The sequence below is a fragment of the Tepidiforma sp. genome, assembly GCF_034432735.1.
Classification (GTDB): Bacteria; Chloroflexota; Dehalococcoidia; order Tepidiformales; family Tepidiformaceae; genus Tepidiforma.
The window spans coordinates 1-44,421 of record NZ_DAOUBJ010000116.1 but is presented as its reverse complement, the minus strand read 5'-3'; the positions used below and the strand labels follow the sequence as shown (position 1 = coordinate 44,421).

The window sequence follows — 44,421 nt, the reverse complement described above, 5'->3', positions numbered from 1 at the left end:
CGGTGCCGGGCGCGGGGCTCGGTGCGGGGGTCTGGCCGCTCTGGCCGGGCTGGGGGGTGCCTTGGCCGGGGCCGGGTGTGGCGCCGGGCGAGGGGGTCTGGCCGGGGGCTGGTTGGGGGCTGCCGGTGCCCGGGCTGGGGGTCGGGGATGGGGTTGGCGAGGGTGCTGGTGTTTCGGTGGGTTCGAGGAGCCTGAGGATGACTTCGAAGTCGTGGCGGGAGGCATCGTCGGTGGGGTCGATGATGAGTGCGTCGCGGAAGGCGGAGAGGGCTTCGGGGAGGCGCCCAGCTTCGAACTGGTGGTGGCCGATGCTGGCGAAGGCGCGCGCCCGGATGGCGGGGTCGTTGGATTCGAGGGCGCGGCGGGCTGCGCGGATGGCTTCTTCGTAGCGGCCGGCGGCGTGGTAGGCCGCGGCGAGGTTGAGGGTGATGATTGGGTCTTGTGGCCGTTGGACCTGGGCCTGGAGGAATGCGTCGATGGCGGCGGCGGTGTCGCCGCGGGCGAGGGCTTGGCGGCCGCGTTCGTTCGCTTGGTAGGCAGGGGATGCGCAGCCGACGAGGAGGAGGGCGAGGGCAGCGGCCACGAGGGCTGGGTGGCCCCGCGGGCGGAGGCGTTCCCAGGCGGCGCCGGCGACGAGGGCGGCGAGGGCGGCGGTGGCGAAGAGGGGGTATCGTTCGATGGGAAGGGTGGTGGTCCGTTCGTCGAGGCGGGCGCGCTCGAGGGCGCGGACGCGGCCTTCGACGACGCCCGGGACGAGGGCGAGGTCGGTGCCGAGGTAGCGGCCGCCGGATGCGGCGGCGAGTGCGCGGAGGTAGGGTTCGTCGAGGCGAGAGAGGATGGGGCGACCGTCGGCACCGAGCCGTGGGGAGACGCGGCCGGTGATGGGGTCGATGGCGGGGACGGTGCCACCTTCGGGGGTGCCGACGCCGGCGACGAGGAGTTCGACGCTGGACTGCCGGTAGCGTTCGGCGACGCTGGCGACGTCGCCGCCGAGGTTTTCGCCATCGGTGAGGAGGAGGACGAGGCGGCCGGCAGCTGTGTCGTCGGTGAGGAGGTCGAGGGCGAGTTGGAGGCCGCGGGCGACGTCGGTGCCGCCTTCGACGAGGACGACCCCGGTTTCGAGGCCGGCGATGACGCGGGCGGCAGCTGCGGTGTCGGTGGTGAGGGGGAAGCGGATGCGTGCGCTGCCGGCGAAGATGACGAGTCCCACGCGGTCGCCGGCGAGGCGCTGGAGCGAGGAGATGGCGGCGTTTTTGGCTGCGGCGAGTCGGGAGGGTGGGACATCGGGGACATCCATGCTGCGGGAGATGTCCATGACGATGACGAGGTCGGCGCCGGTGCGGGGAACCTGTGAGACGCGGGTGCCCCAGCGAGGCTGGGCGGCAGCGACGATGGCGAGGGCAGCGGCGAGGGTGTAGCAGAAGGCGGCGGCGACGGAGGGCCCCGGTGGGATGCGGCGACTGAGGCGCCGGGCGGCGTGGCGGCCCCGGACTCGGCCGATCGTCCAGGCGAGGAAGGCGGCGGCGGGGAGGACGAGGAAGGGGAGGAGCCAGGGATGGGCGAACGAGATGTCGCTCATGCGGGGAGCCTCCGGAGGATGGTTCCGGCGAGGAGGAGTTGGAGGGCGAGGAGGCCGGCTGCGGTGGCAGCGAACCAGGGTGCGTACTCTTTGTAGGCGTCGAACGTTTCGCGGGCGATGCGGGAGCGTTCGAGGGCTCCGATTTCTTCGTAGACGGCGGAGAGCTGGGACGGGTCGCTGGCGACGAAGTATCGGCCGTCGGTTTCTTGGGCGATGGCCTGGAGGAGGCGTTCGTCGATTTCGCGGGTGCCGGGGAGGGTGGGCTCGCTGACGACGCCGATGGTGTACACGCGGATGTTGAGCGCGGCGGCGAGGTCGGCGGCGGCTTCTGGGCGGATGGAGGGGGCGTTGTGTTCGCCGTCGGTGAGGAGGATGACGACGCGCGAGGCGGCGGTGGATTCCTGGAGCATGGTGAGGGCGGCGGCGAGTCCGACGCCGATGCCGGTGCCGTCGGGGAGGAGGCCGGATTCGAGGTCGGCGACCATCCGGTCGAGGGCGGTGTAGTCGGTGGTCGGGGGTGAAAGGGGGAGGGCGTCTTGCTGGAAGACGACGAGGCCGACGCGGTCGTTCTGGCGGGACTGGATGAATTGGCGGACGACGTCTTTGGTGACGGCGAGGCGGGTGGAATCGCCGAAGCGTTGCAGCATGGAGCTGGAGAGGTCGAGGGCGAGGACGATATCGACGCCTTCGCCGGGGAGGAGGGTCCGGGCATCGCCGCGGCGCGGGCCGGCGATGGCGACGGCGAGGAGGACGACGGCGACGATGCGGAAGAGGGGGAGGAGCCGCGCGAGGCGGAGGCGGATGGTGGGGCGGGCGGCGGCGAGGGCGGCTGCGGTGGGGAGCGGCAGGGCGGGGGGGCGGCGCTGGGCGGCGAGGGCGAGGGGGAGCGCGAGGAGCGCGAGCAGAAGGGCAGCGGGGGTGGCGAACTCGAGCTGGTCGATCATGGTTCGCCTACCAATTCGTAGGCCATGGCGAGGTCGGCGCGGCGGCGCTCGGGTGCGGGGCGATAGCCGGCGTAGACGACGGCGTCGCACTCTTCGAGGAGGCCCCCTGCGAGGCGTGCGACCCAACGATCGGCGCCGATGGCTTCGAGGCGTGCGCGCAGCTCGGTGGCGGTGAGGGCGGTGGCGGGGATGCCGAAGCGTTGGGCGAGCTCGGCACGGACGGCGGCGGCGAGGGCGCGGTAGGCCGCGACGGGGTCGGTATCGATGGTCGATTCTGCGAGGAGAAGGCCGGGAAGGGCGGGCTCGGCCGGGGGGAGCGGCATCGGGACGGGCGCGGGGGGCTGCGGCGAGCGGCGGCGGATGGCGAGGATGATGACAGCGGTGAGCAGGAGGGCGAGGAGGGCGGCTCCGGAGGCGAGGGCGGGCCGCAGGAAGGGGGAGCCGGCGCCCTGGATGGCAGCCGGCGGGGGGAGGGGGCTCAGTTCGAGGGGGGCATCGGGCAGGAGGGTGGGGAGCACGGTGATGGTGATGGGCGGCGGATCGAGGGTATGGACGTCGGAGCCGCTGACGATAGCGATGGTGGGGGTGAAGGTGCGTTGTCCAAGGGCGAAGGGGGCGACGGTGGCTCGGAGAAGCCACTCTTGCCCGGCCTGGCGGGGCGGTTCGAGGCTGACGAGTTCGACGGCGCCCCAGCCGGGGGTGCCGGGGGCGAGTTCGGGGGTCTGACCAGGCGGGAGGGTGAGCCGGATGGTGAGCTGGAGGTGGTCGCCGATGCGGGCGGTGGTGGGCTGGAGGGTGGTTTCGATGCGGTCTGGCTCTTGGCCGCTGGCGGGTGTGCCGACAAGGGCGAGGAGGAGGGCACCGAGGGCGAGGCGCTTCATGCGGCGGCTCCCCGGCGGCGGAAGAAGCGGAGGAGGGCGGGGACGTAGTCTTTGCCGGTGAGGGCGCGGATTTCGTCGATGCGGAGTTCGCCGAAGAGGGCTCGGCGCGCGGCATCGAGGGTGTGGATGCGGCGGGCGTAGGCGTCGCGGATGGCGGGGCTGGAGGTGTCGATTTGGTAGGCGGCACCGGTTTCGGCATCGGCGACGGTGACGATGCCGGCGTTGGGGAGGGCTTCGTCGACGGGGTCGCGGATGGTGATGGCGATGACGTCGTGACGGTTGGCGGCGGCGCGGAGGCGGGCTGGGTCGATCGGGGCGAGGAAGTCGGAGAGGAGGAAGACGGTAGCGCGGCGTCGCTGGACGCCGACGAGGTATTGGAGTGCGGCGGCGAGGTCGGTCCCTGGGGTGGCGGGGCGGGCGCGGAGGATTTCGCGGATGACGCGGAGGACGTGAGTCGGGCCGCCGGCGGGGCGAACGTAGCGTTGGGGTTTGCCGGAGAAGAGGAGGAGGCCGACGCGGTCGTGGTTGCGGATGGCGGCGAGGGCGAGCACGGCGGCGATTTCGGCGGCGAGGGCGGCTTTGGGCTGTTCGGCGGCGCCGGCGAATTGGGAGGCGGAGACGTCGATGAGGAAGAGGACGGTGAGGTCGCGGTCTTCGCGGTAACGGCGGATGAATGGTTCGCCGGTGCGGGCGTAGGCGTTCCAGTCGAGGGTGCGGACGTCGTCGCCGGGGACGTAGGGGCGGAGTTCGTCGAATTCGATGCCGCGGGCCCGGAAGACGGCGTGGTATTCGCCGAGGAAGAGGGTGTTGACGAGGCGGCGGGCGCGGAGTTCGATGGCGCGGACGCGGGCGAGGAGCTCGGGGGTGAGTTCATCGGTGGGGGTCTGGGCGGGGGGCAGGCGGCGATGGTGGGGGAAACGGAGGCGCATGGGCGGCTCCCGTGGTTTGGGCTAGGGGACGTCGACGCCTTCGAGGATGCGATCGATGAGGTTGTCGGTGGTGAGTTCGCGGGCCTCGGCTTCGTAGGTGAGGATGATGCGGTGGCGGAGGGCTTCGTGGGCGACGGCTTTGATGTCGTCGGGGGTGGTGTAGCTGCGGCCGGCGAGGAAGGCATGGGCGCGAGCGGCGAGGGCGATGGCGATGGAGGCGCGGGGTGAGGCGCCGAAGGCGATGAGGGGCTGGAGGTCGGGGAGGCGGTAGGAGGCGGGGTTGCGGGTGGCGGCGACGAGCTGGGTGATGTAATCGCGGATGGTTTCGTCGAGGGTGACTTCGTGGACGGCTGCCCGGGCATCGAGGATAGCTTGTCGCGAGGCGACGACGCCGATGCGGGGTGGTTGGGGGGCGAGGCTCATTTCGAGGACTTGGCGCTCTTCGGCGCGGGAGGGGTAATCGACGCGAATTTTGAGGAGGAAGCGGTCGAGCTGGGCTTCGGGGAGGGGGTAGGTGCCTTCTTGTTCGATGGGGTTTTGGGTGGCGATGACGAGGAAGGGGTCTTCGAGCGGGAAGGTCTGACCGCCGATGCTGACTTGGCGTTCTTGCATGGCTTCGAGGAGGGCGGACTGGACTTTGGCGGGGGCGCGGTTGATTTCGTCGGCGAGGACGAAGTTGGCGAAGATGGGGCCGCGGCGGATGGAGAAGGTGCCGTCGCGGGCGTTGAAGATTTCGGTTCCGATGAGGTCGGCTGGGAGGAGGTCGGGGGTGAATTGGATGCGGACGGCGTGGAGGTCGAGCGCGCGGGCGAGGGTGGAGACGGTGAGGGATTTGGCGAGGCCGGGGACGCCTTCGACGAGGATGTGGCTGTTGCAGAGGAGGCCGATGAGGAGGCGGTCGATGAGGCGTTCTTGTCCGACGATGATGCGGTGGACTTCGGCGCGGACGCGGGCGAGGGTGTCGGCGGCGAGGGTTGCGGCGGGCGAGAGGGCGGAGGCGCCAGGGGGCAATGGGTCCTCCGGGGCAGGAAGGTGCCCGTATTGTAGGGATCGGGAGGGTTAAGGGGTGGTAGGTGTGGATGGGGGTGGTGGGCCTACGGTGTTCTGGCTGGTGAGCTCGAGGCTGGCGCGGGTGACGGCGAGGGCCCAGACTTCGCGGGCGCCGTGGTGGAGGAGGACGCGGGCGCACTCGCGGATGGTGGCGCCGGAGGTGATGACGTCGTCGAGGATGCCGATGGAGAGGTTTTCGAGGGGCGGGCCTTGGACGGTGAAGGCACCGGCGAGGCTGGCTGCGCGCTGGGCGGCGGTGCGGCCGATTTGGCTACCGGTGTTGCGGGTGCGGTGGAGTGTGACGGGGGCGGGAGGGAGGGCGGCGAGGCGGAGGAGCAGCTCGGCCTGGTTGAAGCCTCGGTGGCGTTGGCGCGATGGGTGAAGGGGGACGGCGACCCAGCCATCGACCGGGAGGTTGGCGGCGGCGGGCGCGAGCCGCTGGGCGAGGAGTGGGGCGAGGGCTCGGTAGCGCTGGTATTTGAGGCGGTGGACGAGGGCGCGGGCAGCGCCTTCGTGTTCGTAGAGGGCGCGAGCGCCGGCGAGTTCGTTCCAGTTGTAGCAGCGGGGGCAGAATTCGGGTCCACTCCAGCGGGCGGTGCAGTTTGCGCAGCGCCCGGGGCCGACGGCTGGGGTGAGGGAGGCTTCGCAGTGGGCGCAGAGCGGGGTGTCGAAGGCGCCGCAGCCGGCGCAGCGCAGGGGAAATATGAGGTCGACGGCGCGGCGGAGGATGGCAGCAGGGTGCACGGGGGGATGGTAGCAATCGGTGGGAATGGGCGGGCTACAATGGATGTGTGGGGACGGTGACGGTTTTGCTGTTCGCGTCGTTGGCGGAGCGCGCTGGGACGCGCCGGCTGGAGGTGCCGGTGAGCGGGGGGGAGCGGGTGCGCGACGTTCGCGACCGGGTGGTGGCGCGGTATCCGCAGCTGGCGCCGGCGGTGCCGACGCTGATGTATGCGCTGGACGAGGTTTATGCGCGGGAGGATGCTCCGGTGGCGGCGGGGAGTACGTTGGCGCTGATTCCGCCGGTATCGGGAGGTTGAGATGTTGATTCGTGTGACGGATGCTCCGCTTTCGGCGGACGAGGCGGCGCGGGCGGTGGCTTCGCCGGCTGCGGGGGCGGTGAATGTGTTTCTTGGGGTGGTGCGGAATTCGAATTTGGGCCGGGCGGTTTCGTATTTGGTCTACGATGCGTACCCGTCGATGGCGGAGCGGGAGATGTTGGCGATTGCGGAGGAGGCGAAGGCGCGGTTCGGGCTGGAGGGTTGTGCGATTTTGCATCGGACGGGGCGGCTGGAGGTCGGTGAGACGAGCCTGGTGGTGGCGGTGAGTTGTGGCCATCGGCGGGAGTCGTACGAGGCGGGGCTTTGGGTGGTGAACGAGGTGAAGCGGCGGGTGCCGGTTTGGAAGAAGGAGGTGTGGGAGGACGGGGAGGAGTGGATCGAGGGCCCGGAGTCGTTGGGGTTGCAGCAGGCGCCGGCGAGTATGGGTCCATGAGTAGCCATCCGCACGCGGCGAGCCGGTTTTGTATGCACTGTGGTCAGCGGTTGACGACGGCGGTGCCGGAGGGGGATACGAAGCGGCGGCTGGTCTGTCTGGATTGTGGGTTCGTGCACTATGTGAATCCGCGGCCGGTGGCGGGGGTGATTCCGGTGCGGGAGGACGGTCGGCTGTTGTTGGTGCGGCGGACGATCGAGCCGCGGGCGGGGGCTTGGGTGTTCCCTGGGGGGTTCATGGATTTGGGGGAGACGGCGGAGGAGGCGGCGGCCCGGGAGACGATGGAGGAGGCTCAGTTGGCGGTGGCTGATCTGCGGTTGGTGGGTGTTTTTACGCGGACTGGTCCGGGCATTGTGGTGATTGTGTACGAGGGGCGGGCGCTGGGGGAGGGTGCGCCGGGGCACGAGACGAGCGAGGTGCGGTGGTTCGCGCCGGGGGAGATCCCGTGGGAGGAGTTGGCGTTCGATAGTACGGTGGCGGCGTTGCGGACGTGGGCGGCGCAGCGGGGCTTGGGGGTTTGAGGTTGGCTGCTTCAGGTGTGGGGGGTAGGGGGAGGCTCGGGTGAGTTGTCGGCGGGGAGGGAGTGGGTGCTGTTGGGCGGGGTGGTGATGGTGATGCGTTCGCCTTCGCGGATGATGAAGGTGGTGGCTCCGGCGGCGAGGATGAGGAGGCCGGTGAGGAGGATGAGGAGGGCGCGCGACCAGGTCATGGGGGTATGGTAGGGGAGGGAGGGGTCAACGGGCGCGGCGGGGGCCGCGGGGGCTGGGTGGGGGGATGCTGCGGCCGAGGTGGTAGTGGGGGGCGAGGATGACGATGATGGCGCCGGCGCGTGGGTCGGCGATGCGGGCGACGATGCGTGGGTTGACTTCTTGGAGTTCGTCGAGGGACCGGTCGGTGGTGACGACGGTGGGGAGGCCGGCGACGTGGCGGTAGTTGACGACTTGGTAGAGTTTTTCTTGTGCCCAGGGGGTGGTGGCCTGGGCGCCGAAGTCGTCGAGGACGAGGAGGTCGGCGTTGCGGACGCGTTCGAAGAGTTCGTCGTAGGGGGTTTCGCGGCCAGGGGCGAAGGAGGCGCGGAGGTGGTCGAGGAGGTCGGGGACGACGGCGAAGAAGACGGAGTGGCCGTCTTGGAGGGCGCGGTTGGCGATGGCGCTGGCGAGGTGGGTTTTGCCGCAGCCGTTGGGGCCTTGGAGGACGAGCCAGCCCTGGGGGGCTTCGGCGAAGCTGCGGGCTGCTTGGAGGGCGGCTTCGAGGGATGCTTGTTCTTCTGGGTGGAGGCCGGGGATGCGGGTCTCGAAGGTGCGGAATTGGAAGGCGGCGAGACGTTGGCGGGACATTCCGCCGACTTCGGTGTATTGGCTGTGTTCGCTGGGTCCGAGGGTGAGGACGCGGGCGAGGGTGGGGTCGAGGAGGCGTGTGCCGAGGCGGGGGTCGAGGGTGGTGGGGGGGGCGGTGGCGGTGACGATGGTGGGGAGTGCGAGGTTGAAGCGGTGGTTGATGACTTGGAGGAGTTTTTCGCGGGCCCAGGCTGTTCCGGATGCGCCATCGAGGTCGTCGAGGACGAGGAGGGGGGCGTTGCGGATGTGTTCGAAGACGCGGTCGAAGGCGAGTTCTTGGTCGTCGGTGTCGTAGCCGGCGCGGAGGTGATCGAGGAGGTCGGCGACGACCATGAAGAGGATGGGGTGGCCGAGTTCGATGCGGCGGTTGGCGATGGCGGCGGCGAGGTGGGTTTTGCCGGTGCCGGAGGGGCCGGTGATGACGAGCCAACCGTGTGGGTCTTGGGCGTATTCCTGGGCGATTTGGATGGCGGCTTGGAAGGTGGCATCGTTGCCGGAGCGCCCGCGGGGCTGGAGGGTTTCGAAGGTGAAGCGGGAGAGGGCGCCGATGTTGCTGAGGCGGGTGAGCCGTTGGCGGCGTTGGTCTTCGCGTTCGCGGAGGATGCATTCGCAGGGTTCGGCGCGTCCGAAGCGGGGGTGGTCGATGGGGTAGGGGCGTCGAACGAATCCGGCGCCGCGGCAGATGGGGCAGGTGTCGGGTTGGGTGGGGTCGTCAGCGGTGGCGGGGGATGTGGCCGAGCTTTCCGCCGAGGTAGCGGCGTTTGGTGTCTTCGAGAGGATCTCGTTGAGGTGTTTCATGGGGGCGACCCTCCAGTGCCCAGTTTTCGAGCATGCGCTGGATGTAGCGCCAGTTGCGGACGTTTCGTTCGGCGGCTTCGCGGAAGGCGTCGTGGATCCAGTCTGGGGGATAGGTTGCCTCGGCCTCAATGAGTTTTTCGGCGATGAGGGGGGTGATGGTGCCGATGTGTTCTTCGTAGAGTTGGAAGATTCCGGGGCGTGTTGGGGTGGCGTGGAGGGGGGCGATGGATGCGCCTGGGCGGAGTTGGAGCTGGCCGGCGCGGGCGCGGGCGATGGTGCGGCGGGAGGCGGGGGTGTTGAGGAAGTAGAGGGTTTCGCTGGTGGTTGGGGTGTGGGCGTGGACGGCGATGAGGGCGCCGAGCTGGAGGCAGTGTTGGAGGCCGGCGTCGAGGGAGGGGCGGCCGGCGGCGAGGGTTTGGAAGCTGATGCGGGCGGCTTCGTGTTCCCAGATTTGGTCGGCGGTGACGCAACCTGGTTGGGCGGGGTGCTCCTGGGCGAGGCGAGCGACCCAGAGGAAGGTGAGGAGGTCGCCGGGGTGCTGGAGGCGGGGCAGGATGGCGGTGTAGAAGAGGTTGGGGATGGCGGTCGCTTTGCCGATGCCGGGGAAGCCAGGGAAGGTGCCGGGCTGGTCAGCTGGCATGGTCGTCTGTCCGGAGGGCCCAGTCTTCGAAGCGGGCGAAGCGTTCGCGGAAGCGGAGTTCGACGGTGCCGATTGGCCCGTGGCGGTTTTTGGCGACGATGACTTGGGCGACGCCTTTGGGGTAGGCGGATTCGGGGAGGTCGGGGTGCTGCTGCATCCACTGCTCGAGGGTGATGTAGAGCTCTTCGCGGCTGAGGAAGATGACGATGTCGGCGTCTTGTTCGATGGAGCCGGAATCGCGGAGGTCGGAGAGCATGGGGATGCGGGGGTGGCGTGCTTCGATGGCGCGGGAGAGTTGGGCGAGGGCGACGATGGGGACGTCGAGTTCGCGGGCGAGGCTTTTGAGGGTGCGGGAGATGTAGCTGATTTCTTGGACGCGGTTTTCGCGGTTTCTGGGGTTGTCTCCGTGCATGAGCTGGAGGTAGTCGATGACGATGAGGTCGAGGCCGCCGGCTTGTCCGGCGAGGCGGCGGGCGCGTGCGCGGAGTTCGGCGACGGTGAGGAAGGGGGAGTCGTCGAACCAGATGTTGGCTTCGGAGAGGCGGGCGGCAGCGTCGATGACTTTGCGTTCTTCGAATTCGGTGTTTTGGCCGAGGCGGAGGCGGTTGGCTTCGACGCTGGCTTCGGCGCTGAGGAGGCGAACGGCGAGCTGTTCGGCGGACATTTCGAGGGAGAAGACGGCGACGTTGGCGTGTTGGTGGATGGCGGCGTTGCGGGCGATGGCGAGGGCGAAGGCGGATTTGCCGACGCTGGGGCGTGCGCCGATGACGACGAGGTCGGAGCGTTTGAAGCCGGCGAGGAGGGTATCGAGGTCGGTGAAGCCGGTGCGGATGGCGGTGAGCTTTAAGCGTTCGACTTCGGCCGGGTCCTGTTCGAGGTAGGCATCGAGGACCTGGCGGATGTGGAGGAAGTCGCGGAAGGATTCGCCGCTGCGGATGCGGTGGATGAGGGATTCGGCCCGGGAGAAGACGTTGTCGATCTCGGCGGGGGCTTCGTAGGCCATCTGCATGATGGCGGCGGCGGCCTGGATGAGGGCGCGGTAGGTGGCGTCGCGTTTGACGATGCGGGCGTAGAATTCGACGCCGATGGAGGTTGGGAGGCGACGGATGATTTCGGCGAGGTAGGTTTGGCCGCCGACGGCTTGGAGCTGGTCGCGGGTGGCGAGTTCGTGGGCGACGGTGATTTGGTTGATGACTTCGTCGCGGTTCCAGAGGGCGAGGCAGGCGTCGTAGATCCAGCCGTTGGCTTCGCGGAAGAAGTCGCTGGGCTCGAGGATGTTGACGACGGCGAGCATGGCATCGGGGTCGACCATGAGGGAGGCGATGACGGCCTCCTCGGCCTCGATGTCGTGCGGGGGTAGGCGCTCGAGGGGGGCGAGGGTCATGGGTTGAGGAGGGACGGGGATGCGCTGGGTGGCTGCGGCGGGGTGCGCGTGCTGTCCCTACGGCCCTCCTTTCTGGCGGGTTATTCGGCCTGGGTGGCGGGGGGCTGGGCCTCTGGGGCCGCTGGGGCGGGGGTTTGGGGTGTGCGGGCGGCCTGGAGCCGGTCGGCGATTGGTTTGGAGGCTGCGTCGGGGACGACGTCGACGGTGACGGTGGCGCTGACGTTGCGGGTGAAGCGGATGTCGACGGTGCGCTGGCCGAGTTCGCGGATGGGCTCGGGGAGGAGGACTTGCTGGTGTTCGAGCTCGACGCCGGTTGCGGTTTGGATGGCGGCGGCGATGTCGCGGTTGGTGACGGAGCCGAAGAGGCGGCCGGTTTCGCCGATGCGGGCTTGGATGCTGACGGTGAGGTTTTCGAGTTTTGCGGCGAGGAGGCGGGCTTCGGCGTCGAGTTTTTCTTGGCGCCGGGCTTCGCGTTGGGCGAGGGCGTTGGCGCGCTGGAGGTTTTCGCGGGTGGTGGGGCCGGCGAGGCCGCGGGGGAGGAGGTAGTTGCGGGCGTAGCCGTTTTTGACTTCTTTGATTTCGCCGACTTGGGCGGTGCCTTCGACGTCTTCGAAAAAGACGACTTTCATGGTGACCTCTGGGTGTGCGGGATGGCCCGGCGGGCCCCGGCGGGGTGTGGTACCCGCCCGGGACGATCCCGTGGGCAGGGTAGAGAGGTGAGGATATCGCTTCCAGCGATTATGGTCAGGTGTGCGGAGTCTTGACGGGACGTTCACGTTTTTTGTGGTGCTTATGCTTACTGTCTCGACGCGACAACTCTTGTCGGGGTGGGGCGGGGGTGGGGCGATTCGCGGGAAGGGGTTGCGCGCCCTACGCTTTGGGCTATGGGCTATGAGCAGCCGGTTTTGGTGATTTTTCATGGGGGGACGGGCGAGGGGCAGGCGGAGCGGCTGATGGCGCGGGCGCGTGTGGCGGCGGCGCGGGCGTCGGCGCGGGCGGCGCTGGATGCGGGTTTCGAGGCGGTGATCGTGGTGACGGACGACCCGGGGGCGTTCGATGGGTGCCCGGCTGGGGTGCTGGTCGATGTGGACCCGCCGGGGGGACGGTTCGTGTACCAGGAGCGTTTGGGGCGGTTGATCGAGCGGTACGGGCTGGAGCGGCCGGCGGTGATGGGTTCGGGGTCGGTGCCGTTGCTGGGGGCGGATGAGTTCGCGTTGGTGGTGGAGCAGCTGCAGGCGCGCGATGCACGATTCGTGACGAACAATTTTTTCTCGGCGGATTTGACGGGCTGGACACCGGGGTCGGCATTCGGTCGGCTTTCGCGGGTGCCGCGGGACAATTTGTTGCCGCGGTTGTTGCGGGACGAGGCGGGCCTGGCGCCGGTGATTTTGCCGCGGACGACGGCGACGCAGTTCGATCTGGATACGCCGACGGATTTGGCGGTGCTGGGGCTGGTGCGGGGCATCGACCCTGCGTTGGCGCTGGTAGCGGAGGAGGTGTCGGCGCTGACGGTTCGGCTGCGGGCGTTGCTGCCGCTTTTGTGCGATCGCTCGGCGGAGCTGGTGGTGGCGGGGCGGGTGGGGAGCCAGGCGTGGCAGTATCTGGAGCGCGAGACGGCCTGTCGGGTGCGGATGTTCAGTGAGGAGCGGGGGCTGGCGACGGCGCCGGCGGGCCACCGGCCGCGGAGTTTGTTGGGGTTTTTGCTGGAGGAGGTGGGCGCTGAGCGGTTTTTCCAGCGGTTGGGGGAGCTTGGCGATGCGGTGGTGCTGGATACGCGGGTGATCGAGGCGCACTTGGGCCTAGAGCCGACGCGGGAGGATCGGTTCGAGAGCGATCTGGGGGCGTGGGAGCGGGTGGGTGAGCCGGTTCTGCGGCGGCTGACGAAGGCGGCGTTGGAGGCGCCTGTCCCGGTGATCTTGGGTGGCCATTCGATGGTTTCGGGCGGGCTGATGGCGCTGAACGATGCGGCTTGGGAGGGGAGGTAGGGGAAGCTCCGGGAGGGGGCGTGAGGGAGGGGGCGTTATTTGTGGTGGGATTCGTAGACGGTGGCCATGCCTTCGAGGATGACGTCGGCGAGGGAGAGGACGTTTTCGATGGCGTCGACGGCTTCTTCGGCGGAGAGGCCTGCTTCGGTGGCGATTTGGGCGGCGGTCTCTTCGAGGGAGCGGCGGAGGGCGTTGAAGGTTGCGACGGCGGTGGTGAGGCTGATGTGTTCGGTGACGAGGGTCCGGCCGTATTCGCGGCCGATGGAGCGGGCGTCTTCGATGGCGCGTTCGCGACGGGCTTCGCCGGCGATGATGCGGGAGAAGAGGTCGACGACTTGTCGGCCGAGGAGGCGGAGGCGTTCGATGGCGTCGGGGCTGAGCTGGTCGAGGGCGGGGGCGGTGTGGGCGGCGCGGCCGCGAGGGTGGAGGCGGCGGCGGACGCGTGCGGTCGCGAGGTCGCTGATGCGCTCGGCGTTGCGGGCTGCTTGTTGGGGTGCGATGGCGGCGACGATGTGTTTGAGGTCTTCGGCGAGGATGCGGCGGTGGCCGCCGCTGGTGCGGTAGGAGCGGATTTCGCCGGCGTCGGCCCAGCGGCGGATGGTGGATTCGCTGACGCCGAGGAGTTTGCTGGCTGCCCCGAGGGTGAGCCAGCGTTGGTCGGGGAGGTCGAAGGGAGGGGGAGATTGGTCAAATCCGTCCAAAGTGTGCCAATTCTTTCTCCGATTGCGGGGGCTGTCAATACGGGGATGTGGTGGGGAGGCTCGGGGGTCATGGCTGCTGGGGAGGGGGTGGTGGGAGCTCGGCGGCGCGGCGGATGGTGTGTTCGCCGAATCGTTGGCGAAGGGCGATGATGGTTTGCTGGAGTGCGGCCGGGGCGACGGTTTCGCCGAGGGCGAGCTGACGGGCGCGTTCGGTGAGGCCGGTGACGCCGAGGCCGATGAGCCGGACGGGTTGGCGACCGTGTTCGTTCCAGGCGGCTTCGAAGAGGGTGACGGCGGCGGTGTAGAGGTCTTGGGGAAGGATGAGCTGACGGCCGGGCGTGATGGAGCGGGTGAGGGTTTCGAAGGGCGGGAAGCGCAGTTTGAGGATGACGGTGCGAGCGGATCGCTCTTGGCGGGCGAGGTCTTCTGCGATGTGCTCGGCCTGACGGTGGAGGGTGGCGAGGAGGCGTTCGCGGGAGGGTTCGTCGCGTTGGTAGGTGTGTTCGCGGGAGATGGAGCGGCGGCCTGGGGGGTGGGCGATGACGCCGCCGGGTGCGATGCCTCGGGCGCGCTGCTGGAGTTCGCGTCCGTGGCGTCCGAGCTTGGCTTCGAGGATGGTGGCCGGGAGGGCGGCGAGCTCGCCGATGGTGGCGATGCCGAGTCCGTGGAGGATTTCGGCGGTGCGGCGGCCGACGCCGGGTAGGTCGCGGAGGGGGCGAGGGGCGAGGAAGGCTGCCTCTTGGCCGGGCGGGATGTGGAGGAGGCCATCGGGCTTGGCTGCGTCGCTGGCGACTTTGGCGACGAGGCGGTTGGTGGCGATGCCGACGGATGCGGTGATACCGATCTGGTCCCGGATGCGGCTGCGGATGGTGGCGGCGATGGCGGCGGGCGGACCGAAGAGGGGCTCGCAGCCGGCGACATCGAGGTAGGCTTCGTCGATGCTGACGGTTTCGACTGCTGGGGTGAATTCTCGGAGGATGGCGTGGAAGCGGCGGGAGGCGGGGGCGTAGTAGGTGAAGTCGGGCGGGAGGAAGATGGCTGTGGGGCAGAGGCGACGGGCGCGGAGGGTGGGCATGGCGGAGTGGATGCCGTAGCGCCGGGCTTCGTAGCTTGCGGTGGCGACGACGCCCCGCGGGCCGAGGTAGCCGACGACGACGGGGAGGCCGCGGAGCTCGGGGCGTCGGAGGAGCTCCATGGCGACGAAGAAGGCGTCGAGGTCGATGTGGAGGATGGTGGCGGAGTCGACCATTTGTTCGGATGTTAGCAGGCCCGCCCGCCGACCGGGCGGGGTTGGGGTGTATGCTTTGGGCATGGAGTATTTGCGGCTGGAGTCGTTTCCGGAGCTGCGGTCGCCGGTGTTGATTTGTGCGTTCGCGGGCTGGAACGATGCGGCCGGGGCGGCGACGGGCGCTGCTCGGTTCGTGGTGCAGCGATTCGGGGCGCGGCGTTTCGGGGGGTTCGATCCGGAGCTGTTTTTCGATTTTCGGGAGGTGCGGCCGTTGGTTCGGCTGACGGTTCGGGGGGAGCGGGAGATCAGCTGGCCGCAGAACGATGTGTTCTTCGCGCGGAATCCGACGGGGCCGCACGATGTGGCGGTGTTGCTGGGGACGGAGCCGAATTTGCGCTGGCGGACGTTCGCGGGGGAGGTGGCGGAGTTGGCGGAGCGGCTGGGTGTGGAGTTGGTGGTTTCGCTGGGGGCGCTCTTGGCGGATGTGCCGCATACGCGGCCGGTGCGGGTGACGGGGAGTGCGCTGGACGCGGCGGTGGCGGAGCGGCTGGGCCTGCAACCGTCGCGGTACGAGGGGCCGACGGGCATCGTGGGGGTGTTGCACACGTTGTTGCGGGAGCGGGGTATTCCGGGTGCGACGCTCTGGGCGAATGTGCCGCATTATTTGACTTCGAGTCAGAACCCTGGGGCGACAGCGGCGCTGTTGCGGCGGGTGTCGGAGCTGCTGGAGGTGGAGTTCGACCTCCGGGAGCTGGATGCGGCGGCGCTTCGTTTCGTGGCCGAGGTGGAGGGGGCGCTGCAGGCGAATCCGGAGGCGCAGGAGTATGTGCGTCGGCTGGAGGCTGCGTACGAGGAGGGGGGACAGGAGCAGCCGCAGCTGCCACGGGGGGAGGACTTGGTTCTGGATATCGAGCGGTTCCTGCGTGAGCAGCGTGAAGGGGGTAACGCGGGCTGAGGTGGCTGTCAGGCGGCGGTGCGCCGGGGAGGTTGTTCGGGGAGGAGGAGGGCATCGAGGGCGAGGTAGAGGGCGACGAGGACGAGGGTGACGGTGGCGATCCGGACGAGGCTGCGGAGCAGCCGGCGGGGGCGGGCGAAGAGGGTGGCCATGGTGGTTACTCCCTGCTGACCTTGGTGATGACGTCTTCGTTGAAGCGATCGAGGGTGGCGAGTTTTTCGTCGAGGGTGCGGCCGAGGTTGAATCCGGGGACGATGAGTTCGTTGACGCCGGCTTCGGCGTATTGCTCGACGATGGCGCGGAGTTGGGCGGCGGACCCGCCCATGACGGGGCGCCCGGTGGCGCGGACGCGTTCGACGAGGGCGGGGTCCTCGGACATGACGAGGAGGGCTTGGGCGGAGCGGCGGATGGTGCGGGGGTCGCGTCCGATGGTTTCGCAGTGGTGTTCGAGGATGCGGCCTTTGTGGGCGAGGACCTGGGGGGTGCCCCAGGTGTTCCATTCGGTGGCGAAGCGGGCGGCGATGCGGAGCGTTCGCTGTTCGCCGCCGCCGCCGATGAGGAGGGGCACGGGCGTTTGGATGGGCTTCGGTTCGAGGGGGGCATCGGTGAGCTGGTAGTAGCGGCCGGCGAAGGTGGTTCGGCGGTTGGCGAAGAGGCTGGTGATGATGTGGCAGGCTTCTTCGAGGCGGTCGAGGCGGCCGCGGAGGGTGGAGAATTCGATGCCGTAGGCGCGGTGTTCGTTTTCTTGCCAGCCGGCACCGAGTCCGAGGACGAGGCGGCCGCCGCTGACGATGTCGACGGTGGCGGCCATTTTGGCGAGGACGGCGGGGTGGCGGTAGGTGTTGCCGCTGACGAGCGGGCCGATGCGGACGCGGGGGACGGCGGCGGCGAGGGCGGCGAGGGTGGTCCAGCACTCTCCGACGGGCCCGGAGACATCGGCGGAGTTCGGCATGAAGTGGTCGGCGTAGTAGATGCCGTCCCAGCCGGTGGCTTCGGCGTGCCGGGCGATGGCGAGGGTTTCGTGCCAGGGGTCGTTCATGCTGGGCCAGACGGCGAATTTCACGCGGTGGTCTCCGGGGATGTGGTGGGTGGTGCGTGGGCATGGTAGCGGACGGGGCGATTGTGGATGCGGGCGGCTACTGGGGGCGCCGGGGGAGGCGATGGTAAAGGGTGGCGTACCAGGGAGGGGGCGGGGCGGGGTCGAGCGCGTTGGGGCCGTGGACGCGGAGGCGCCGCGCGGCTTCGTCGGAGGTAAGGCCGAGTGGGCCGGTGCCGAGGTGTGCGGCGACGTTCTCCGGGGGGAGGGTGAGGGCTGGTGGGTGGGGCGGCAGGCTCGCCATGGGGCGCTCAGGGCGACGACCGGGCGAGGATGAGGGGCACGGGGCTGGCGCGGAGCAGTGACTCGGCGACGGAGCCGAGCAGGAAGCGTAGTGCCCGCCCGCGGCCGTGGGTGGCGAGGGCGATGTGGGTGGCGCCGGTCTCTTGGGCGACGCGGAGGACGGCTGCGGCGACGGCCTCGAAGGCGCGCGCCGGTTCGATGCTGCGGTGGACGATGGTCACTTGGGGCATGGCGGCTGCGAGGGTTTCGAGACCGGTGGCGAGCTCGAGGTCGCGTTGGGCGGGGTGTTCTCCGAGGACGGGGATTTCGATGGCGAGGAGCTGGACGGGCACGTCGGTTCCCGCGAGGAGTCCTGCGAGCGCGGGGCCGATGGTGGCGGCGTCGGGGCTGCCATCGGTAAGGGCGATGACGCGGGGCGAGCTTGGTGCGGGTTGGCGCAGGCGCGGCCCTGCGGCGAGGACGGGGACGGGTGCTGTGCGGACGATTTGGCCGAGGGCGGTGAGGCCGGGCCCTTCGCGGGCATCGATGGCGAGCAGGCGCGCACCGGTGGCGATGGCGAGGCGAACGGGCGGCGCCCATGGTGGTTCGCCGTTGAGGCGGAGTGCGAGGCCGGCGGACTGGACGCCTGGCGGGAGGGTCGCAGCGAGGGCCTCGGTGGCGGCCCGCCTGGCGGATTCGACGTCGGCCGGGCGTTCGGGGTCGGATTGTGCGGCTGCATCGAAGAGGAGGGTGGCTGCGAGCGGCAGGCGAAGGGCGCCGGCGAGCGGGGCGGTGGCGGCGAGGAGGGTGGCAACGTCGGAGGGCGATGGGACGCAAAGTATGGTCATGGGGCGAGTATGCCAGCCGGGGGGACCGGGGTGACGGCCGAACGGGTGGGAAGGTGGCAGACCTTCGGGCGAACTGGTGACATGGAGGCGCTCTTTTTTGCTGGCGGGGCGGTGCTAGGGTGGAGGGGCTGTGGGTGCGCCTTCGGGGCCGGAACTCACGCCGATGTATGGGCCGGGGGGGCGTGTCTCGCGCTACCGGGTCGAGCTGCCCCGCGCGGGCATCGTGGAGACGTCGGCGGGGCGTTACGAGGCTACACCCTACGCGGAGCGGCGGCGGGGACTGGGGGGCTTCGCGCTCGATCTGAAGGACCTGGTAATTGGCCGCTCGATGGCGAACGCGCGGTTGGCCCACGAGCGGCTGAGCAAGAAGGTCGCGCTGGCTGTGTTTTCGTCGGACGCGATCTCGTCGACGGCGTACGGGCCGCAGGAGGTGTTGCTGATTCTGGTGTTGGCGGGGGCGGGGGCGCTGACCTACAGCCTGCCGATCGTGCTCGCCATCGTGGGCCTTCTGGCGGTGGTGGTGGTGTCGTACAGCCAGACGATCCGGGCGTATCCGCATGGTGGCGGGGCGTATACGGTGGCGCTGGAGAACCTTGGACGGGGGGCGGGGTTGGTCGCCGCGGCGGCGCTCCTGATCGACTACACGCTGACGGTCTCGGTGTCGGTGGCGGCATCGGTGGAGGCGATCGTGGCGGCTTTCCCCGCCATGCAGGGGACGTCCGTGTTGTTGGCAGCGGCGATGGTGGCACTCATTGCAACGATGAACCTCCGCGGGGTTCGGGAGTCGGGCACGGTGTTCGCTATCCCGACGTACGGGTTCATCGTGGTGCTGGGAACGACGATCGTGGTGGGCATCGGGAAAGTCCTGCTGAGCGACTCGCCGAACCTGTTCGCAGCGGGTGTGCCGGACCGACCGTTGCCGGAGCAGACGGAGGCGCTCTCGCTGTTTCTTGTGCTGAGGGCGTTCGCGGCGGGTTGCTCGGCGCTGACGGGCGTGGAAGCGGTGTCGAATGGGGTGCAGGCGTTTCGGCCGCCGGAGTGGCGGAATGCGATTCAGACGATGGTGACGATGGCGATCATCCTTGGGTCGCTGTTGCTGGGGACGACGCTGCTGGCGCGGCATTTCGGGGTGGTGTACTTGGAGGGCGATCATGCGACGGTGCTGGCGCAGCTCGGCGAGCGGGTGTTCGGTCGGGGTGCGATGTTCTACGCGCTCCAAGGGTTCACGGCTGGGATCTTGTTCCTGGCTGCGAACACGTCGTTCGCGGATTATCCGCGGTTGGCGGCGATATTGGCGCGGGACTCGTATCTGCCGCGGGTGTTCCGGCAGCGTGGCAACCGGCTGGTATTCAGCTATGGGATTCTGGCGCTCGCGACGATGTCGATCGTCCTGTTGGTGCTGTTCGGGGCGAAGACGACGCGGCTGATCCCGCTGTATGCCTTCGGGGTATTCCTCTCGTTCACGCTTTCGCAGGCGGGGATGGTGGTGCACTGGTACCGGCTGCGGGAGCGAGGTTGGCGGGCTTCGATGGTGGTGAATGGGTTCGGGGCGGTGGTGACGGCGGTGGTCACGGGCATCGTGGTGGTGACCAAGTTCCACGAGGGGGGGTGGATGGTGGTGGTGGCTGTGCCTGCGGGGGCGCTGGGGCTGTGGTTGGTGGGTCGCTACTATGCGAGGTTGCGGCGGCTTTTGCATGTGCCGGCGGAGGCGGTGTTCGATATGGCGCCGAGGGGAGCGGGGCCGGAGACGGTGCTGGTGCCGGTGCAGGAGGTGAATCTCGCGCTGGTGATGGCGCTGGGGGCGGCGTGCGAGCGTTCGAGGTCGGTGGAGGGGGTGCACGTGGTGGTGGACCCGGACCAGCCGGATGACTTGGACGAGCAGTGGGCGAAACAGTTTCCGCATATTCCGCTGGTGGTGATCGATTCGCCGTATCGGAACGTGGCGGATCCGTTCCTTCGCTATGTGGAGGACCGGCTTCGGGAGCCGCCTTACCGGTTGGTGGTGATGCTTCCGGAGATCGAGACGCGGCACCGGTTCGAGCGGCTGTTGGTGAACCGGAGCTCGGAGGCGATCGCGAAGCGGTTGCGGGGTCAACGGCGCGTGGCAGTGGAGCGGTACTGGTTCCACCCTGGCGGGACGGGGCGGCAGGAGGGGTGGCGGCGCAAATTCAGGATGTTCCCCTAGGTTCGGCCGGCGGCCCCTCGGGTAGGATTCGGGGCGGTGAGAGGGGAGCCAGGGTGCGTATCGCGCTGATTGCCGCCGATGAGATGACCCGGGCGCGCGTGGCGTCGGTGCTGGCGGCGGCTGGTCACGAGGTGCTCGGGGCGAGCGATCCGGCGGCAGAGGTGGCGGTCATCGATGGGGTTGCGGGCGCGGAGGTGGCGACTCGGGCCGAGGGGCTCGAGCGTGGCCAGGAAATCCGGTTGGTGGCTGGCCTTGCGGATGGGGCGGCTGGGGCTGGTGCGGCCCTGCGCGGCGGAGCCGACATGGTGTACCCGGCGGGAGATGTGGACGCGCTGCTCTTGCTGCTCGCGATGATGGAAGCGCAGGGGTGGGAGGGTGAGCGTGCCGATGCGCTGGTCGATCACGTCAACGATGCGATGTATCGGGTCGGTTTCGACGGGCGGGTGATGTGGGCCAACGCGGCGGCGGAGCGGCTGACGGGCTACCCGCGGGCTCGGCTGGTGGGGATGCATTATTCGGAACTCCTGCGGGAGCCGAGGGACCTGGAGCGGGCTGCGATGGAGCTCCAGGCGAAGGCAGAGGGACGGGCTGAAGAATCGATCTTCGAGGCTCGATTGACGACGGCGAACGGAGAAGAAGTGCCCGTCGAAATCAGCAGTCGGCTGGTGCTGCGGGACGGTCGACCGTGGGCGGTACAAGGGGTGGCGCGGGATCTGCGACCGCGGCTACGGCTGGTGGAGCAGCTGCGGCGGGAGGCGGAGCTCTTCGCTCAGCTCGGGGTGGCGGCGGGCGCTCTGGACGCCGAGGGGCGGAATTTGACCTGGAACCGTGCGGCGGAGGCGCTCTTCGGGGCGAGCGCCGATGAGGTCGCGGGGCAATCGGTGTCGTGGATTTTGCCGGAGGAAGGGCCGATGAGCGGGAGGACGATTCTCGAACGGGTGCTGGCGGGCGAGACGGTCAGCCTCGAGGGGAGGTTCCGACGGGCGGATGGGACGACGTTTCCGGGGCTACTGAGCGCTGCGCCATTGCGCGACGAGCAGGGGCGGGCTGTCGGGGGTGTGGGGGTGGTGTTCGACCTGACGGTGGAGCGGGAGCGGCAGGAACGCCTGGAGCGGCTCGCGGCTGTGGTGGCCTCGAGCGAGGATGCGGTGACGATCTACGACGTGGAGGGGCGCATCACGGAATGGAACGCGGCGGCGGAGCGGATTTACGGGCGGAAGAGGGAGGAGGTACTCGGCCTGTACGCGTGGGAGCTGGCGCCCGAGGACGAGCGGAGCGAACGGCGACGGTTCGTGGAGCGGGTGCTGGCCGGGGAGGGTGTGAGTGGGCTGGTGGTGCGGAGGGACGGGCCGCCGGGTATGGTCGGCTGGTTGAGCCTTTCGGCCTTCCCGCTGCGCGATGCGACGGGTCGGGTGGTAGGTGCGGCGGCGGTGGCGAGAGACGTGACGGCGCTGGTGGAGGCGCAGCGGGAGTTGAGCTGGTTGGCCGCCATCGTTGGCTGGGCGGAGGACGCGGTGATCGGTCGGGACAATGAAGGGCGGATCACGAGCTGGAATGCAGCGGCAGAGCGGATGTTCGGCTATTCGGCGGAGGAGATGATTGGGACGTTCGGGGAGGCGACGGTTCCGGCGGAATGGCTCGATGCGTACTGGGGGCGACTCGGGGAGGTGACGGGCGACCGACGGGTGACGGCCGAGGTGATACGGAAGGATCGCACGGGCCGCGTTTTCCCAGTGCGGGCGACAACCTTCCCAGTGTACGACCGCGAGGGCCGGCGACTGGGAGCGGCTTCGTTTCTTCGAGACATCAGCGATGAGCGAGCGGTGCGAGAGGCGCTCGAGGAGCGCGAGCGTTTGCTCCGGGCGGTGTTCGAGAGCGCGGGGGAATCGCTGGTCATCGTGGGGCGGGACGGTCGCATCCGCTGGCTGAACCAGTTCGCGGCCGAGCTCGGGGAGCAGGTGTTCGGGAAGCGGCCCGGGCCGGGCGACGACATTCGGGGCTGGGTGGCCCCGGGCGACAAGGATGCCTGGGAGGCGGGATTCGCGGCGGCGCTTGGGGGTGATGAGGCCGTTCTGGCCGGGCGGTTGCAGCGGCTCGATGGCGGGCGGATGTGGTACGAAATGTCCTTCCGGCCGGTCCGGAGCGGGGGAAGGGAGGTGGATGGGGTGGCACTGGTGGGGCGGGACGTGACGGACCGTGTCGAGGCGGAGCGGGCGGTGCGGGCGCGGGAGGCGACGCTGCGGAGCATCTTCGAGAGCACCCAGGACCACCTGTGGTTGCTGGACCGCGACGGCTACCTTTTGACCTGCAACGCTGCGGCGGCGGAGTTTGCGGAGCGACGGTTCGGACAGCGGCCGGCGCCGGGCTCTCGGATGACGGACTTTGCCGACCCCGCGGGGCGCGCGCTGCTGGAGGATACTATGGCGCGGGCACTGGCGGGGGAGACGGTCGCGGGGGAGCTGGCGGTGGGGGAGCCGGACGGGTCGAAGCGGTACTTCAATATCCAGCTGAACCCGGTTCGGGATGGACAGGGGAGGGTGACGGGGATCGTGGTAGCAGCCCGGGATGTGACGGAGGAGGCCCGCAGCCGGCGCGAGCTGCGGCGCGCACGGGAGACGCTCGCGGAGGAGTACGCGAAGCTTTCGACCATCATCGAGAACTCGGACGAGGGAATCGTTCTGCTGGACCGAGCGTGTCGGCTGGTCGCCTTCAACTCGGTGTTCGCGGAGGGTACGCGAGCGCGGAGGGGTGTGGAGCCGAAGCCGGGGATGGCGTTCGTGGAGACGGTGTCGCGGGAGAGTGCGCCGTTCCTTTTGGAGCGGGTACAGGAGGCGCTCGCGGGCCAGCGGGTTGCGTTCGAGGTGGAGTCGCAGTCGCCCGGGGAGCGCCACTGGTTCGAGGTCCGGATTCGGCCGGTGCTGTCGCGGGAGGGCGAGGTGGCTGGGGTGGTCTACACGGGAAGAGACGTGACGGAGCGGAAGCGGCTGGAACAGGAGCGGGAGCGTGCGCTGGCGGAGGCGCGGAGGCTGGCTGCGGTGGTGGAGAGCTCGACGGAGGCGGTCGTGGCGATCGATCGGGACGGGAGGGTGGCCGGGTGGAACCGGGCGGCCGAGGAACTGTACGGCTGGAGCGCGGCGGAGGCTACCGGCCAGCCGTTCAGCATCATCCTGCCGCCGGAGGATGTGGAAGCGGCCACCCGGCTCTTCGGACGCCTACTGGCGGGGGAGACGTACCGCGGGGAGATGGCGCGGCTGACGCGCGACGGACGTCGGCTGGTGGTGGATTCGGCGTATTTCCCGCTGCGCGATGGGGAGGGGAAGGTGGTCGGCGTGGGGTGCGTTTCTCACGATGTGACGCGGGAGCGGGAGATGGAACGCCGCATCGCGGAGACGGCGGCGGACCTCTCGGCGACGCTGGCGGCGATTCACGAGGGGGTGGCGCTGTTGGGGGCGGACGGGGTGGTTCTTGCGGCGAACCCGGCGGTGGTGGTGCTGGTGGAGGATCTTTTTGGGCGCCGGCTCGCGCCGGGGATGTCGTGGCGGGCGGTGTTACCGGAGGAGCTGCACGAGGCGTTCGCCGAGGTGACCGCGAATACGCTCGCCGGGGAGACATCGAATTTCGAGCGACAGGTGGTGGACCGTGAGGGTGCGGAGCGGTGGCTGGAGCTATCGTTCGGGCGGGTGGTGTTGGACGACGGGACAGTTCGAGGCATTGCCTTGAGCGTGCGGGAGGTGACGGAACGGAAGCGGACGGAGGAACGGCTGCTGCAAGCGCAGAAGGCGGAGTCGCTCGCGGTGTTGGCGGGCGGCATTGCCCATGATTTCAACAATTTGTTGGTGGGGATCCTCGGGAACGCGGGGCTGGCGTTGGCCGAGCTTCCGCTCGAATCGCCGGTCCGGCCGATCGTGGAGGATATCGAGCTTGCGGGCCGCCGGGCGGCCGACCTCGCGCGGCAGATTCTGACGTACTCGGGTAGGGGGAAGTTCGTCGTGCAGCCGCTGAGCATGAATAGTCTGGTCGAGGAGATGACGCATTTGCTGCGGACGTCGGTCGGGGCGGGGGTGCACCTGGTGCTCGACCTCGACCCGGAGGCGCCGTCGGTGGTGGGAGATGCGACGCAGCTACGGCAGGTGCTCATGAACCTGGTCATCAATGCGTCGGATGCGATCGGGTCGAAGGAGGGGACGGTTCGCATCCGGACGTCGACGGCGGTGGGCGGAACGAGGCTGTTCGAACGGGCAGTGATGAGGCCGGAGGAGCTGGCCGAGCGCTACGTGGTATTGGAGGTGGCGGATACCGGGGCGGGGATGGACGAGGCGACGCTGGCGCGAATCTTCGACCCCTTTTTTACGACGAAGTTCACGGGGAGGGGGCTCGGGCTGGCCGCGGTGCTCGGCATCGTGCGGGGCCACGGAGGGGGGATCGTGGTGGAGAGCGAAGTCGGACGCGGAACGCGCTTCCGGGTGATGCTCCCGGTGGCGGGAGAATCCCGCCTCGAGACGGAGAAGGGGGGTGGGGCGAGCGAATGGTGGGGCAGCGGGGCGGTGATCGTTGCGGACGACGAGCCGAGTGTGCGTGCGGTAACGGCGCGGGCGCTCCGGGCGATGGGGTTCGAGGTGTTGGAGGCTGCCGACGGGGAGGAGGCGGTACAACGGTTCGCGGAGGCGCGGGAACGGGTGCGATTGGTGCTGCTAGACATGACGATGCCGCGGATGAACGGGGAGGCGGCTTTTCGTGCGATCCGCAAGCTCGATCCGGGGGCGAAAGTCGTGCTGATGAGCGGCTACGCGGAGCAGGATGCGGCGGAACAGGTTGGCGGGGGCTTGGCCGGGTTCGTGCAGAAGCCGTACGAGCTCGGGGCGCTGCAGGAGCTGGTGCGGCGGGTGTTGGAAGGCCCGGCGCGCTAGAACATCTGTGCGCTATACTGCGCGGGTGACCGAGGAACGGCTAGTGGCGCCACAGGCGCAGGCAGACGAGGCCGAGGTGGAGCGTTCGCTTCGGCCGCGTCGGCTGGACGAGTTCCCTGGGCAGGAGCGGACGAAGCGGAATCTGGCGATTGCGATCGAGGCGGCGAAGCAGCGGGGCGATGCGCTCGACCACGTGCTGCTGTACGGGCCGCCTGGGCTGGGCAAGACGACGCTCGCGAACATCATCGCCCACGAGATGGGGGTTTCCATCCGGACGACGAGCGGGCCGGCATTCGAACGGCCGGGCGACCTGGCGGCGGTGCTCACGAATCTGAGGGAGCACGACATTCTTTTCATCGACGAGATCCACCGGCTTTCGAGCGCGGTGGAGGAGATTCTCTACCCGGCGATGGAGGATTTTGCGCTAGACCTGGTGATCGGGAAGGGAGCGGGGGCGCGTTCGGTGCGGCTGGCGATGCCGAAGTTCACGCTGATCGGCGCGACGACGCGGTATGCGATGGTGAGCGCTCCGCTGCGCGATCGCTTCGGCTCGGTGTACCGGCTGGATTTTTACGAGCCGGAGACGCTGGCGGTGATCGTGCGGCGGTCGGCGGCGATTCTGGGGGTGGAGGTTCCGGGCGAGGCGGCGATGGAGATTGCGCGGCGCTCGCGAGGGACGCCGCGCATCGCGAACCGGCTACTCCGTCGGGTGCGGGATTATGCGGCGGTGCGGAACGGCGGGGTGGTGACGTTGGCTTCGGTGCGGGAGGCGCTGGCGATGCTCGATGTGGACGAGTTGGGGCTGGACGACGCGGACCGCGCCGTGTTGCGGGCGATCTGTGAGAAGTTCGGCGGCGGGCCGGTGGGGCTGGAGACGATCGCGGCGGCGATTTCGGAGGAGGCGGACACGATCATGGACGTGTACGAGCCGTTCCTCCTGAAGTGCGGGTTTTTGAATCGGACGCCGCGTGGCCGGGTGGCTACGGAGGCTGCGTACCGCCACCTCGGGCTGGAACCGCCGCGGGAACGGCCCGCCCAACCGAGCCTTTGGGACGGGCCGCCGGGGTGACGGGGTGTTACCTAGCTCAGGCGGGAGCCGGGGCTTCCTGGGTAATGACGGCTTCGTAGACGGAGAGACGGGGCGGGGCGGCGAGGACACCGGTGAGGGGCGCCTGGCCGTGGGCCCGTCGGAACGCTTCGGAGCGGGTCCAGGCTTCGAAGGCGGCGCGTGACTCCCACGTGGAATGGGAGATGTATTCGCCGGGTTCGTCGCCCTTGAGGAGGGCGAAGCGGACGAAGCCGGGAACGTCTTCGAGGTAGGACTCGCGGGTGCGCCAGGCGGCTTCGAAGGCGGCTTCTTGGCCTGCGTTGATGGTGAATCGATTCATGGCGATGAACATGGGGCCCTCCAGGGCGGTGGATTCGCGCGCCGGTGCTGACAACGATAGGAGCAACGGGCGTGCGTTACAAGTTAGTCCGATCTCTTGCCATTAGGCAAGACTAATGATAGATCTTGGGCTCGTCCCGCTTCTGGGATGAGGAGGTGATTCATGTTTCGATGGAAATTTGCGGGGGCGCTGGCGCTCCTCTTGGCGGCCGGGTTCGCGGCGGGGACGGTGGGCTGTGGCGGCGACGATGACGATGACGGCGCGCAACCGATGCCGGCGACGACCGCGACGGCGGTCGCGAGCCCGTCGCCGACCGCGACGCCAGCGCTCCAGGCCGAGGCGAAGCCGGTTCTGCCGGCGAAGGTGAGGGATAAGGATGGCCAGGAGGTTACCGTGAGCGATGTGAGCCGCATCGTGGTGCTGAACGGGGACCTGACGGAGGTGGTGTACGCGCTGGGGCTGGGCGAGAACGTGGTCGGGGTCGATACGTCGGCGACGTATCCGCCGGAGGCGCAGGCGAAGCCGAAGATCGGCTACCAGCGGTCGCTGAACGCGGAGGGGATTTTGAGTCTGCAGCCGACGGTGATCATCGGCAGCGAGGTGGCGGGGCCGCCGGCGGTGATCGAGCAGATCAAGGGTGCGGGCGTGCCGGTGGTGCTCTTCGAGGCGGTGAGCTCGCTGGACGATGTGGGGAGGAAGATCGAGAACGTGGCGGCGGCGCTCGGTGTGCCGAATCGTGGCAAGCTGCTGGCTGAGCGAACGCAGCAGGAGATCGACGAGGCGCGGGCGCTGGCCGCGAAGGCGACGACGAAGCCGCGAGTGGTGTTTCTTTACCTTCGCGGTTCGACGACGCAGGTGATTGCGGGGAAGGGTTCGGGTGGCGATGCGCTGATCACGGCGGCGGGCGGGATCGATGCGGGGGCGGAGGCCGGAATCGTTGGGAGCAAGCCTTTGACGCCGGAGGCGCTCGTGGCGGCTGCGCCGGACGTGATTCTGGTGTTGACGGCTGGTCTGCAATCGGTTGGCGGCGTGGATGGGCTGTTGAAAATTCCGGGGGTCGGGCAGACGCCTGCGGGGCAGCAGCGGCGGGTGGTGGATTTCGATGATCAGTACTTGCTCGGATTCGGCCCGCGTGCGGGGCAGGCGCTCGAGGAGCTCGTCCGGGCGCTGCACCCGGAGCTGAGGGGCTGAGGCGAGGGCAGTTCGATTGGAGCCGGGAGCGGACGGTGTCGCTGGCCGGTCCGCCCGGGGTAGGGCCCCGGGTGGGCCGGCCGAACCAGGCGAAGGAGTCGTGGTGTGACGATCGCGGTGGGCACGTTGGTACGGAGGGTTGGCGGTGTGCGGCTTCGGTGGGGGCTCGCGGCTCTACCGACGCTGGGGTTGTTTCTGGCGGGGGCGGTGCTGCTCAACTTGGTGATCGGCGCGGTGCGGGTACCGCCGGGGGCGGTGCTGGGGATTCTGCTGGACCATGCGGGGATTTCGACGGGGCTCGACTTCACGCGGCAGCAGGATGCGGTGGTGTGGAACATCCGGGTTCCGCGGACGCTGTTGGCGCTGGTGGTGGGTGCGGGGTTGGCGACGGCGGGGTGCGCGTTGCAGGGGATTTTTCGGAATCCGTTGGCGGATCCGGGGATCATCGGGGTTTCGAGCGGGGCGGCGCTGGGTGCGGTGGGGATCATCATCGTGGGGGTTGCCCCGCTGGGGGTATGGAGCACGCCGGCGGCGGCGTTCGCGGGGGGCCTGGCGCTGACGCTGATGGTGTACGTGCTCTCTCGGCGGGACGGGCGTACGGAGGTGGTGACGCTGGTGTTGACGGGGGTGGCGTTGAACGCGGTGGCGGGGGGCCTCATTGGCTTCGCGCTGTTCTTCGCGACGGATGCGCAGCTTCGGAATGTGGTGTTCTGGCAGCTCGGGAGTGTTGGCGGGGCGACGTGGTCGGGCGTGCGTCCGGCGATGCTGTTGGCCGTTGTGGCGATCGTTCCGTTGCTGCGCTATGGCCATCGGCTGAACCTGCTGGCGCTCGGTGAGCGGGAGGCCTACCACCTCGGGGTGGATACGGAGCGGATGCGGTTGGAGGTGATCGCTTTGGCGGCGTTGGCGACTGCGGCGGGGGTGAGTTTCGCTGGGATCGTTTCGTTCGTGGGGCTGGTGGTGCCGCACATGCTGCGGCTGATGTTGGGCCCCGACCATCGGCGCCTGCTGCCGGCATCGGCGCTGCTGGGGGCGGCGGCGATCGCCTTGGCCGATCTGGCTGCGCGGACGATCGTTGCGCCGGCGGAGATGCCGCTCGGGGTGGTGACCGCGTTGGTGGGCGGGCCGTATTTTCTGTGGCTGATTCACCGCACACGGCGGGCGCAGGGGGGTTGGGGGTGAGGCTGGAGGGGCGCGGTGTTGGCTTCCGGGTGGGCCGGTTCTCTCTGGTGGCGGGGGTCAACTTGGGTGTCGGTCCGGGGGAGTTGGTCGCGATCGTGGGGGCGAACGGGGCTGGGAAGTCGACGCTGATCCGGCTGCTGGCTGGCGACCTCCGCCCGACGGAGGGGGAGGTATTGCTGGATGGGCGGCCGCTGAGGAGCTACGACGCCGGGACGTTGGCCCGTTTGCGTTCGGTGTTGCCGCAGCAGTCGCGGATCGAGTTCGCGTTTACGGTGAGGCAGGTGGTGGAGATGGGGAGGAGCCCGTACCGCTCGTCGAGGCGGGATCCCGCCGGGGAGGATCGGGTGGTGGAAGGGGCGATGCGTGCGGCGGATGTGGCGGCGCTGGCCGAGCGGGCGTACCCGGGGCTCTCTGGGGGTGAGCAATCGCGTACGTGTTTGGCCCGGGTGCTGGCGCAGGATACGCCGGTGATGCTGCTCGACGAACCGACGGCGGCGCTGGATATCCGACACCAGCATCAGGTGCTCGGGGTGGTGCGAGGGCTGGCGGAGGCCGGCAAGGCGGTGGTGGCGGTGCTTCACGATCTGAACCTGGCGGCGGCTTATGCGACGCGGGTGGTGGCGATGCACCGGGGGATGGTGGCGGCGGAGGGTGCGCCGGAGGAGGTGCTGACGTCGGGAGTGTTGAGCCGCATCTACGAGCACCCGGTGGAGGTGGTTCGGGCGGGATCGCCGGAGCGGATCGTGGTGTTGCCGCGGCACGAGCTCCCGGGGCGAACGGAGGGGCCGACGGCCGAGCGGTGCGGAACCGGGTAGAGTGACAGGGAAGTCCTCTCACTGGAGGTGGTTCGCATGGTGTGGGTCGTGAGTGTGTTCCTCGCGGTGATTCTCTGCGGGGGGGCGCTGCTCATTGGGCGGGCCGCCCGGGCTGCTGCCGAGCCGGGGACGCCGGAGCGGATGCGGGGCGGGATCGTGATCGGGGCGGCGGTTGCGGTGTTCGTGGCGTGGGTCGGGGTGCACACGGCGCTCCGATCGGTCAAGCCGATCGAGGCGGGGCATGTGGGGGTGGTCTACCAGTTCGGCGAGATCGTGGGGCAGAAGGGCGAAGGGCTGCAGTTCATCTGGCCGTGGCAGGATTTGCGGGTCGAAAGCGTGCAGGTGCAACGCCATCGCTTCGAGAATGTGACGGCTTTTTCGCAGGAGACGCAGGATGTGTTTTTCATCGCGACGTTGAACTATTCGGTTTCACCGGCTGCGGTGCAGACGCTGTATCGGACGGTGGGGCCGAACTGGTTCGACCGGCTGATCGAGCCGCGCGTCCTGAACTTCTTCAAGGAGGAGACGGTGAAGTACGAGACGGTCGCGGTGGGGCCGAACCGGGAGAACATTCGGCGGGCCGTTCGGGAGCGGCTGTCGAGCGAGCTGGCTCCGTTTTCGATCGAGATCAACGACTTGCTGATCGACAATATCGAGTTCAGCGCGGAGTTCAAGGCGGCGATCGAGCAGAAGCAGATCGCGACGCAGGATGCGCTGCGGGAGCAGGAGCGTGTTCGGCAGCGACAGTTCGAGGCGCAGCAGCAGATCGAGTTGGCGCGGGGTGAGGCGGAGTCGATTCGTGTGCGGGCGGAGGGGCAGGCGGAGGCAAACCGGCTGCTGGCGGCATCGCTGACGCCGGAGGTGATCCAGTTCCAGGCGCTGCAGCAGTTGGGCGATAACATTCAGATTGCGCTGATTCCTGCTGGGCAAGGGATCATCATCGACCCGGCGGCGCTGTTGGGGCAGGGGAGCACGAATCGGGCGCCGTGAGCGGAGGCGCCGCGTCCGCGGTGCCGGCTCCTGGTAGGCTGGTTGGATGTCCGGCGAGGTTGCGCGGCGGAACGTTCGGCTGCTGTCGTTGTTCTGGTTTTTGCGGGAGTTCCAGCTCTGGATTCCTGTCTGGATTGTGTATCTGACGCTGGAGCGTGGGTTTTCGTTCAGCCAGGTGACGGCGGCAGAGGCGCTGTTCTTGATCGGGGTGTTGGTGCTCGAGGTTCCGACGGGGGCGGTGGCGGACCGGTATGGACGACGGGTGTCGCTGGCGCTGGGTGCGGCGAGCCTGGCTTCGTCGGTGACGATTTTTGCGTTCACGACGTCGCCGGTGGTGCTGTTCGCTTCGTTCGCGTGGTGGGCGGTGGCGACGACGTTGATGTCGGGTGCGGATCTGGCGCTGTTGTTCGATACGTTGAAGGCGGCAGGGCGGGAGGCGGAGTACGAGCGGCTGGCGGGCCGAGGGCAGGCAATTGCGTGGGCAGGGGTGGGACTGGCGACGCTGTTCGGGGGACCGGTGGCGGCGGTGTTGGACATCCGGGCGACGATCCTCTTCGGTGCTACGACCTGCGTGGTGGCGAGCGTGACGGCGTTTCTGCTGGTGGAGCCGCCGCGGATGGCGGAACGGCGGGATGGGCTGCGGGGCTACGCGGCGTCGATGGGGGAGGCGTTTCGGGAGGCCTGGTCGCGCTCGGCGGTACGCTATTTGTTGCTGTTTTTCGGGGTGACGGTGGCGGGGATCGAGACGGTCCACTACCTGGTGCAGCCGTATTTGGTGGAGAACGGTATCGAAGTGGGGCCGCTCTTTTCGCTGCTGCAGGTTCCGTTGTTCGCTGCGGGGATGGGCGGGGCGCTGGTGGCGGCGCCGCTGGAGCGGCGATTCGGGGCGATGCGCGGGCTAGTTGGGCTGAGCGTCGGGGGATTGGCGATGCTGGCGGGGCTGGCGCTCTCGCCGACGCTCTGGCTTTACGGCGGGCTGCCGCTGCTGATGGCGGTGAATTCGTGTGCGTGGCCCCTGGTGACCGGTGCGGTGAACCGACAGGTGAGTTCGGAACGACGGGCGACGGTGCTTTCGATCGGGAGCATGGTGTTGAGTGTTTCGATGGCGGTACTGGTGCCATTCATCGGCTGGGCGGTGGATGTTCGTGGTGTGGGGGCCGCGTTTGCGCTCGGCGCGGTGGTGACCGCGAGCGGGATGCTGGTCTTCGGGCCGGCAGCTCTGGGGGCGTGGCGGAACCGGCCGGAGACGGCTTTGGCGGCTGGGCGAACGTAAGCGCGGGAGCCGGGAGAATGGGCAGCGCCCCTCGCCAAGGATCGATGCTACGGAGGCTGTGAACGATGACGGGACTTTTCGATATTTCGGGGAAGGTGGCGCTGGTGACGGGTGGTTCGCGCGGTATCGGTTTGATGATCGCGCGCGGCTTGGTGGAGGCTGGTGCGAAGACGTACATCTCGTCGCGCAAGGCGGATGTGTGCGAGGAGGTGGCGACGGAGCTTTCGCGGGTGGGGACCTGCATCGCGATTCCGGCGGATTTGGGGACGGAGGCGGGCTGCCGTTTTCTCGCGGAGGAGTTCGCGAAGCGGGAGGAGCGGCTGCACATTCTGGTGAACAACGCGGGGGCGAACTGGAATGCGCCGCTGGCGGAGTTTCCGGACGAGGCGTGGGACAAGGTGATGAACTTGAACGTGAAGGGGGTGTTTCACCTGACGCGGTTTCTGGTGCCGCTGCTGGAGCGGGCGGCGACGGAGGAGGACCCTGCGCGGGTGATCAATATCGGGTCGATCGATGGGTTGCAGGCGCCGGGGTTCGATACGTATGCGTATTCGTCGAGCAAGGCGGCGGTTCACCACCTGACGCGGCACCTGGCGCAGAAGCTTGCACCGAGCCGGATCACGGTGAATGCGATCGCGCCCGGGCCGTTCGAGAGCAAGATGATGGCGGAGACGCTGCGGCGGTTCGGGGAGAGCATTCGGGCGAGCGTTCCGCTGGGGCGGATTGGGGTGCCCGAGGATATGGCGGGGACGGCGATCTTTTTGAGTTCGAAGGCCGGGGCATACGTGACGGGGGTCGTCTTGCCGGTGGATGGGGGGATGTCGACGCGGCACCAGTGAGCCCGGCGGGGGCTCAGAAGGCGAAGGGGTCGGAGCGGGCCTTTCGGCCGGCGCGGTCGGCGAAGAAGACGAGGGCGAGGAGGAGGATGATGACGGCGGCGATGATGCTGCCGGCGGTGGCGAAGGCCCACGCGGGCGGGCGGAAGTCGGCGGGGGTATCGCGGAAGGCGATGATGGCGCCGAGCACGATGGCGACGCCGCCGGCGGCGCCGAGGATGCCGCTGGTGACGAAGAGTTCGGCGGCGACGAGGCCGAGGCCGAGGGCGATGAGGACGAGCCCGGCGGTATCGACGGGGAGGAGGCCGAAGCCGAGGAACCCGAGGATGATGGCGATGGCGCCGGCGACGCCGGGGACACCGAGGCCGGGCGCGTAGAGCTCGATGAGGAGGGCGAGGAAGCCGAGGGAGAGGAGCAGTGAGGCGACGGTGGGGTCGGCGAGGAAGGCGAGGAGGCGCTCCCAGATGGTCATTTCGAGGCGCACCCGGGGGGCGTCGGCGAGGCCGGTGAGGGTGGCGGTGACGCCGGGCCTGAGGAGGACGGTGCGTCCTTCGGCCTGGCGGAGGAGGTCGTCGAGGTCGGTTGCGACGAAATCGATGACGTCGAGGCGGGCGGCTTCGTTTTCATTGACGGCGACGGCTTCGCGGACGGCCTGTTCGGCCCAGTCGGCGTTTCGGCCGCGGAGCTCGGCGATGCCGCGGATGTAGGCGACGGCATCGTTTTCGATTTTCTTTCCGAGGGTGCCTTCGATGTCGGAGCCGTCGGCGTTGATGGCAGCGGCTGCGCCGATGGCGGTGTTGGGGGCCATGGCGGCGATGTGGCCGGCCATAGTGATGAAGGTGCCGGCGCTGGCGGCGCGAGCGCCGATGGGTGCGACGTAGACGGCGACGGGGACATCGGCGCGGCCGAGGCGCTGGACGATTTTGCGCATGGAGGAGTCGAGGCCGCCGGGCGTATCGAGTTGGAGGACGACGAGACGGGCGCGGCGATCTTCGGCGTCGGTGAGGATGCGGTCGATGTACCGCTCCATGATTGGCCCGACGACGCCATCGACGCGAGCGACGACGACGCCGCCTTCTGGGGTGTCGTTGGTGTTGCAGGCGGCGAGGAGGCCGAGGGCGGCGATGGCGAGGCCTGCGATTCGTCGCATCATGGTTCGAGTATAGCTGCGATTGGCGGGCGACTTCTCCGGCAGGGGCAAGCGGGCGATACTGGGCGGCATGACGACCATGGCGTTGGCGCGACCTGGGGGCCGCCGGAGCCTGCGGAATGCGTTCGAACTGGTGACGGCGCTGACGACGCGGGATCTGCGGCTGCGCTATCAGGGGAGCGTTTTGGGGTGGGCGTGGTCGCTGGCGCGGCCGCTGGCGCTGGGGGCGGTGCTGGCGTTCGCGCTGGGGCGGGTGTTGGGGACGGGGATCACGGCGGAGTTTTTGTTGGCGGGGTTGTTCCCGTGGTTCTGGTTCCAGGGCGGGGTGCAGGGGGCGGCGGGGAGCTTCGTCGGCAATGGGGGGCTGTTGAAGAAGGTGCGGTTTCCGCGGGCTGCCTTGCCGTTGAGCGTGGTGTTGGGGGCGACGCTGCAGTTTCTGTTTTCGCTGCCGGTGTTGATTGGGTTCGTGATGGCGGCGGGCAATGAGCCCGGCGTGGCGTGGCTGGCGTTGCCGTTGGTGTTCGGGCTGCAGCTGGGGCTGATGGCTGGGTTGGGGCTCTTCGTGGCGAGCGTGACCGTCTATTTTCGGGATTTGGAGCACATTACGGACGTGCTGTTGACGCTGCTTTTCTACGCGACGCCGATCATCTACGCGGCGGACCGGATTCCAGCGGGGTACCGGTGGCTGACGTATGTGAATCCGCTGGCTCCGATCATGGAGGGGTGGCGCTCGGTGTTGCTGGAGGGGGAGCTGCCTGCGGTGAGCCATCTCGGGGCTTCGGCGGGGCTGACGGTGCTGGCGCTGGCGGTCGGGTGGGCGGTCTTTCGGCGGTTGGAGGATGGCTTTGCGGATGCTATCTGAGGCCGAGGTGGTGCTTTCGGTTCGCGGGGTGTCGCGCCGCTATCCGCTGGTGGTGCCGGGGCAGGCGCTGAAGACGACGCTGCTCCACCCGGGGCAGGCATTCGGGGCGTGGCGACGGCGCGGACGCCGAGAGCTGTGGGCGGTTCGGGATGTGTCGTTCGAGGTGCGGCGGGGGGAGTTTTTCTCCATCGTGGGAGCGAATGGGAGCGGGAAGAGCACGCTGCTTCGGCTGCTGGCGGGGCTTTCCCGGCCGACGCGGGGCTCGGTGGAGGCGCGGGGGCGGGTGAGCACGTTGCTGGAGCTGGGCAGCGGCTTTCACCCGCAGGTGAGTGGGCGTGACAACGTGATCATGAACGGCCTGCTGATGGGGCGAACGAGGCGGGAGATGGAAGCGCTCTTGCCGCGAATTGTGGAGTTCGCCGGGCTGCGCGAGTTCATCGACCAGCCGATGCGGACGTATTCGACGGGGATGTACGTGCGGCTCGGCTTTGCGATCGCGGCGTTCATGGATCCGGAGATTTTGCTGGTGGACGAGGTGCTGGCGGTGGGCGATGCGCGCTTTCAGGAGAAGTGTTACGAGCACATCGCGGGGTTGCAGCGGCGGGGAGTGACGATCGTGATGGTGTCGCACGACTTGGCTGCGGTGGAGCGTTTTTCGGACCGGGCGGCGCTGATGGAGCGTGGCCGGATGGTGGCGATCGGGCCGCCGGGGAAGATCGTTGGCCTGCACCTCGAGCGGCTGGCGGAGACGTCGCCGGAGATTCGGCAGGCGATCGAGGAGGGGATGGCCGCGGACGAGGAGGGGGTGCGGAAGCGGCTGGAGGAGGATCCGGAGTGGGCGGCGGCCTTCGCGGCAGCGCTGGAGCGGAACCCGGCGTTCCACGAGAAGTTGCGGCAGGATACCGAACGGGGGGCTGGTGAACATGCGCGGCCGGATTGAGCGTCTGGCGGCGGCGTGGCGGGAGTTGCGGGCCTTGCTGCGAGAGGACATCGAGCTGTACGCGGCTTGGCCGCGGACGTTCGGCTTGATTCGGCGGGACCGACCGACGTGGTTCACGTTTTTTTATCTGCTTTTCGCGATCCACATGTTTCCTGCGGTGGTGCTCTACCGGTTGCAGGTGTTTTTGTACGAGGGGGGGTTCCCGCGGCTGGCGACGGTGGTTTCGCGGCTGAATTCGTTGCTGTTCGACGTGACGATCGGGAACCATGTGCGGGCGGGCGGTGGGCTGTTGATCGCGCACGGGCACGTGGTGCTGGACGGGTGGACGACGATTGGGCGGCGGGTGGAGATCAATCCGTTCGTGACGCTGGGGATTGGCAACAGTTCGCGGCGGCCGTTCGAACTTTGGGGCCCGGAGATTGGCGACGATGTGAATATCGGGACGGGGGCGAAGATCATCGGGCGGGTGAAGGTGGGCGAGGGGGTGAAGGTGGGTGCGAACGCGGTGGTGGTGAGCGATATTCCGCCGTTCCACACGGCGGTCGGGGCTCCGGCGCGGGCGATTCCGGGCGGGCGGCGGCGTGAAACGGAGACGTGGGAGCCTCCGAAGGGGTGAGCGCGCCACGGGTGGCGATCCTGACGGTGACGACGAATGCGGCGGCGCATTTGCCGGCCTATCTGGTGGCGCTCAAGGGGGTGACCTACCCGGAATGGGAGCTCTGGGTGGCGGACAATGGCTCGTGCGACGGCTCGGCGGCGCTGGTGCGCGGGGCTTTTCGGGATGCGACGGTGCTGGAGAACGGGGAAAACTTGGGGTTCACGGGGGCGTGCAATCGGGCGCTGCGGGCCCTGCTGGAGCGGGATGACATCGACTACGTGCTCTTTTTGAACGATGACACGGTGGTGACGCCGGGGTTTTTGGAGCCGCTGGTGGCGTTGGCGGATCGGCGGACGTTGGTGGCGCCGAAGACGTACCTGGCGGGGCAGCCGGGCATTCTCGACGATGCGGTGGGGGAGTTCGACTGGTGGAGGGGGACGTGGCGGCGCCGGGTGCTCGGTCGGCGGGAGGGGCCCGGGGATGCCTATCCGCACGCTATCGAGACGGCGAATCTTTCCTGTCTGCTGGTGCCGCTGGGGGCGTTTCGCGAGGTGGGGCTGCTCGACGATGCGTTTTTCGTGTACTACGACGATACGGATTTCTGCCGGCGCGCGCGGGTGGCGGGTTATCGCATTTTTTTCGAGCCGCGGTCGGTGGTGTACCACCGCAAGGGGGCGACGCTGGGCGGGCAGGCGAGTGCTTTTGGCTGTTACTACCTGGCGCGGAATCGGCCCTACCTGATTCGGAAGCACCGCCATTGGGCGCAGTTCGGGCTATTTTTGATGTACTACGTGGCGACGCGAGGCGCTCGGATGGCGATATGGGCGAGGCGGAGGCGGTGGGATTTGGTCCGCGCGACGGCGGCGGGGATGCGCGATTTTGGGCTGGGGCGGATGGGGCCGCGGCGCTGAGTGCGGGGGTCAGAGGTCGAGGAGTTCGGTTTCGACGCCGAGGAGTTCGGCATCGAGGCGCCAGGCGGCGACGGTATCGGCGATGGCGCTGAGCTGTTCGTTGGCGTGGCGATGGTCGTTGGAGATAACGGCTGCTGCGATAACCGCTCCGGCGGGATTCTCGAGGCTTTCGATTTCGGCGATTGCGGCGTTGAAGCGGTTGCGGAGGCGTTCGACGATGGGGCGGACGATGGCGCGTTTTTCTTTGAGGGAGCGGGAGGGAAGGCGGAGGCTGAGTCGGACGACGCCGAGGACCATGGAGCCAGTTTAGGGGGCGCGGGGGAGCTGGGGGGCTCAGTGGTGGGGGCCTTCGTTGCGGTGGGTGCCGAGAAGAAGGGTGAGGATGACGAGGAGGGCGGCGGCGAATATGAGGCCGGCGAGCCAGTAGGGGGATGTATCGGCGGGCGGGAGGGTGGCGGTCTGGAGGTTCACGCTATGGGAGACGTGCGTTGGCTGGCGGGAGTTCCCGCCGGGGTGGCATCGAGGTCGAGCAGGAGGCGGGCGACCTGTGCCATGTCGGCCGGGTGGCGGAGGATGAACCATTCTTCGCGGAGCAGGGCGGGGACGATTCCCGGGGGGAAGATGGCTTGGGGGTCGCCGCCCGGGAGCTGGGAACGGTGGGCGGCGATGGCGGCGAGCTTCTGTCGGGCGACGGGCGCGATGGGGATGCGAACGTCGGGGGTTTCGGTGCCGAGGTCGGCGGGGTGGAGTGCGGGTGGGTCGCCGAGGAGGGGACGACAGCGTTCGTATTGGGGTGCGAAGAGGCCGCGGGGGAAGGCGGCGAAGAGCAGGGCGGGCGGCGCCTGCCGGGTTGCGATGGCTTCGACGACGGCGTGGTGGAGGGCGAGGTGGTCGGGGTGGCCGTAGGCGCCGTCGGGGCCGAGGGTTGCGACGATATCGGGCGCGACGGCCTGGAGGCAGGCTTGGATGGCTGGGCGGAGGGCAGGGTGGCCGGCGAGGGCGCCGTCGGGTAGGCGGGGTGAGGCGCCGACGGTGACGCCAAGGGCGCGGCAGGCGGCGGCGAGCTCGGCGAGGCGGATGTCGGCGAGCTCTTCGGGTGTGGTGGCTTGGCCGGTGTGGCATTGGCCGCGGTCGCCGGCGGAGATGGCGATGACGGTGACGTCCCAACCGGCTGCGGCGGCGAGGGCGAGGGTGCCGCCGATGCTGTAGGCCTCATCGTCGGGATGGGGCACGAGGGCGAGGAGCCGGCGCATGTGGTGATCGTAGCGGGCGATCGGGGATTGGTGCTGGGGCGAAGGACAGGCGGCGCTGGAGGTGGTAGAGTCTCGGCCGGCCGCCGGGCACGCCGGCGGCGAAGCACGATTCTTGCACGAGGTATCGAGGGAAGATGCCTGGGAGACTGGAAGGGAAGGTCGCAATCGTGACGGGCGCCGGGCGCGGCATTGGCCGGGCCGAGGCGCTGGCGCTGGCCCGCGAGGGGTGCCGTGTCATCGTGAACGATGTGGGCGGGAGCGCTGCGGGGGAGGGAAGGGACACGACGCCGGCGGAGGAGGTGGTTGCTGAGATTCGGAAGATGGGCGGCGAGGCGGTACCGAACTTCGGCGACGTGACGTCGATGGCGGACGGCGAGGCGATCGTGAAGCAGGCGCTGGACACGTGGGGCCGGCTCGACATTCTGGTGAACAATGCCGGGATTCTGCGAGACCGGATCATTTTCAATATGACCGAGGCGGAGTGGGACGCGGTGATCGCTGTCCACTTGAAGGGGCACTTCACGATCACGAAGCATGCGGCGATGGTGTTCCGGCAGCAGCGGAGCGGGCGGATCGTGAATACGAGTTCGGAATCGGGCCTGGGGAATCTTGGGCAGGCGAACTATGCGGCTGCCAAGGAGGGGATCGTGGGGTTGACGCGGACGCTGGCGCTCGATCTTGGGAAGTACGGGGTGACGGCGAATGCGATCCGGCCGCGGGCGGCGACGCGGCTGACGCTGAGCCCGGAGATGGAGGCGGCGCGGGCGCGGCGGGCACAGTTGGCGGCGCAGGGGGAAGCGCCGGCGATGCCGACGACTGCGGCGGAGGAGGCGATTGCGCGGATTTCGGCGATGGCGCCGGAGCTGGTTGCGCCGCTGGTGGTGTACCTCTGCCTGCCGGAGGCGGCGAATGTGAACGGGCGGGACTTCATCGTGGGTGGGGACGAGATCAGTTTGATGAGTCTACCGACGCGGGAGAAGACGATTTACAAGAAGGGTGGGTGGGACCTGGAATCGCTGATCGAGGTATTTCCGGGCACGTTGGGCGCGGGGTTGGTGAACCCGCGGCCGCCGGAGCAGGGCTGATGGGGGTCGGGAGGTTCGAGGGCCGCGTCGCCTTCGTGACGGGGGCGGGGTCGGGTATCGGGGAGGCGGCGGCCCTCCGCTTCGCGGCGGAGGGAGCAGCGGTCGCTTGTGCGGATGTGAACGCCGGCGGGGCCGAGCGGGTGGCGGCGGAGATTGCGGAACACGGGGGGCGAAGCCTGGCGATTGGGCTGGATGTGACCGACGAGCGGGCGTTCGCGGCGGCGCTGGAGGAGGCGGCACGGGAGCTGGGCGGGCTGGATGTGGTGTTCAACAACGCGGGCATCGGGGGGCGGGGGTATTCGTGGGAGGCGACCATCGCGGTGAATCTGACGGGGGTGTATTACGGCTGCTTCTATGGGTGTGCGAAGCTCGCCGAGCTCGGCGGTGGGGCGGTGGTGAATACGGCGTCGGTGGCGGGGCTGAATGGGCTGGTGGGGCCGCCGCTGCCGGGCGCGGAGCGATCGCCGGTGCTGCCGGGTGCGGGCGCCTATACGGCGGCGAAGCATGGGGTGGTGGGGTTGACGCGGCAGTTCGCGATCATTTACGGGCCGAGGGGTGTGCGGGTGAATGCGGTGGCGCCGGGCTACATCGTGACGCCGATGACGGCAGAGATTCGCGGTGTGGAGGGTGCGGATGCGTTTCTCCGGGGGTTGCACCCGATGGGCCGGCTGGGTCGGCCGGAGGAGGTGGCTGCGGCGGTGGCGTTCCTGGCGAGCGACGATGCCTCGTTCGTGACGGGGGCGGTGTTGCCGGTGGACGGTGGATACGATGCGCGCTGAGCGGCGAGGGCCGTGGGGAGGGGCCGGCAGGTAGAATCGGGGATATGGTGCCGCGCCCCGGTGATTTCGAGCGATGGCTGACCCGTTTGGCGGGCTTCGAGGAGGCGCGGGTGGTGTCGATCACGCCGGTGGAGGGCGGGGCATCGAACGTGACGTGTCGGGTGGAGTTGCTTTCTGGCGGTGCGCGGGCGGTCTGTCTGCGGCTCCAGCGCGAGCGGGGCATCTTCGAGCCGTACGACGTGATCCGGGAGGGGAGGGTGATCGCGGCGCTGGCAGGGACGGACGTTCCGGTACCGCGGCTCATCGGGATGGAGCCGAGCTCCGATGCGCTCGGGGCGCCGTTCATCGTGCTGGAGTGGGTGGAGGCTCCGCACATGGGGCAGGCGCCGGACGCTGATTTCGAGGCGTTCACGCGGATGGTGGCGCGGATTCACGCGGTGGACTGGGAGGCGGCGGGGTTGGGGTTCCTCGGGGTGCCGGAGCGTGTGGAGGCGGCGTTGGGTGCGGAGCTGGATGCGGTGGAGCGGCGGATGGAGGGGTTCGGTTGTGCGGGGGAGCCGCTGCTTCGGGACGCGCTGGCGTGCCTTCGGGGGACGGTGCCGAGGTCGGGGCGGCTCGCGCTCTGTCAGGGCGATGTGAACGTGTTCAACTATCTGTTCCGGGATGGGAAGGTGGTGGCGGTGGTCGATTGGGAGCAGGCGAGGATCTCGGACCCGCGGATGGATGTTGGGCAGCTGCTGGCGTTGTCGCTCCTGAAGGGGGCACCGTTCGGCCCGGCGGAGGGGATGCCGTTCGCGCGGCGGTATGCGGCCGCGGCGGGGGGCGACCCGGGCGATTTGCGTTGGTTCCGGGCGGTGTGGCTTTGGCAGCTGGCGGTGATTCATTTTGGTTGGCGCCGGTATGGGAATGGCAGTGAGCCGTGGTATTCGTTGGAGTTGGCTGGCGAGCTGCTGGCGATGGCGCTGGCCGAGCTGGACTGATGGACTGGCGCGAGCGGCTGGCTGGGTACTTGGCGGCTCGGCTGCCGGCGGCAGAGCGGGTGGTGGTGGCGAACCCGCACGCGATGCCGGCAGGGGCGAGCAACGAGACAGTGGGGTTCGACCTGCGGGTGACGGTGGAAGGTCGGGAGTGGTCGTTGCCGATGGTGCTCCGTCCGCAGCGGGAGGAGGGGGTGTTGGCGCCGTACGATGTGAGCCGGCAGTTCCGGGTGATGCGGGCGTTGGCGGCGACGGAGGTGCCGGTCCCGGCGGTAGCTTGGCTGGAGCCGACGGGGGAGGTGTTGGGGACGCCGTTTTTCGTGATGGTCCGGGTTCGGGGCGAGACGTTGCCGCTGTTTTGGTACGGGCGTTCGGCGAGGCTGATGGCCGCGGCAGGGGCGTTGGCGAAGGTGCACGCGGTGGACTGGGAGGGTGCGGGGCTGGGGTTTCTGGGGGAGGGGGAGTTGGAGGACCCGCTGGAGGCGGAGCTGGGGCCGTGGCGGGCGCGGGCGGAGCGGCTCCGCATCGGCCGGGCGCCTCTCCTGGTTGCGCTGGTGGAGTGGTTGCGAGCGAATCAGCCGGGGGACGCGCGGATGGCGCTGCTCCACGGCGATCCGAACCCGGGCAATTATCTCTTCGCGGGGGAACGGGTGGTGGCGGTGTTGGATTGGGAGCTTGCGGGGCTGGGCGACCCGCGCTCGGATTTGGGGTTCTATGCTGCGTTGCAGACGGTGTTCGGTGGGATGGGTGGGCCGCATGGGGAGACGCTCCTTTCGGAGGCGTACGAGGCGGTGACGGGTCGGCGGCTCGGGGACTTGGCGTATTACGAGGCGCTGGGGCTCTACCGGATGGCGGTGGTGATGGCTGGGTGGGCGGGGAGGTTCGGGGCGATGTCGACTGGGCATACGCTGGAGGTCATCGCGCGGCGGCTCGGGGTGTTGCTCGGCCCTGGATGGGCAGGGTGAAGACGAAGGTGGTGCCGCGACCGAGCTCGCTGGTGGCCCAGATTTCGCCGCCGTGGGCTCGGACGATTTCACGGGCGATGGCGAGGCCGAGCCCGTGCCCTTTGCGGCCGTTGTTGGCTTCGCTGGTGCGGGTGCTCCGGTAGAAGCGTTCGAAGAGGTGGGGGAGGTCTTCTTGGGGGATGCCGGGGCCGGTGTCGCTGACGGCGATTTGGAGGGTGCCGGGCTGGAGGTCGCGGCAGGTGATGCGGACGGTGCCGCCCGGCGGGGTGTAGCGGAGGGCGTTGTCGAGGAGGTTGTTCATGACCTGTTCGAGGCGTTCGAAATCTCCGCGGACTCTGGCGGTGCCGGTGGTGGTGAATTCGAGGCGAACGGACTGTTCTTCGGCGCGGAGGCTGAAGACGTCGGCGAGGTGTGCGAAGAGTTCGGCGAGGTCGACTTCTTCTTGTTGCATGGGGACTTGGCCGGATTCGATGCGGGAGAGGTCGAGGAGTTCCTGGACGAGGCGGAGGACGCGGGCGGATTCGTCGCTGATGATTCGGGCGGAGCGTTGGATGCCGGTGGGGTCGTCGATGGTGCCGTCGAGGATGGCTTCGCTGAAGCCGCGGATGGAGGTGAGCGGGGTTTTGAGTTCGTGGGAGATGTTGGCGAGGAAATCGCGGAGGGTTTGTTGGGAGCGCTGGACTTCTTCGGTCATGCGGTTGAAGTTGGCGGCGAGGTCGCGGACTTCGCGGGGGCCGGTGGCGGGGACGCGCTGGCGGTAGTTGCCGCGGGCGACGGAGCGGGCGGCGCGGGCGATGTTGCGGAGGGGGGCGGCGACGCTTTGGCTGAAGGCGAATCCGAGGACGAGTGCGGCGGCGACGCCGATGAGGCCGGAGAAGAGGAGCCGGGGCATGAGGTCGCCGACGATTTCGCCGAGGCTGGCGGCGGGGCGGGCGACGACGATGGCGGTGGCGCCGGTTTCGGCGAGGGCTGCGAGGACTTCGGGTTCGAGCGCCATGGAGACGCAGAGGAGGGGTTGGCGGCCGGGGATGTCGAGGCGGCAGCGGCGGGGCTCGAGGGCGGCGGGGGTGCCGGGCTGGGGGGCTGGCTCGCTGACGAGCTGGCGGACGATGGCGTCATCGAGGGCGAGGTCGGCCGGGGTGGAGGTGAGGCCGGGGATGACGCGGCCGTTGGCATCGACGAGGGCGAGGGCTGTTTCGGCAGAGACGCGGTTGGGCCGGCCGAGGAAGCTGCGGAGGGTGAGGAGGAGGTCGTTGGTGGTGGGGATGGGGTCGCCGGGGGCGGTTTCGAGGCGGGCTTGGAGTTCGGCGTTGGCCTGGGCGTTGATGAGGCGGCCGAGGTCCTCGAGGTTGCCGTAGGAGATGTCGTCGCGGTAGCCGCCGATTTGGAGGAAGAGGGAGAGGGCAGCGAGGAAGAGGGTGACGGCGATGATGAAGAGGTAGGTGAAGAGGAGGCGGACCTGGAGGCTACCCATGGTGGTGTGGGGAGGAGGGGGCCGGCGGGGTCATGGTGGGCCGGCTCCTGGGGAGGGAGGTGGCGGCCGTGTCATTCGGGTTCGACGAGTTTGTAGCCGACGCCGCGGAGTGTCTCGATTTGCACGGTCGCATTTGCCAGTTTAGAGCGGAGATGCTGGACGTGGACATCGACGGTGCGGGTTTCGCCGGCGAAGTCGTAGCCCCAGACGGAGCCGAGGAGCTGGTCGCGGGTGAGGGCGATGCCGGGGTTTTCGACGAAGGCGACGAGGAGGTCGAATTCTTTGGTGCGGAGGTCGATGAGCTGGCCATCGACGCGGGCTTCGCGGCGGGCTTTGTCGACGGTGAGGTTGCCGAGGGCGATGGTGTTCTGGGGTTTGCGGCCGCCTTCGACGCGGTGGAGGATGCGTTTGACGCGGGCGACGAGTTCGCGGGGGTTGAAGGGTTTGGCCATGTAGTCGTCGGCGCCGAGTTCGAGGCCGACGATTTTGTCGATGTCGTCGCTGCGGGCGGTGAGCATGATGACGGGGACGTCGCTTTCGCGGCGGAGTTCGCGGAGGACTTCGAAGCCATCGAGGCCGGGCATCATGA

General features: G+C 69.0%; 46 protein-coding genes. 22 read left to right on the top strand and 24 right to left on the bottom strand.

Annotated features, from left to right (window positions below):
- The 6 genes from VAE53_RS10740 to VAE53_RS10715 form a co-directional block, all read right to left on the bottom strand.
- On the bottom strand, positions 1 to 1,579 hold a 1,579-nt coding region (locus VAE53_RS10740), incomplete at its 3' end, for a VWA domain-containing protein (protein WP_322819377.1).
- A complete protein-coding gene (locus VAE53_RS10735; protein WP_322819376.1) occupies positions 1,576 to 2,523 on the bottom strand; it encodes a VWA domain-containing protein in 948 nt (315 codons plus the stop codon). The genes VAE53_RS10740 and VAE53_RS10735, both read right to left, overlap by 4 nt.
- The gene (locus VAE53_RS10730) at positions 2,520 to 3,404 is read right to left on the bottom strand and encodes a hypothetical protein (protein WP_322819375.1); all 885 of its coding nucleotides are present in this window, start codon (positions 3,402 to 3,404) and stop codon (positions 2,520 to 2,522) included. The genes VAE53_RS10735 and VAE53_RS10730 overlap by 4 nt, the downstream gene beginning before the upstream one ends.
- Complete coding sequence (locus VAE53_RS10725) at positions 3,401 to 4,333, bottom strand: DUF58 domain-containing protein (RefSeq protein WP_322819374.1); 933 nt, start codon at positions 4,331 to 4,333, stop codon at positions 3,401 to 3,403. The genes VAE53_RS10730 and VAE53_RS10725 overlap by 4 nt, the downstream gene beginning before the upstream one ends.
- Positions 4,334 to 4,354: 21 nt before the next feature.
- Positions 4,355 to 5,344 (bottom strand): AAA family ATPase, encoded by a 990-nt coding sequence (locus VAE53_RS10720; protein ID WP_322819373.1) that lies wholly within the window; start codon positions 5,342 to 5,344, stop codon positions 4,355 to 4,357.
- Positions 5,345 to 5,392: 48 nt separating this feature from the next.
- The gene (locus VAE53_RS10715; protein WP_322819372.1) at positions 5,393 to 6,127 is read right to left on the bottom strand and encodes a ComF family protein; all 735 of its coding nucleotides are present in this window, start codon (positions 6,125 to 6,127) and stop codon (positions 5,393 to 5,395) included.
- A 47-nt stretch (positions 6,128 to 6,174) separates the two neighbouring features.
- Between VAE53_RS10715 and VAE53_RS10710 the strand changes: the two genes are divergently transcribed.
- Genes VAE53_RS10710 through VAE53_RS10700 form a run of 3 tightly spaced genes read left to right on the top strand, consistent with a single transcriptional unit; the run spans position 6,175 to position 7,398 of the window.
- On the top strand, positions 6,175 to 6,423 hold the full coding sequence (locus VAE53_RS10710) for a MoaD/ThiS family protein (RefSeq protein WP_322819371.1): 249 nt from the start codon (positions 6,175 to 6,177) through the stop codon (positions 6,421 to 6,423).
- 1 nt (position 6,424) lies between these two features.
- On the top strand, positions 6,425 to 6,877 hold the full coding sequence (locus tag VAE53_RS10705; RefSeq protein ID WP_322819370.1) for a molybdenum cofactor biosynthesis protein MoaE: 453 nt from the start codon (positions 6,425 to 6,427) through the stop codon (positions 6,875 to 6,877).
- Positions 6,874 to 7,398 (top strand): NUDIX hydrolase, encoded by a 525-nt coding sequence (locus tag VAE53_RS10700; protein ID WP_322819369.1) that lies wholly within the window; start codon positions 6,874 to 6,876, stop codon positions 7,396 to 7,398. The genes VAE53_RS10705 and VAE53_RS10700 overlap by 4 nt, the downstream gene beginning before the upstream one ends.
- Before the next feature lie 11 nt (positions 7,399 to 7,409).
- Here VAE53_RS10700 and VAE53_RS10695 read toward each other — a convergent pair whose 3' ends face one another.
- From VAE53_RS10695 to rplI, 5 genes are all read right to left on the bottom strand, one after another.
- A complete protein-coding gene (locus VAE53_RS10695) occupies positions 7,410 to 7,586 on the bottom strand; it encodes a hypothetical protein (RefSeq protein WP_322819368.1) in 177 nt (58 codons plus the stop codon).
- 25 nt (positions 7,587 to 7,611) lie between these two features.
- The gene (locus tag VAE53_RS10690) at positions 7,612 to 9,012 is read right to left on the bottom strand and encodes an ATP-binding protein (protein WP_322819367.1); all 1,401 of its coding nucleotides are present in this window, start codon (positions 9,010 to 9,012) and stop codon (positions 7,612 to 7,614) included.
- A complete protein-coding gene (locus VAE53_RS10685; RefSeq protein ID WP_322819366.1) occupies positions 8,927 to 9,652 on the bottom strand; it encodes a DnaD domain protein in 726 nt (241 codons plus the stop codon). Before VAE53_RS10685 ends, VAE53_RS10690 begins: the two co-directional genes overlap by 86 nt.
- Entirely contained in the window at positions 9,642 to 11,036 is a 1,395-nt protein-coding gene (dnaB, locus tag VAE53_RS10680; RefSeq protein ID WP_322819365.1) for a replicative DNA helicase, read from the bottom strand. The genes VAE53_RS10685 and dnaB overlap by 11 nt, the downstream gene beginning before the upstream one ends.
- Before the next feature lie 80 nt (positions 11,037 to 11,116).
- A complete protein-coding gene (rplI, locus tag VAE53_RS10675) occupies positions 11,117 to 11,665 on the bottom strand; it encodes a 50S ribosomal protein L9 (RefSeq protein ID WP_322819364.1) in 549 nt (182 codons plus the stop codon).
- Between the two features lie 255 nt (positions 11,666 to 11,920).
- Here rplI and VAE53_RS10670 point away from each other — a divergent pair, with 255 nt between their 5' ends.
- Positions 11,921 to 13,021, top strand: a complete 1,101-nt coding sequence (locus VAE53_RS10670) for a hypothetical protein (protein WP_322819363.1) — start codon at positions 11,921 to 11,923, stop codon at positions 13,019 to 13,021.
- A gap of 35 nt (positions 13,022 to 13,056) precedes the next feature.
- Here VAE53_RS10670 and VAE53_RS10665 read toward each other — a convergent pair whose 3' ends face one another.
- Both VAE53_RS10665 and dinB read right to left on the bottom strand, forming a co-directional pair.
- Positions 13,057 to 13,722, bottom strand: coding sequence for a helix-turn-helix domain-containing protein (locus VAE53_RS10665; protein ID WP_322819362.1), 666 nt, complete (start codon positions 13,720 to 13,722; stop codon positions 13,057 to 13,059).
- Positions 13,723 to 13,789: 67 nt separating this feature from the next.
- Complete coding sequence (gene dinB, locus VAE53_RS10660) at positions 13,790 to 14,971, bottom strand: DNA polymerase IV (protein ID WP_322819361.1); 1,182 nt, start codon at positions 14,969 to 14,971, stop codon at positions 13,790 to 13,792.
- A 61-nt stretch (positions 14,972 to 15,032) separates the two neighbouring features.
- On the opposite strand from dinB, the gene VAE53_RS10655 reads away from it, so the two are divergent.
- Positions 15,033 to 15,905 (top strand): PAC2 family protein, encoded by an 873-nt coding sequence (locus VAE53_RS10655; protein ID WP_322819360.1) that lies wholly within the window; start codon positions 15,033 to 15,035, stop codon positions 15,903 to 15,905.
- 8 nt (positions 15,906 to 15,913) lie between these two features.
- Here VAE53_RS10655 and VAE53_RS10650 read toward each other — a convergent pair whose 3' ends face one another.
- The 4 genes from VAE53_RS10650 to VAE53_RS10635 all read right to left on the bottom strand — a co-directional run bounded on the left by VAE53_RS10650 (position 15,914) and on the right by VAE53_RS10635 (position 18,071).
- Positions 15,914 to 16,057, bottom strand: coding sequence for a hypothetical protein (locus tag VAE53_RS10650; protein ID WP_322819359.1), 144 nt, complete (start codon positions 16,055 to 16,057; stop codon positions 15,914 to 15,916).
- A 5-nt stretch (positions 16,058 to 16,062) separates the two neighbouring features.
- Positions 16,063 to 16,968 carry a TIGR03560 family F420-dependent LLM class oxidoreductase gene (locus VAE53_RS10645; protein ID WP_322819358.1) on the bottom strand — a complete coding sequence of 302 codons (906 nt, stop codon included), beginning with the start codon at positions 16,966 to 16,968 and terminating at the stop codon, positions 16,063 to 16,065.
- Positions 16,969 to 17,041: 73 nt separating this feature from the next.
- Complete coding sequence (locus VAE53_RS10640; RefSeq protein WP_322819357.1) at positions 17,042 to 17,245, bottom strand: cation-transporting P-type ATPase; 204 nt, start codon at positions 17,243 to 17,245, stop codon at positions 17,042 to 17,044.
- A 7-nt stretch (positions 17,246 to 17,252) separates the two neighbouring features.
- Positions 17,253 to 18,071, bottom strand: coding sequence for a universal stress protein (locus tag VAE53_RS10635; protein WP_322819356.1), 819 nt, complete (start codon positions 18,069 to 18,071; stop codon positions 17,253 to 17,255).
- A gap of 130 nt (positions 18,072 to 18,201) precedes the next feature.
- Between VAE53_RS10635 and VAE53_RS10630 the strand changes: the two genes are divergently transcribed.
- The 3 genes from VAE53_RS10630 to ruvB are packed head-to-tail and all read left to right on the top strand — an operon-like array spanning position 18,202 to position 26,232.
- Positions 18,202 to 20,256, top strand: coding sequence for an APC family permease (locus tag VAE53_RS10630; protein ID WP_322819355.1), 2,055 nt, complete (start codon positions 18,202 to 18,204; stop codon positions 20,254 to 20,256).
- Between the two features lie 53 nt (positions 20,257 to 20,309).
- Entirely contained in the window at positions 20,310 to 25,163 is a 4,854-nt protein-coding gene (locus tag VAE53_RS10625) for a PAS domain S-box protein (protein WP_322819354.1), read from the top strand.
- A gap of 25 nt (positions 25,164 to 25,188) precedes the next feature.
- Positions 25,189 to 26,232, top strand: coding sequence for a Holliday junction branch migration DNA helicase RuvB (gene ruvB, locus VAE53_RS10620; RefSeq protein WP_322819353.1), 1,044 nt, complete (start codon positions 25,189 to 25,191; stop codon positions 26,230 to 26,232).
- Positions 26,233 to 26,248: 16 nt separating this feature from the next.
- On the opposite strand, the gene VAE53_RS10615 is transcribed toward ruvB, so the two are convergent.
- Positions 26,249 to 26,563, bottom strand: coding sequence for an antibiotic biosynthesis monooxygenase (locus VAE53_RS10615; protein WP_322819352.1), 315 nt, complete (start codon positions 26,561 to 26,563; stop codon positions 26,249 to 26,251).
- A 150-nt stretch (positions 26,564 to 26,713) separates the two neighbouring features.
- Between VAE53_RS10615 and VAE53_RS10610 the strand changes: the two genes are divergently transcribed.
- From VAE53_RS10610 to VAE53_RS10585, 6 genes are all read left to right on the top strand, one after another.
- Positions 26,714 to 27,742: a hemin ABC transporter substrate-binding protein gene (locus VAE53_RS10610; protein WP_322819351.1), complete on the top strand. Its 1,029-nt coding sequence runs from the start codon at positions 26,714 to 26,716 to the stop codon at positions 27,740 to 27,742.
- Between the two features lie 105 nt (positions 27,743 to 27,847).
- Positions 27,848 to 28,924 carry an iron ABC transporter permease gene (locus VAE53_RS10605; RefSeq protein WP_322819350.1) on the top strand — a complete coding sequence of 359 codons (1,077 nt, stop codon included), beginning with the start codon at positions 27,848 to 27,850 and terminating at the stop codon, positions 28,922 to 28,924.
- Positions 28,879 to 29,739 (top strand): heme ABC transporter ATP-binding protein, encoded by an 861-nt coding sequence (locus VAE53_RS10600; RefSeq protein ID WP_322819349.1) that lies wholly within the window; start codon positions 28,879 to 28,881, stop codon positions 29,737 to 29,739. Before VAE53_RS10605 ends, VAE53_RS10600 begins: the two co-directional genes overlap by 46 nt.
- A gap of 36 nt (positions 29,740 to 29,775) precedes the next feature.
- Positions 29,776 to 30,729: a prohibitin family protein gene (locus VAE53_RS10595; protein WP_322819348.1), complete on the top strand. Its 954-nt coding sequence runs from the start codon at positions 29,776 to 29,778 to the stop codon at positions 30,727 to 30,729.
- Between the two features lie 46 nt (positions 30,730 to 30,775).
- Positions 30,776 to 32,002, top strand: a complete 1,227-nt coding sequence (locus tag VAE53_RS10590) for an MFS transporter (protein WP_322819347.1) — start codon at positions 30,776 to 30,778, stop codon at positions 32,000 to 32,002.
- Positions 32,003 to 32,067: 65 nt separating this feature from the next.
- On the top strand, positions 32,068 to 32,841 hold the full coding sequence (locus VAE53_RS10585) for an SDR family NAD(P)-dependent oxidoreductase (protein ID WP_322819346.1): 774 nt from the start codon (positions 32,068 to 32,070) through the stop codon (positions 32,839 to 32,841).
- A gap of 13 nt (positions 32,842 to 32,854) precedes the next feature.
- Here the strand turns inward: VAE53_RS10585 and VAE53_RS10580 are convergent, their stop codons facing one another.
- Entirely contained in the window at positions 32,855 to 33,991 is a 1,137-nt protein-coding gene (locus VAE53_RS10580) for a hypothetical protein (RefSeq protein WP_322819345.1), read from the bottom strand.
- Positions 33,992 to 34,058: 67 nt separating this feature from the next.
- Here VAE53_RS10580 and VAE53_RS10575 point away from each other — a divergent pair, with 67 nt between their 5' ends.
- The 4 genes from VAE53_RS10575 to VAE53_RS10560 are packed head-to-tail and all read left to right on the top strand — an operon-like array spanning position 34,059 to position 37,299.
- A complete protein-coding gene (locus tag VAE53_RS10575) occupies positions 34,059 to 34,850 on the top strand; it encodes an ABC transporter permease (RefSeq protein WP_322819344.1) in 792 nt (263 codons plus the stop codon).
- Positions 34,840 to 35,790, top strand: coding sequence for an ABC transporter ATP-binding protein (locus tag VAE53_RS10570; RefSeq protein ID WP_322819343.1), 951 nt, complete (start codon positions 34,840 to 34,842; stop codon positions 35,788 to 35,790). The genes VAE53_RS10575 and VAE53_RS10570 overlap by 11 nt, the downstream gene beginning before the upstream one ends.
- Positions 35,774 to 36,406, top strand: coding sequence for a hypothetical protein (locus VAE53_RS10565; protein ID WP_322819342.1), 633 nt, complete (start codon positions 35,774 to 35,776; stop codon positions 36,404 to 36,406). The genes VAE53_RS10570 and VAE53_RS10565 overlap by 17 nt, the downstream gene beginning before the upstream one ends.
- On the top strand, positions 36,403 to 37,299 hold the full coding sequence (locus VAE53_RS10560; RefSeq protein ID WP_322819341.1) for a glycosyltransferase family 2 protein: 897 nt from the start codon (positions 36,403 to 36,405) through the stop codon (positions 37,297 to 37,299). Before VAE53_RS10565 ends, VAE53_RS10560 begins: the two co-directional genes overlap by 4 nt.
- 9 nt (positions 37,300 to 37,308) lie before the next feature.
- Here the strand turns inward: VAE53_RS10560 and VAE53_RS10555 are convergent, their stop codons facing one another.
- The 3 genes from VAE53_RS10555 to VAE53_RS10545 are packed head-to-tail and all read right to left on the bottom strand — an operon-like array spanning position 37,309 to position 38,552.
- The gene (locus tag VAE53_RS10555; RefSeq protein ID WP_322819340.1) at positions 37,309 to 37,596 is read right to left on the bottom strand and encodes a DUF503 domain-containing protein; all 288 of its coding nucleotides are present in this window, start codon (positions 37,594 to 37,596) and stop codon (positions 37,309 to 37,311) included.
- 36 nt (positions 37,597 to 37,632) lie between these two features.
- Positions 37,633 to 37,770, bottom strand: coding sequence for a hypothetical protein (locus VAE53_RS10550; protein WP_322819339.1), 138 nt, complete (start codon positions 37,768 to 37,770; stop codon positions 37,633 to 37,635).
- A complete protein-coding gene (locus VAE53_RS10545) occupies positions 37,767 to 38,552 on the bottom strand; it encodes a PIG-L deacetylase family protein (protein WP_322819338.1) in 786 nt (261 codons plus the stop codon). The genes VAE53_RS10550 and VAE53_RS10545 overlap by 4 nt, the downstream gene beginning before the upstream one ends.
- Before the next feature lie 134 nt (positions 38,553 to 38,686).
- On the opposite strand from VAE53_RS10545, the gene VAE53_RS10540 reads away from it, so the two are divergent.
- Genes VAE53_RS10540 through VAE53_RS10525 form a run of 4 tightly spaced genes read left to right on the top strand, consistent with a single transcriptional unit; the run spans position 38,687 to position 42,358 of the window.
- Positions 38,687 to 39,637 carry an SDR family NAD(P)-dependent oxidoreductase gene (locus tag VAE53_RS10540; protein ID WP_322819337.1) on the top strand — a complete coding sequence of 317 codons (951 nt, stop codon included), beginning with the start codon at positions 38,687 to 38,689 and terminating at the stop codon, positions 39,635 to 39,637.
- Positions 39,637 to 40,416, top strand: a complete 780-nt coding sequence (locus tag VAE53_RS10535) for an SDR family NAD(P)-dependent oxidoreductase (protein ID WP_322819336.1) — start codon at positions 39,637 to 39,639, stop codon at positions 40,414 to 40,416. The genes VAE53_RS10540 and VAE53_RS10535 overlap by 1 nt, the downstream gene beginning before the upstream one ends.
- A 44-nt stretch (positions 40,417 to 40,460) precedes the next feature.
- A complete protein-coding gene (locus VAE53_RS10530; RefSeq protein ID WP_322819335.1) occupies positions 40,461 to 41,396 on the top strand; it encodes a phosphotransferase family protein in 936 nt (311 codons plus the stop codon).
- Positions 41,396 to 42,358 carry a phosphotransferase family protein gene (locus VAE53_RS10525; RefSeq protein WP_322819334.1) on the top strand — a complete coding sequence of 321 codons (963 nt, stop codon included), beginning with the start codon at positions 41,396 to 41,398 and terminating at the stop codon, positions 42,356 to 42,358. Before VAE53_RS10530 ends, VAE53_RS10525 begins: the two co-directional genes overlap by 1 nt.
- Here VAE53_RS10525 and VAE53_RS10520 read toward each other — a convergent pair.
- Positions 42,309 to 43,832, bottom strand: coding sequence for a HAMP domain-containing sensor histidine kinase (locus VAE53_RS10520; RefSeq protein ID WP_322819333.1), 1,524 nt, complete (start codon positions 43,830 to 43,832; stop codon positions 42,309 to 42,311). The two genes, VAE53_RS10525 and VAE53_RS10520, sit on opposite strands and share 50 nt — an antisense overlap.
- Before the next feature lie 71 nt (positions 43,833 to 43,903).
- Positions 43,904 to 44,421, bottom strand: a 518-nt coding sequence (locus VAE53_RS10515) for a response regulator transcription factor (protein WP_322819332.1), incomplete at its 5' end; no start/stop codon positions are given.

Bases quoted from the DNA above. Each gene is read 5' to 3' on its own strand.
- VAE53_RS10735 (WP_322819376.1), bottom strand. From the start codon at position 2,523: ATGATCGACCAGCTCGAGTTCGCCACCCCCGCTGCCCTTCTGCTCGCG.
- VAE53_RS10730 (WP_322819375.1), bottom strand. From the start codon at position 3,404: ATGAAGCGCCTCGCCCTCGGTGCCCTCCTCCTCGCCCTTGTCGGCACA.
- VAE53_RS10725 (WP_322819374.1), bottom strand. From the start codon at position 4,333: ATGCGCCTCCGTTTCCCCCACCATCGCCGCCTGCCCCCCGCCCAGACC.
- VAE53_RS10705 (WP_322819370.1), top strand. From the start codon at position 6,425: ATGTTGATTCGTGTGACGGATGCTCCGCTTTCGGCGGACGAGGCGGCG.
- VAE53_RS10700 (WP_322819369.1), top strand. From the start codon at position 6,874: ATGAGTAGCCATCCGCACGCGGCGAGCCGGTTTTGTATGCACTGTGGT.
- VAE53_RS10695 (WP_322819368.1), bottom strand. From the start codon at position 7,586: ATGACCTGGTCGCGCGCCCTCCTCATCCTCCTCACCGGCCTCCTCATC.
- VAE53_RS10690 (WP_322819367.1), bottom strand. From the start codon at position 9,012: ATGAAACACCTCAACGAGATCCTCTCGAAGACACCAAACGCCGCTACC.
- VAE53_RS10685 (WP_322819366.1), bottom strand. From the start codon at position 9,652: ATGCCAGCTGACCAGCCCGGCACCTTCCCTGGCTTCCCCGGCATCGGC.
- dnaB (WP_322819365.1), bottom strand. From the start codon at position 11,036: ATGACCCTCGCCCCCCTCGAGCGCCTACCCCCGCACGACATCGAGGCC.
- rplI (WP_322819364.1), bottom strand. From the start codon at position 11,665: ATGAAAGTCGTCTTTTTCGAAGACGTCGAAGGCACCGCCCAAGTCGGC.
- VAE53_RS10670 (WP_322819363.1), top strand. From the start codon at position 11,921: ATGGGCTATGAGCAGCCGGTTTTGGTGATTTTTCATGGGGGGACGGGC.
- dinB (WP_322819361.1), bottom strand. From the start codon at position 14,971: ATGGTCGACTCCGCCACCATCCTCCACATCGACCTCGACGCCTTCTTC.
- VAE53_RS10655 (WP_322819360.1), top strand. From the start codon at position 15,033: ATGGAGTATTTGCGGCTGGAGTCGTTTCCGGAGCTGCGGTCGCCGGTG.
- VAE53_RS10650 (WP_322819359.1), bottom strand. From the start codon at position 16,057: ATGGCCACCCTCTTCGCCCGCCCCCGCCGGCTGCTCCGCAGCCTCGTC.
- VAE53_RS10640 (WP_322819357.1), bottom strand. From the start codon at position 17,245: ATGGCGAGCCTGCCGCCCCACCCACCAGCCCTCACCCTCCCCCCGGAG.
- VAE53_RS10635 (WP_322819356.1), bottom strand. From the start codon at position 18,071: ATGACCATACTTTGCGTCCCATCGCCCTCCGACGTTGCCACCCTCCTC.
- VAE53_RS10615 (WP_322819352.1), bottom strand. From the start codon at position 26,563: ATGTTCATCGCCATGAATCGATTCACCATCAACGCAGGCCAAGAAGCC.
- VAE53_RS10610 (WP_322819351.1), top strand. From the start codon at position 26,714: ATGTTTCGATGGAAATTTGCGGGGGCGCTGGCGCTCCTCTTGGCGGCC.
- VAE53_RS10595 (WP_322819348.1), top strand. From the start codon at position 29,776: ATGGTGTGGGTCGTGAGTGTGTTCCTCGCGGTGATTCTCTGCGGGGGG.
- VAE53_RS10590 (WP_322819347.1), top strand. From the start codon at position 30,776: ATGTCCGGCGAGGTTGCGCGGCGGAACGTTCGGCTGCTGTCGTTGTTC.
- VAE53_RS10585 (WP_322819346.1), top strand. From the start codon at position 32,068: ATGACGGGACTTTTCGATATTTCGGGGAAGGTGGCGCTGGTGACGGGT.
- VAE53_RS10580 (WP_322819345.1), bottom strand. From the start codon at position 33,991: ATGATGCGACGAATCGCAGGCCTCGCCATCGCCGCCCTCGGCCTCCTC.
- VAE53_RS10575 (WP_322819344.1), top strand. From the start codon at position 34,059: ATGACGACCATGGCGTTGGCGCGACCTGGGGGCCGCCGGAGCCTGCGG.
- VAE53_RS10570 (WP_322819343.1), top strand. From the start codon at position 34,840: ATGCTATCTGAGGCCGAGGTGGTGCTTTCGGTTCGCGGGGTGTCGCGC.
- VAE53_RS10565 (WP_322819342.1), top strand. From the start codon at position 35,774: ATGCGCGGCCGGATTGAGCGTCTGGCGGCGGCGTGGCGGGAGTTGCGG.
- VAE53_RS10555 (WP_322819340.1), bottom strand. From the start codon at position 37,596: ATGGTCCTCGGCGTCGTCCGACTCAGCCTCCGCCTTCCCTCCCGCTCC.
- VAE53_RS10545 (WP_322819338.1), bottom strand. From the start codon at position 38,552: ATGCGCCGGCTCCTCGCCCTCGTGCCCCATCCCGACGATGAGGCCTAC.
- VAE53_RS10540 (WP_322819337.1), top strand. From the start codon at position 38,687: ATGCCTGGGAGACTGGAAGGGAAGGTCGCAATCGTGACGGGCGCCGGG.
- VAE53_RS10535 (WP_322819336.1), top strand. From the start codon at position 39,637: ATGGGGGTCGGGAGGTTCGAGGGCCGCGTCGCCTTCGTGACGGGGGCG.
- VAE53_RS10530 (WP_322819335.1), top strand. From the start codon at position 40,461: ATGGTGCCGCGCCCCGGTGATTTCGAGCGATGGCTGACCCGTTTGGCG.
- VAE53_RS10525 (WP_322819334.1), top strand. From the start codon at position 41,396: ATGGACTGGCGCGAGCGGCTGGCTGGGTACTTGGCGGCTCGGCTGCCG.
- VAE53_RS10520 (WP_322819333.1), bottom strand. From the start codon at position 43,832: ATGGGTAGCCTCCAGGTCCGCCTCCTCTTCACCTACCTCTTCATCATC.